The organism is Chloroflexota bacterium (assembly GCA_015478725.1).
Lineage (GTDB): Bacteria > Chloroflexota > Limnocylindria > Limnocylindrales > CSP1-4 > C-114.
On sequence record JADMIG010000007.1, the window covers coordinates 1 to 57,671 of the forward strand.

Sequence of the window (57,671 nt, forward strand, 5' to 3'; positions counted from 1 at the left end):
AGGCTGCGACTCGGGCGAGGCTGCGACTCGGGCGAGGCTGCGACTCGGGCGAGGCGTCAGAACGCCTGGAGCGTTCCCCAGTCGAGTGTCGGGATCGTCGCCCACGGGCTCTCCACGAACGACGATCCGGTGCTGAGGAATCGGTCGACGCTCGTGCCCATCCCGGGGCTGGCACCCGTGCCGGGGATCGCGCCCGTTCCCGGAATGGCGCCGTCGCCCGGCGTCGCGCTCGCCCCCGGCGTGGTCCCCGCGACGCCCGTGTCGACATAGGCGGCGATGTCGGCCCGCCCGTCGCCATTGAGGTCGGCGGCGGCGAGCTTGGTGCTCGTCCAGCTGAACGGCGTGGCGCTCGTCCACCACGTCTCCGTGACGAAGGTCGCGTCCGGCGTCGCGAGGAGGACGTCGATGGCGAGCTGATCCGTCCCGGTCCGGACGCCGAGGATGAGGTCGTCTCGGCCACTTCGGTCGACGTCGCCGACGAGGGGGATGAGGGCGTCGATCGGGGCGGCGACCGTCCCGAAGGTTCGGAGCGGCAGGAGGCTCGAGAGGTTCGTCGAACGCGCGACGAGTGCGGTCGTGATCGGTTCACCCGCCCGCTGGTGGAGGACGATGAGATCCGCCCGTCCGTCGCCGGTCACGTCGCCGGCGAGGAACCGCGACCCGCCGAGGTCGACCGCCGCCTCCCACCAGGCGACCGGCGTCGCGAGCCGTGTCCCGGTCGACCGAAGGACGAGGAGCCGCGTCGACGGGGCGACGACGGGCGTCGTGCCGGGCGCGGAGGCGGCGAACGTCTCGACGATCCCGACGTCGCCGCGTCCATCACCGTTGAAGTCGCCGGTGATGAGCGTCGTCGTGGAGGGCACGGGACCGATGGGCGGTGAGGTGGTCGGGATGGCGGGCGAGGCCGGGTCCGCGGGCGGGACGGTCGCCGCGGGCGGGACGGTCGCCGGTCCGCTCGACCACCACGTGACCGCCTGGGCGAACCCGCTGCCCGTCGATCGCATGACCTGGACGGTCAGGGTCCCGTCGGGTGCGCGAAGGAGCTGCACGAGATCGAGCCGCCCGTCGCCATTGACGTCCGCCGTGGCGCGGCCGACGAGGATCGAGTCGCCGAGGACCGCGAGCGGTGTCCCGGTCTGGTCGTTCGCCGACGCGGTCGTGCTGGTGGGCGGTGCGGTCGGGGCGGCGGCACTCGCGTCCAGCCCTGCGCTCGGGGCGGGGCCGGCGGGCGCGACGACCGGCGAGGGAGACGCTGGCGCTGAGGCGATCGCGGGCGGTGGCATCCGCGGATCGGTCGTCAGGAGGCTCGCCACGATGGCGCCGCTCGTGGGGTCAGTGATGATCGCCGCTGCGTCGCCGACTCCGTCGCCCGTGATGTCGTTGAAGCCCGGGATGATGAGCGAGACGTCCGCTCCGTAGTAGCGCCGGAGGATCGTCTCCGCCGACTCACCCTGTCGCGCTGCGCACCGCGACGCGTTCATCTGCATGAGATGCCAGCCATCCTGCTGCGAGCCGCAGGTCCCGTCGCCCGCCCGATAGCCGGTGAGGAAGAACTGGGTTCCCTTGCGGAGGGACCAGCGCCACGTCGCGTCGACGACGGCGCCGTAGATCGGGGCGATCGGCCGGGCAGGGTTGTAGACTTGATCGACCGTCGTGTCCACCACGTCGTAGCACCGGCCCACGGCATCGCGGCCGCCACGCCAGTGCATGGCGTAGTACCACCCGTACTGCTTTATGGCGACAGCCCCCGCACTCAGGGCCGCGACCGGATGGTCGGGACCCCATTCGCTCGCCATGACCGTCCGGACGTACCGTCGGAACTCGACGGTGACGGACTGGCCAGTGCCGGTCCGAAGGACCCGGATCGTGGACGGAGGCGTGATCGTGCTCTGCCACCCGGTGCATGTGCTCGCGGCTTGCGCGCTGTCGGTTGGAGGAACGAACATCGCCAGCAGCGCGAACGCGACAGCGCACGCGCCTGCCATCAGGCGCCTCTTCACCACAGGCGGCGTACCTTAGTCGGGGTTCCCACCATCCGTCAAACGCCCGAACGGTGGGCGGACAGCGGACGGGTCTCCGCGTGGGCAGGGGAGGGTCGCGCCACCCCGATCTGGCACGGGCCTCGCACTCCACGGGCAACCCCGCCACCCCGCCACCCCGCGACCCGTCCACACCCGGCCGCGGTTACCGTCATCCGCTCTCCAGGCGGGCGTTGGTCACCGCGATCCCGCCAGATGCGCATCCCGCGAGACGGATGGCCGGTTCGGACCGGGATCGCGTGAGGGTGCACGCACGGTTCACCCTGACGTGGAACCTCTGGTCCATCCGATCGACGATCTTCGCCCGCCTGAGGACCACTTGACGGTTTCTGGATCCGCGCGCGCTCGCGGCGACCCGCGCCACGCTGCGCCGCCTGCGATCGGAACCGCGTTCCCCTCAGAGGGGAGGGAGCGAGATCTCGATCGAGCCGTCGACGATCCTGAGCGGGTAGTAGCGGAGCCGGCGGACGCGGGTGAGGCGGCGTGCCTCGGCCTTGAGGCCCGGTGGATCGACCTTGGCCTCCCGCCCGGCCGGTGACCACGACGGATGGTATGTGCCGTCAGCACCGAGTCCGCCGGTCGTGGGCATCTGAACGACCTCACCGCTGGCCAGATCGAACCGACCCTCGTGGAGCGGGCAGGCCACGACACAGCCGTCGAGGCGTCCGAGCGACAGGGGTGCGGCCATGTGCGGGCAGCGGTCGTCGACCGCGACGAGGCCGGCGGTCGTGTGGGCGATGAGCACGTCCAGGTCGCCGTGGGTGACCCGGCGTGTCGAGCCGAGCGGGAGATCCGCCACCGACAGGAAGGGCACGAAGACTGCAGCCCCCGATCCGGAGCCCGCGCCCGCTGCAGCCCGCGCTCCTGGATCCGCACTCGCACCCGGCGCGACGAGATGCGGCGGGAAGGGGAGCGGTCGGGGTCCGTCCATCGGTTCGATCGTCCCACAAACAGCGAGACCCCGACGATGTCGGGGTCTCGCTGGCATGAAGCAGGAGCGTGGATGGAAAGGAGCCCTCCCGTATGGATCGGTCCGTCGGCCTCGGCGGTCGTCAGTCGGCCTCGGCGGCCGTCCGCCGGGCGGTGGTCACGGCGGTCGGATCGGCCGATCCCTCTCGGGCGCCGGCAGCCACCGGAGCGGCCTGCGGCCCGAGCGATTTCCGGAGCGGGATCTCGCGAAGGAACAGGGTCGCGACGACGGCGATCGCGGCGGCGGCGACCCCGAGTCCCATGCTGTTCGCCAGGGCGATCGTGAACGCTCGATGGAAGCCGTCGATGAAGACGGACTGGAACTGCGCCGGGACCTGCTGCAGGAACGAGAGCGACCCGCTGCCGCCGACGGCCGTGAGCTGGCCGATGTCGAAGCCGGGAGGGGCGGAGGTCGGCACCATCGCGCTCGGCACGCCTGCAGCGACGAGCTGATCGTGGATGAGTCCCCACGAAAGGTTGATCCGGAAGAGGGTGAAGCCGAACGTCAGGCCGACCGTCGTGCCGATCTGGCGGAAGAGCGTGAGATCGCTCGTGGCGGTCCCGAGCTCACTGAACGAGACCGAATTCTGGACGATGATCGTGAAGATCGCGAACGTCGGACCGATGCCGAGGCCGGTGACGAACATCCACGCCCAGAGCGCGACGTCGGGCGTGTCTGACCGCAGTTGCGTCATGAGCGCGAGACCGACGACGAGGGTCGCGACGCCGACGACGATGAGCGTCTTGTACCGCCCCGTCCGACTCACGATCTGGCCCGAGACGATCGAGCTCGCGATGAGACCGAAGAGGAACGGCAGCAGCTGGTAGCCGGAGATCGTCGCGCTCGCTCCCTGGACCACCTGGAAGTACAGGGGCAGGAAGATGATCGCTGCCCCGAACCCGAATGTGGCGAGGAAGATCGCGACCATCGACGCACTGAACGTCCGATTCCGGAACAGGTGGAGCGGGATGATCGGCTCTTCCGCCCGCGACTCGACGACGACGAACAGGCCGAGGAAGATGAAGCCGGCGAGGATCGAACCCCAGACGGATGGGTCCGTCCAGGCGCCGTTCTCGGCGATCGTCAGGCCGATGAGGATCGGCACGAGGCCGGCGGTGATGGTGGCGACGCCGAGATAGTCGACCTTCACCTTCTTGCCGAGCCGGACGTTCGGCAGGAGCCGCTCGATGACGATGAGCGCGGCGAGCCCGATCGGGATGTTGACGTAGAAGATCCAGTGCCAGCTGAACGTGTCGGTGAGGAAGCCGCCGAGCCCCGGACCGACGAGGAAGGCGATGCCGAACACCGCCCCGAAGAGCCCCTGGTACTTCCCGCGCTCGGCCGGCGTGAAGAGGTCGCCGATGACCGCGAGAGCGATGGGGAAGAGGGCGCCCGCACCCAGGCCCTGGATGCCCCGGAAGAAGATGAGCTCCCACATCGTCTGGCTGAGGCCTGAGAGCGCCGAGCCGACGAGGAACAGGACGATGCCGACGGTGAAGAGCGGCTTCCGGCCGTAGAGGTCGGACAGCTTCCCGTAGATCGGGACGGTCACCGTGCTCGTGAGGAGGTAGGCGGCGACGACCCACGTGTACAGGTCGACGCCGTTGAGCTCGGTCGCGATCCGTGGCAGCACCGGGCCGACGATCGTCTGGTCGAGTGCCCCGAGAAACAACCCGAGCATGACCGCGAAGAGGATCTCCATCTTCGTCCGTCGGTCGAGGCCGAGAGCGGGATCCTCCGCGATCGATACGGCGGCGCCGTCCCCGTCGAATGCGTTTCCTTCCGTCACGACGGTTCTTCCCTTCCTGTGGCTGTGGTGTGGGCGTGGGCGTGAGATCCGCGGCGGGTGTCGAGCTGGAGACACGTACCGGGGCCCTCCTCGGCGACGAGTCCGGCGACGGCGGCATGGACGTCGGCGAGTGTCAGCGCGAGCCGCTCGAGCTGAGACGGCTCGAGACGAGCGAGCAGGTGTTCCACGAGGTCGCGGCGGATCACCTCCGCCTCATCGAGCACCGCCCGACCCCGATCGGTCAGCCGCACGAGCACGACTCGACGGTCGTCCGCGACGCGGACCCGCTCGACGAACCCGCGCTCGGCCATGCGGTCCACCATGCCCGTCGCATTCGAGAGCGAGACGTCGAGGAGGTCCGCGACCCGGCTCATCGGTGCGTCGCCGTCCCGGGCGAGGAGACCCATGACGTGGAGATGACTCATGCTGACGCCTGCCCGCACGAGGCGTTCGGTGCCGGCGCAGCGAAGCTCGCCGATGAAGTGGTGGAGTTCGTCCATGATGCGGTCGACGAGTTCGGGGCGTACCTCGAGGGCCGGACGATCGGCCGGAGCGGGTTCCCCGAGCATACTTCGTGTCATGCGAAGTATCGTACGCACCTGAATCATCCTGTCAAGGACAATCATCGACGTCGACTGGAGGAATCACTCCCGATGCGCTTCGCCCTCATGCACGAGCCCCAGCAGGGAGCGTCCTACGCGGACCAGCTCGCCCTCGCCCGGAGGGCGGAGGCGGCCGGCTTCGAGGCGATCTTCCGTTCCGATCATTACGAGAGCTTTCCCGGGCCGGCGGATCGACCGACGACGGACGCATGGGCCGTCATCGCCGGCCTCGCCCGGGAGACGACGACGATCCGCCTCGGGGTTCTCATGTCGCCGGTGACGTACCGCCTGCCGGGCAACCTCGCGAAGATCGTCACGACCGTCGACGACATGAGCGGCGGCCGGATCGAGGTGGCCCTCGGCGCCGCCTGGCACGAGAACGAGCATCGGCGCCACGGGTTCCCGTTCCCGCCGATCGACGATCGGGCGACGATGCTCGAGGAGCAGCTCGAGATCCTCGACGGGCTCTGGAACCAGCCGGACGGCTGGTCGTTCAGCGGGCGGTTCTACACCGTCGCGGACGCCCGGCTCCGGCCGCGCCCGAGCCACCGGATCCACGTCCTCGTGGGCGGCGAGGGATCGCCCCGCTCGATGCGGATCGCCGCCCGATTCGCCGACGAGTTCAACCTATCGAGCGCCTCACCGGAGCGCGCGATGGAGCGATCGGCGCAGCTCGACGACGCGTGCCGGGTGATCGGTCGCGATCCGGCGACGATCCGGCGATCGGCGATGGTCGGCGTCCTCGTCGGCGCGGACGAGGGCGAGTTCGCCCGGCGGGTGGACACCCTGCGCTCGCTGCTCGGCAGCGACGAAGGCTCGGCGGCGTCGACCGAGGCATGGCTGGCCGAACGTCGCACGCGATGGATCGTCGGCACGCCGGATGAGGCTCGGGCGATGGTCCGACGGTACGCCGCGGCCGGCCTCGACCGGATCATGCTCCAGGACTTCCTGCCGTGGGACCTCGAGATGGTCGACCTGCTCGGCCGGGAGCTCATCGGACGCGTCTGAGCCGGCCGGCGCTCGGCGGGCGTTCGACCGATGGCGCGAGTCAGCCCTCGGCGGCGTCCGCGGCCGCGAGGTACCGCGGATCGTCGCGGCGGATCGGGTCGGGGTCCGTGCCGCGGGCTCGGGCGATCCGCTCGGTGAGCAGCTGGAGCGGCGTCGCCGATCCGAGGAGCGCCGCGACAGGAGCCGGCAGATCGGGTGCCTCCGGGACGATGAGGCGGCCGGCGGGCGTCGCGGTGGCCTCGAGCCGGGCAGCGACGTCGGCAGCGAGGATCGCCGCGGCAGGGATGCCGATCTCGTGGGCGGCAGCGAGCGCCTGTCGAGCTCGCGCGACCCGTTCGTCGCGAGCCGTCCGGTCGGTGAGGACGAGGACGAGCCCGGTCATGGCGTCCGTGGCCGGCAGATGGCCGTGAAGCAGCGTCTCGAGATCGCGGTAGGCGCTCGGGATCCAGGCCGCCTCCTCGATCTTGAGGGTGAGCTCACGGCCCGCCGGACGATCCGCTCCCGAGGCGACGACGATGAGTCGCGCCGATGCCGCGAGCGCCCGGGCGGCCAGGTCCGCCGCGTCGGCCTGGGTTGCGGCCGCGGCGAGGAGCTCCCGGATGGTGACCGCGTCCGCTGGCCGCCCCGTGAGTGCCGCGCCGACGGCCGTGCCGGCGATGAGCGGGGAGAGATAGCCGACGGTGTGGCACCAGCTTTGGTCGAGCTCCTCGGTCACAAGGACGATGTCGGCGAGGGCCGCACCGGGGGAACGATCTGTCACCGTGACGAGGGCGACTGTCGCCCCGGCGGTGCGGGCAGCGGTCATCGCCCGGTTCGTCGCGCCGGTCGCGCCCTCATGCGAGACCGCGATGAGGAGCCCACCCGCCTGCGGCTCCAGCGCCGCCTCGAACGCCTGGGCAGCGACCGGGCCGGAACCCGGAAGGCCTGCCCCTCGCATCGCGTCGCGGAGGATCTCGACGATCCCAAGGGCGCCGTGCTCGGAGGTCCCGCAGCCGGTGACGACGATCGGCTCGCCGCGGACGGCCGTGTCGGCGAGGGTCCGGGCGAGCCGAGCCGCCGGTCCGTCGGCTCCGGCCAGGCGTTCGAGGATCCGGAAGGCGACCAATGGCTCGGCCGCGATCATCTCCGCCATGTGATGCGGCGGTCCGTTCCGCCGGCTCGGCATGGATGTGGACGCCCATGGGTCCGGCGGGCCCGGAAGGGGGTCCTCGATGCGGCGCCTCGTCGATTCGGTCGGTCCGCCGGTGTTCGTCATCGACCGATGATAGGCTGCGGACTTCGATGGGACGGACCCGGTGCGCGGGCCGCGACGTGACCGCGCGCGCCGCGCGCCAGCGTGCGAGCGAGAGCGAAAGCGACGGAGGAACGATGAAGGTCGGCGTCATGGCGCCCCAGGGCTGGAAGGGTGAGTACGACGGCTGGGGTGCGGCGGACGCCTGGGCTCGGACCGTCGAGCTCACTCGCGAGGCGGAGCGCCTCGGCTTCGAGTCCGTCTGGGTCTTCGATCACTTTCACACGGTGCCCGTCCCGACGGACGAGATGACCCTCGAGTCGTTCTCGACGATCACGGCGCTCGCGATGGTTACGTCACGTGTCCGCCTCGGCCACATGGTCGTCTGCACCGGCTTCCGGAATCCGGCACTCACGGCGAAGCTCGCCTCCACGATCGACGTCATCTCCGGTGGTCGCTTCGAGCTCGGCATCGGGGCCGGCTGGAAGGAGGACGAGTGGCTGGCCTACGGGTACGGCTTCCCGCCGCTCGCCGAGCGGCTCGGCGCCCTCGGCGATCACCTCGCGATCATCAGCCGGATGTTCGCGCCGGGACGGGCCACGTACAGCGGCACCTACGCCAGCGTTCGTGAGGCGATCAACGAGCCGAAGGGCATCCAGCGCCCGATCCCGATCGTCGTCGGTGGCAACGGCCGGAACGTGACGTTCCGCTACGCCGCGCGGTACGCCGCCGAGATCAACCTCGTGTATCTCGATGCGGCGGAGGTCGCGGCGGCGCTGCCGATCATCCATCAGCGCTGCGAGGAGGAAGGTCGCGATCCGTCCACGCTGCTCGTCTCGCTGTACTGCGACGACGACGACGTCCGGGCGGTCGGGGATGAGCGCGCCGAGCGGCTCGCGGAGTTCGCCCGCCTCGGGCTCGATCGGATCGTTTGTTTCCCGAGCCGCTGGGACCTCTCGGTGGAGGGGCTTGAGCGCTTCGCCGACGATTGCCGGGCGGCGGGACTCGATCTGTCTGCGGTCGGGGAGGCGGTCGCGGCGGAGTAGTGGCCACGCCGGGACGACGAGACTCGGCGCGACGACCAGGCTCGGCGGGGCAACCAGGCTCGGCTGGCGCTTCGTCCACCGTGCTGCCGGCGGCGCGCGCTGCGGCCACGCTGCCGATCAGCGTGCCGATTCGGCCATATTCACACCCGGCGAGCGTACGGACGGCCGATCGGGTGGCGACCAGGGACCGTTGCAGACGGAGGCGGCCAAACGCACGCGGACGCATCGCGATACGTGCGCGAATGGCCGGTCCGATGGATGCGACGATCCCGACACGCGCCGGACCTGCGCGAGCAGCCGACCGAACGCCCGTGGGGCGAACATCTGGCCGGATACTCATCGGCCCCGGCGTCGCGCCGAGCGTCGCGCTGAGGCCCGCTCGCGGTTCCGCGGTCGGACCTGCGTGGGCGTCGGCTCGAGTTCAGCGAGCGCGCAGTCGTCCGATGCGGCGCACCGGGGCGTAGCGGAACCAGGCCCGCGCGACCAGCCGGTCGAGCGCGACCGGGCCGTAGCGGCGCGAATCGATGGAGGCGTCGTCCGCATCGCCAAGGAGCCACGCCTCGTCCGGCGAGAGGCGGATCGTCACGAGCCGCTCGTCACCCGTGTCCGGATCCGTGACGGGCACGTCCGCCACGACCTCCCCCGGACCCGCCGCGACCCGCTTGAGGGCGAGAAGCTCGGTCCCGGGCTCGCGGACGACGACGATCGAGCCGTGCCGGGGCCAGCGGCGGACGGTCGGGTCCGTGAGGAGCCAGTCCCCGGGCTCGATCCCCGGACGCATGCTGCCCTCGACGACGGCGACCCGCCACGGCCCACGAAGTCGGGCCGGGATCATCGGCGGTCGCGGGTCCGGTGCCGCCGGCGTGAGGCGCCGGCCGGAGTCGACCGGAACCGCCCGCTCCGGCTCCGTGGCTACTTCTTCGTCGACCAGAAGATGTCGGCGAACTCCTTGACCGCCGCCTCGAGCTGGGCCGCGGCATCGGCGTCGATACCCTGCTTGTTCTTGCCGGCGAGCTTGAGGATGTTCCAGACCTTCGTGTGGAGCTCGGGATTCGCGGCGAGGTGCTCCGGCTTGAAGTAGTCGGACCAGATCACCTGGACCTCATGCTTCACGAGCTCGGCGTGCTGCTCCTTGACCTGGACGCAGCGGATGAACGTGTTCCGATCGGCGACGGCCGTGGAGCCGGGGTCGATCTTGCCGATGAGCTCGACCATCCTGGCGACCGTCCGGGCGGCGAGCTGCGCCTGGGCCGGGTCGTAGATGCCGCACGGGATGTCGCAATGGGCCCGGACCGTGGTCGACGGGGCGAGCAGGTGGGTAAAACGGGACATGGATCTCCTCCGGGTGCGGACGCATCTCCGGCGTCGCCGGGTCTGGCGGCTGCGCGGTGTCGGCTCCATGGTCGGAGTGGCCCGCGAAGCTGTCAAACGCGGTCAGCCCGAGGCCATTTGACGGACGGCGCCCGACTGGGGCATCCTCGGAACGGCGACGCGTGCCCCGACGCCCGGAGTCTCAGCCCACCCGAACCCGGGAGCGAAGGATGTTCCTGCACCGCCTCCGCGCCGCCCGGACGGCCGTCATCGTCATGGCCGTCGTCCTCTTCGCGACGCCCGCGATCCCGACACCCGTCGCGGCGGACGTTCCGCTCGCCCCGCTCACGGTGGACCAGGTGACGCATCGGCTCTCGAAAGACGTCTTCGGGTACCTGCCGTACTGGGAGCTCGACGGCGGGACGGACGCGAATCTCCGCTATGACCTCCTCTCGACGATCGCGTTCTTCGGCGTGAACGCCAACTCCGACGGCACGCTCAACACGGGTCTTCCCGGTTACACGGCATACCTGAGCGCGAATGCCACGACGATCATCCAGCACGCCCACGCGATGGGTGTCCGCACCGTCATAACGTTCCAGTCGTTCGGGACCTCGAAGAACGCCGCCTTCTTCACGAACCCGACGGCCCAGGCGACCGCGATCCAGCAGCTCGTCGCGCTCATGCAGGCGCGCGGAGCGGACGGCGCGAACGTCGATGTCGAGGAGATCAGCGGGACGTACTTCCCGGCCTACGCATCGTTCGTCGGCGCGCTCCGGCAGGCGGCCATCGCCGTCAACCCGAACGCCCAGGTGACCGTCGCCACGAACGCGGCGACCTCGGGGGCGCGGATGGCCGCCGCGGCGGTCGGGGCGGGCGCCGACCGAGCCTTCCTCATGGGCTACAACTACCGGACGGGTGGTTCGAGCCCCGCCGGTTCGATCGACCCGCTCGTTCGTGCCGGGGGAGGGTTGAGCCTCACGACGACACTCGACACCTACGCGAGCTACGGGGTGCCGATGGATCACGTCATCCTCGGCCTGCCGTTCTATGGCATTACCTGGCCGACCATCTCGGCCGACCTTCGGGCCCCGGCGCAACCCGCTTCGACCTTCTACGCATCGCTCTTCCTGCCCAGCTCCCTCCCCGGCTCGGCTGCCGGGGCGACGATGGACTACGACCCGGTGGAGCAGTCCGCCCGCCTGACGATCTTCGATCCGGTGGCGCAGACGTGGTACCAGACCTACTACGACGATCCGATGGCGCTCACGGTCAAGCTCGCCCTCGTCAACCAGCGCGGCCTCGCCGGCGCCGGGTTCTGGGCGCTCGGGTACGAGCAGGGCCAGCCGGGTTACTGGGACTCCGTGACGAACGCCTTCGGCGCCTCGAAGCTCAGCGCGGTCGTCATCACGCCCGGTGCGACGAAGGGCCTCGACGTCACGGTGAGCCCGGTCTGGCAGGACGTCGGTTCGCCGACGACCTCCATCCGACTGTCGAACGACGGTGTGAACTGGTCGGCGTGGCTGCCGATCTCGGCGAGCGTGCCCTGGCAGCTCGCGGCCGGCCTGCCGGACGGTCCCCGAACCGTGTCCGTCCAGATCTTGAACGCGATCGGCGGGATGTCGTCTGTCGTGAGCGGTGAGGTCATCGTGGACACCGTGGCGCCCGTCGCGACAGCGCCGACGGTGGCGGCCGCCGTCGGTACGACTGCGGGCACGGCCGGCGACACCGCGGCGGTGGTGAGCTGGTCCGCCGCCGATGCCGGCAGCGGCGTCGCGAGCTATCTCCTCGAGATGAGCCAGGACGGCGCGCCGTTCACGCCGGTGACCCTGCCGACGGCTGCGGCGACGAGCGTCGCGACCCATCTCGTGCCCGGGCACCTCTATCAGTGGCGGGTCACCCCCACGGACGCCGCCGGCAACGTCGGCGCCACCGTCACGGGCCTCCCGATCCGGCCGCAGGTCTACCAGGAGATCTCGGGGGCGATCCGCTACACGCCGTCATGGCAGCGGTACGCGTCGAGCCCGGCGCTCGGCGGGGCCGCCACGTGGAGCGCGGTCACCACCGCGACCGCGACGTTCACGTTCAGCGGCAGCTCCGTCGCGCTCATCGCGCCGCTCGGCCCGATCCGCGGCGTGGCCAAGATCATCATCGACGGGGTCCCGGTGACGAGCGTCAACCTCTACTCGACGTCCGGTCATTCGCGGCAGGTCGCCTGGGTCCGATCGTGGCCGACCTACGGTCCGCATACGATCGCCCTGCGGGTGCTCGGGACGGCCCGCCACCCCCGGATCGACATCGACGCCTTCATCGTCCTCCGCTAGCGATGCGCGACCACGGAGACGGGTCGGTGCCACACCACCACCATCCGGCGCGACTGCAGACGGAGGAGGCGGTCCTCGACATCGGGGGCGACATCGGTGCGCTCATCCTCTACACGGACCCCGAGGATCGGGGCCGCGAGATCGAGGTGAGCCCCATCGCTGCCGACGGCGAGGTCGCCGGTCCGCGGACGCACACGGCCATCCATGAGCGTCTGGTTGGTGCGCGCACGGTGTTCGCCGGGCTCTACCCGCAGCTGCGGGCCGGGACGTACCGGCTCTGGGCGGACCGAGCCGGAGCCGTGGACACCGTGACGATCGTCGGCGGGCAGGTGAGCGAGGTCGACTGGCGGACGGGTTCGGAAACGGCGCAGACGGCGGGGACGGCGGAGCCCGACGCCGAGGCGCCGGGCTCCGAAGTTCGAGCGATCGAGCGGGGCGGAGCCTAGCTCGACGGCGTGTCGTACCCGTCGAGGGGTACGCCGAGGTACGGGAACTCGCTCGTGTAGCGATCGCTCCCCGGGACGGTCCCATCCTTGAGGAGCGCGGCCGCTCCATCCGGAGTGAACGACGGATCCACGAGCGGGATGGTCGCCCCGGCGACGGCGCGGAGCTCGATGGCCACCGTGTCGTCGAAGACGCGCCGGCCGTTCGGGAACCCGGCCGCGTCGCCGGCGATGAGCCCGATTGGGTTCGGGCTCGTGGATGGCGGGATCGCGAGGTTGAGGCGAAGCATGTCCGCCTGGGTGGACCGGGTGTAGTTCTGGAAGCCGGGGACGACGCCCGACGGGATCCCCGTGAGGAGGATCGCCTCGAGGTCGGCGCGCGGCTTCGTGTAGGCGGCAAGCTTCGGGAAGACGCCCGGATAGAGGACCGGCAGGAGCCCGGCCAGCTCCGGATGCGCGACGTACCCGGAGAACTCGCTGTCGCCCGAGGGCTGGAGGGAGTTCCAGCGGTCCTTGTGGGCCATCGGGACGATGACCTCATTGAAGAGTGGGTTGCCGAGGCGGGAGACCTGGACCCATGGGCCGCTCTCCGTCTGGGTGTCACGGTCGCGGATCTGGGCCTTGCGGCGACTCGCGCTCGTCCAGACCCCGATGACGGACCGCGTGTTCGCCACGTTGGTCGGGTTCATCCCGTCCCGTGTCAGCTGGGACTTCGGGACCTGGATGGCGATCGAATGGACGTTCGCGGCCTTCGTCGCGTCGACCCCGGGGGCGGCCATCGTGGGGATGAGGTGGAGGTTCTGGAAGGGTCGGAGGTCGCCGAGGTCGAAGATCGACCCGAGGTCCACGAAGAAGCCATCCCGGCGCTGGCCGGCGAAGACCTTGATGCCGCCCGGCAGGGTGTGGACGGCCGCCGCGGCGAGGGAGGCGTAGTCGGGCGTCGACCGCGGCCCGATGTTGACCGGCGGGCACGCGAGATGCTGCCCGAGGACGGTCGCCTTGCCATTGACGATCCGGACGACCGAGTAGAACTGGCGCCGGTTCCAGTTAGGGCTGTCCAGGCTGTCGATCGGTCCGGTGTTGTAGAGGAACGTGTTCGTGTTCGGGAGCGAGGTGGCGAACCGGAAGCGATAGACGATCTCCGCCTCGGTGTCCGCGTCGTTGTCGATCTTGATCTCATAGAGGACGTCGTCGCCGAACTCGTAGAAGTTCGGACCGCCGGCCGGGCCCTCGAAGGGGATGTAGTTGGCGATGATGGTCACGGTGTCCGGGGCGTCCGGGCTGACGAACGCGTAGAGGTCCGTGCTGTCGGCGACCGGATCCTTCGAGATCGCCGGCGCTTCGCGATGGGACGACATGGGGTCAGGCCTCCGATCCGGCGGTTCGGGCGCCGGCAAGGAGTCGGGAGACGAGCGCGCGGTCGCGGTAGACGACCTCGCGCGTGCCGACGTAGATGACGACCTCGCCCGTGGAGGCGTTCCGGACGTGGGCGACGACGTCATCGCCCACGGCGCTGAGGTCTGGCTCGAGGTCGCGGCGGCTCGGGGTGGCCGGCGCCGACGCGCGGGCGATGCCGCCGAGGGCCGATGCACCGCCGGCCGCGGCGATGCCCGCGGCGGCGGCCACGCCGAGCGAGGCTGAGGTGAGGAACTTCCGTCTCGTGACGGGATCAGGCACGGGAACCCTTCCTTTCAGTGGCTGCATGGATGGCGCGGTGACGATCGTCCGGCCGTCCGCCCTCCCTTCTCCTGCTCGCGGTCCGGGATGATCGCGGGTCGACCTCGTATTCGCAGCGCCGGCCTCCATGGATCGCTCCCAGATTGCTGGGAGCGATATCCGCCCTCGGGTGTGCCAATCTCGGCGCCGCAGGGATCCGGTCAGCGTCGCGTGCCCACGAGGACGCACTGGTTCCGCGGAGGAGAGGGAACCATGCGGGAGCACCGATTCCGGCGCGCGGTCGCCGGACCTGCCATCGCCATGCTCGTCGCGGGTATCGGCGCCGCGGGGCCCGTCGCGGCGGCGACGCCGCAGACGTGGAACCTGGACGCGGGGGCCGGCGACGCGACCGGCGTCTCGGCCGCGAAGTTCTACACGCCGACGCTCACGATCGATGCTGGCGACACCGTCACCTGGAAAGTTGGCGGGAACGCCCACACGATCGCCTTCCTCGCGCCGGCCCAGGCACTCCCCGGGCCCGAGGATCCGAGCTCCCACGCCCCGGCCGGTGGCACCTCGTACGACGGCACCACGTTCACGAACTCCGGGATCGTCGTGCCCGCGCCCGGCCACAACACGTACTCCCTCACGTTCCCGACGAGTGGGTCCTACGCCTACCACTGCCTCATCCATCCGGGGATGTCCGGCAGCCTCACCGTCAATCCGGCGGGGACCGCCTATCCGCAGGATCAGGCAGCCGTCACGGCCGCCGCGCAGACCGCCGAGGCGGCCGACATCGCGACTGGGCACCAGCTCGAGACCACCTTCACGCCCACGTCGACGACCAACGCGGACGGCACGAAGACCTACTCGCTCGCCGCCGGCGTCGGAGCGAATGGGATCTCCATCCTCCGGTTCATCTCGTCATCGCTCCACGTCCGTGTCGGCGACTCCGTCACCTGGACGAACGTCGACAGCAGCGGTGAGCCGCACTCGGTCTCGTTCGGGACGGAACCCCACGGTCCCACCGCGAACGCGCCCGCCGGCGGCTCCACCTACGCCGGTGGCTCGGCGTTCGTGAGCTCCGGCCTGTTCCTCGGCGCACCGATCCCCGGTCCGCACGCGTACACGCTGAAGTTCACCAAGGCGGGTTCGTACAACTACATCTGTGTGCTCCATGACGTCGTGGGCATGGTCGGCTCGATCAATGTCGCGGCGACGACCACGGGCAGCAACCAGCCGCCGCCCACCTCGATGGCTCCCGTGGCGCCGACCGGTGGAGGCGGGTCGCCGTTGCTCCCGCTTCTTGCCGGTGCGGCCTTCGCAGCCTTCGTTCTCGTGAGTCTCAATCGTCGGCGGGTTCGCGCCGACTGACCTGCGGGCGGGGGGCGCGCCGCACATTGACCTCGACGGCCGGAACGGCGACGTTCCGGCCGTCGGCCGTTCCGGCCGGGTATCATCGGCAGCATGGCCGATCGCCCAGCCGCCCCGTCCGAGCGGGCTCCGGCCTGCCCGTTCGTCGCATATGAGGATGATCGCGACGAACGGTCGGATCGTCCGGACCGCCGCCATCGCTGCTATGCGGAGACTGTCCCCGCCCCGCGCGCCATCGCCCACCAGGAATCGTTCTGCCTCTCCTCGACCTTCCCCACCTGCCCGACATTCCAGGATTGGGCCCGGCATGAGGCGGCGAGGCCGCGCACGATGTCGCGGCAGGATCAGCGGGCTGGGGATCGCGAGGACGCTGCGATGGCCGGGCAGGTGGGAGTGATCGCATCCACCGAGGCGGCGGGTCCGGACGACGTCCCTGCGGCCGGCCTCGATGTTCCCGACTCGGCGGCGCGCTCGGAGGATTCGCGTCCGTCGGGCACGGCGAGGGATTGGGCCGGGCCGCCCCCGTGGCTGAGCGCGCGATCCGCGGCGCGGGGCAGGCCTCCCCTCGACTCGAGGCCGGGAGCGACGTCCGCCGCCGCGGCAGTCCCCGACGCAGACCCGGACGCGACCCCGGCTCGGGCGCCGGCGGACCCTGCGGCTGGACTCGCTGCCTCGCGGTGGCTCGCCGACGTGCAGCCCGGCGACGAGGGACTCGATCTCGCGGCCGGTGAACACGGCCGGGCATCGCCGGGCACGTCGTCACCGACCGCTCCCGGCGCGGGGGGCGCCGAGCGGGCGGCTGCACCCCGCGATCCCATCTGGACGACACCGATCGTTGCCGTCGACGCCGAGCCCCTCGCTGGAGTGCCCCACAGGGACCTCACCGAGCTCGTCTCGAAGACACGATCCGGGGGACGACGTGCAGTGCGACCGCCATCGACGCGCCCGATCGTCGGTCAGGCTCGGCCGGTGACGAAACGCCCGCCCGAGGAGGAGGGGCCGAGCTGGGAGCGACCGCGGCGGTTCGAGGCCTACCCGACGCTGCGGACCCGGGTGGGGATGCCCGCGATCCCACGGATCGCCGTCGCCGCGATCGCGCTCGTCGTGGCCGCTGTCGTGCTGTTCATGGCCCCGGCGCTCTTCTTCAGCAAGGGCGATCAGGCGGTCGTGGCGACCCCGAGCCCGAGCGTCGCGCCGAGCGTGTCCTTCGCACCGACCTCGACCCCGGCGCCCACCGAGCTGACGTACGTCATCAAGGCGGGCGACACGCTCGGCCGGATCGCGAGCCACTTCAATGTCACCCAGACGCAGCTGCTCCAGGCCAACCCGCAGATCAAGGACCCCAACAGGATCGCCATCGGCCAGGTGATCGTCATCCCTGGCTCCGCGGCCTCCCAGGTCATCGTCTCGGGGCCCACCGGCCCGAGCGTCGCCCCCGGCGCGTCATCGTCCACCGGTCCCTGAGCGGGTCGCGACGATCCGCCGGACCGGCCTCAGCGTGGGGCGAGGTTGATCGCGGTGATCCGACCCGCCTCGACGCGGAAGGTCGCGTCGATGTGCTGCGTCGGCGCTCCCGGTCTGAGAACGAGGATGTCCGCTTCGTACGAGGTGCCGGTGTCGCGAACCTGACCCGGGATCATCTTGAGGCCCTTGTCACCGCGGATGAACCAGCCGCCGACCCGATCGCGCCCGCGGAGCGTCTGGGCGCTGTCGCCGACGTGCACGCGCATCTCCGCCATCTCGTCCATGAGCGCGACGGCACCCTCGCGGTCTCCCGCGTTCAGCCGCTCGAAGAAGACGTCCATTGTCTCGACCGCACCCATCGGGTCGGAGTGTAGCCGACGGGCGGCTTGGTGCCTGGAGCGTAGCCCTCCCGCGAACGTTCAGCGGAGCCCGGCCACCTTCCGCCCGAAGTTCGCCATGCCGAGGATCGTCGACACGACGCTCACGACGATCGAGCCGAGCAGGGCCGCGATGAGCGCCTCAGAGCCGAGCGTCGGGGGGAAGCCGCCGACGGTGAATGGGATGGCGAGGCCGGTCTTGGCGATCCAGGCGACGAGGAGGAAGAGCGCAGCGTTGATGACGAAGGCGAACAGGCCGAGGGTGACGAGCGTGATCGGGAACGACAGCGCCCGGACGATCGGCTTGACGTACGTGTTGACGAGGGCGAAGACCAGCGCGACGATCCCGACCTTCACCCAGCCGATCCCGAGCGGCCCGAGGATGAGGTGGATGTTCGGGATGATCTTCGCCGCCACGATGAGTGCCACGGCGTTGATGACGATCCGAACGACCCAGTCGATCATCGGCGATCCTCCGACTCCGGCCGACGAGGATCGAGCCGAGCGGCTCGACAGCGTCGGATGCGCTCGATGATGATGGCAGACGAGCCTGCAGCCGTCTGCCGGCCGATGCCACCCTGCCGGGAGGATGTTCCGTGACCACCTTCGCCGATCGCGTCGCCGCCTGGCTCGACGAGTTCCTGGCCCTCGACCCCGTGAGCGCCACGGCCATCGGCGACCACCGTTCCGACGATCGCTGGCCGGACATGACGGAGGCGGGACGCGCCGCCCGCCTGGCGTTCGCCGATCGATGGCTCGATGAGCTTGGGGCCATCGACCCCAGCGCCCTCTCGCGGGACGACCTCGCCGACCGAGACGTCCTCGTCGGCGAGCTCGCGGCGATGCGGTTCCGCGATACGGATCTCCTCGAGGACCGCTGGGATCCGCTCAGCTGGGTCTATCTCCTCGGCGGCGGACTGTTCCCGTTGCTCGCCCGCGGATTCGCACCGCTCGCGGTGCGCTTGAACGCTGCCGCCGGTCGGCTCGAGGGGATCGCGGACGTGCTCGCTGCGGCTCGTTCGCAGCTGGTCGGGACCGCCGGGCGGCCGGTCTCGCGCCTGCACACGGAGACGGCGATCAGGCAGCTCGCCGGGATCGGTGAACTCGGCGACGAGGCGCTCGCGGCTGCCGAGGGCGCGCCCGACGATCCTGCGGTGGTGGCGATCGTGCCCAGGATCCGGACCGCGGTCACCGCCGCGCGCGAGGCGCTCGCGGCCTTCGAGACGTACCTCGGCGAGGTCGTCCTGCCACGGGCGGAGGGCGAAGGTCAGCTCGGTCCATCGCTGTTCGAGGCGAAGCTCCGCCACACCCTGCGGAGCGACCTCGGGGCGACCGAGATCCTCGCCCGCGCGGAACGCGAGGCGGCGACGGTCCGGGCCGAGATGATCCGCATCGCCCGGACGCTCTGGCCGGCATGGGTCCCGGACCGGCCACTGCCCACGGCGGACAAGGCCGGGAGTGCCGCCGCCGCGGAGCAGGCGATCGTCCATGGCGTCCTCGACGCCATCGCCATCGAGCATCCCCGGACGGACGAGCTCCTCGACGCCTGCCGCTCGGAACTGACGCGGATCGAGGCATTCTGCCGGGATCGCGAGATCATCGGGCTCGCGGACGAGCCCCTCCAGATCATGTGGACCCCGGTCTTCCTGCGGGCGTTCGGCGGCGCGATGCTCGACTCGCCGGGCCCGCTCGACACGGGCGAGAAGGCGTTCTTCTGCATCACCCCGATCCCGGACGACTGGACGGCCGAGCAGGCCGAGAGCCGCCTTCGCGAGGACAACGATCGACACATCCGGGTCCTCACCATCCACGAAGCGGTGCCCGGGCACTACCTCCAGGGTGTCTACGCCAACCGCTGTCGATCGCTCCCCCGGACGGCCCTCTGGTCCGGTGTCTTCGCCGAGGGCTGGGCGGTCTACATCACCCAGGTGATGATGGACCTTGGCTACGGGGCCGAGGATCCGGCCCTCATGCTCGTGCACTGGAAGTTCTACCTGCGGGCGGCGATCAACGCGGTCATCGACGGCCGGATCCATGGTGCCGGCATGACCGAGGACGAGGCGGTCCGGCTCATGATGGACGACGGCTTCCAGGAGGAGTCGGAGGCCCGCAACAAGTGGCTCCGGGCACGACTTTCCTCGACCCAGCTCTCGACGTACTTCGTCGGCTCGGTCGAGTTCTGGGAGATCGAACGCGAGGCCCGCCGTCGGGCGGCCGTCGCATCCGGCGATCCACGTGGCGCTGCCTCGGTCCCGGAGCCGCGTGTGGTCGGCGGCTTCGGTCCGACGCCCGGCTTCCGCTACCGCGAGCACCTCGAGACGGTCATCTCGCACGGCACGCCGCCGCTGCCGATCCTCCGCCGACTCCTCTTCGACTGAGGAGTGCCGGGCCGATCTACCGGTCGATCGACAGGTCGGTCCGCCCGGCACGCGGCCGGCGCGGGCGGCGGCGCGTGGGCGGCCGCGCGGCGAGCGCCGCCTCGACGAGGTCGACCCGATAGCCGCTCGCCGCGGCGGCGCGTTCGATCGCCTCGAGGTCCGCCGTCAGGGTGGCCCGTCCGGAGCGGCGACCCGGCGCGGGGTTCGCCGCCGACCCGGCCCGGGCGAGAGCTGTCACGAGGGCCACGCCCTCCGCGGTGAGCCAGTCGTGGCCGTCCCACGGATGGACGCCGAGACTCGCCGCGAGGTCCGGGTCGCGGAGCCATGTGCGCAGTCGCGTGGCCGGACCGCCGCTCGCCGGCCGTTCTCCCTGCCGGGCGAGCGCGAAGAGGAGCCATGTGCGGTGGACGGCGGTTCCGGCCAGCGCCCCTTGCCCCATCGCGTCGAGGGCCCGCTCCGCGGCCGGCCCGAGTCGCAGCTCGCTGAACCACGCCCGGTTCGTCGCGGACGCATCCACGGCGTCACCGAGCCGTCCGAGCGGCGCGAGGATCGCCCACACGCGAAGCGCTGCGGCGGTCGCCGGGTCGACCACACCCGCAGGCCGCGTCGCCGGTCGTCCGCGCCCTGGGCCGCGGGAGAGCCGATCCACCGCCTCCGCCGCCGTCCGGATCGCCGCGACGACCTCGCCGTCGGTGGCTCCGCCGGCGCTGCCGGTCGCCGCCCGTATGGCGGCCACGAGCGCGGGCGCGCTCTCGATGTGGGCCATCGTCGCAGCCAGGGCGCCGTGGAGCGGGGCGAGCTCGAGGTCACGAAGGGCGCCGTCGAGCGACGGCGTCCCACTCCCGCCGAGCGACGCGGCGAGGCGGGACCAGCGGCCGTCGAGGTCGTCGACCACGGTCGCCCAGTCGGCGTACACGCGATAGTCGTAGGCCTCCACGTCGACCGCCAGGCCGTCGCGGACGATGTCGCGCGCCGGCCAGAGGTACTCGCGACCTGTCCGAAGCTCGCGGGCGCGGATGAACGAGGACGCGAGTCGCCCGTCATCCGGATCGCCGCGCCAGAGGTCGAGACCGTCGGCGAGCGTCCGTCGCCGGAGCGATCGTTCGCCGCTGGCCGGATCGGCCGCCGAGTAGCCGACGGAGTCGCGGATCCGGCCGCCGATCCGCGCGAACCGGTTGTGGTAGACGACGAGCGAGCGCTCGCCGCGCGGACCCAGATTTGAGTACGCGAAGACGTCCTCCCGCACGCTGCCGTCGTCGCCGACGACGTCGTAGAGGAGGAAGTCCTTCGACCCGGCGAACCATGCCCGGCGGTGGAGGAGCGGGACGATCTCGCGCTCGTAGCGAGCGCTTAGGCCCTCGTCGGCGGGCTCGTCCCAGGCGGCCCGCCCGAACTCCATCCCGTAGCGCTCGCGGAAGCCCTCGAACTGGCCGTGGCCGAGCATCGGCAGGCCGGGCATCGTGGCCATGAGGGTCGCGACCCCGAAATGCTTGTCACCGGTCCCGAACTGCTCGACCGCGGTCTTCTCGTCCGGATTGCTCATGAAGTTGACGAACCGGCCGAGGATCTGCGGGTCGAACTCGAGGGTCTCCCGGACGACCCGCCGGTACGTCGCGTTGTCCTCGTCGCGGAGGAGATTCATGAACGCGCTGTTGTAGACCCGGTGCATCCCGAGGGTCCGGACGAAGTAGCCCTCCATGAGCCAGAACGCCTCGGCGAGGAGGAGCGTGCCCGGCGCCTCGGCGGCGACACGGTCCACGACCTCGCGCCAGAACTCGATCGGGATCGCCGCCTCGAAGTCGCGCTTCGCCATGGCGTGCTCGGCTCGCGACGGGATCGCCCCGTCGCTGCCCGGGAGCGGATGCCAGAGCCGTTCGATGTGCCGTTTCGCGAGCACCATCGCCGCGTCGAAGCGGATGACCGGAAACTGGCGGGCGACGTGGAGGATGGTCTGGACCACCGCCTCGCGGACATCCGCCCGGAGGAAGTCGAGCTGCGCGGTGTCGTTCCACGGGAAGCTCGTCCCATCGTTGCCGTGATAGACGTACCGCTCATCACCGGTCCAGCGATCGGCCCGCTTGAAGACGACCGCGGCGTCCGAGTCGTCCCAGTAGTGGTCCTCGAGCACGATCGCGACCCGCTCGTCGGAGGACAGGTCGGGGCCGTTGTACGTGTAGGCGGGGAACGGTGGCCGCGGCACGGACAGGAACCAGTCCGGATGCTCGGCGACCCACCGCGAGTCGATCCCCATGTGGTTCGGGACCATGTCGCTCGCGAGCCGGACGCCGCGGGCGGCCGCGCGCGCAGCGAGGTCGGCAAGGCCCGTGGGTCCGCCGAGGTCCGCTGCGATGACGTAGTCGTCGAGGGCGTACGCGGAGGCGAGCGCGTCCGGGTTGCCGCGACGGCGCTTGATCTCGCGCGAGGCCCGGCTCCGCTCCCACAGCCCGATGAGCCAGAGCCCCGTCACGCCGCGCCGGGCGAGCCGGTCGAGCTCCGCATCCGGGATCGCGGCAAGCGAGCGGATCTCGCGTCCGTACGATCGCGACAGCTGGTCGAGCCAGACGTGGGTGCTCTTCGCGATGAGGACGAGCTCGGGCATCCACGCCACGTCGTTGCTGAACCGCTCCGGCTCCGGGTCGGGCGCGAGCCCGCCGTCGCGGTCGAGGCCGAGGTGGAGGGCGCCGAGCCCACCTCCCGGTCCAGGGGTGGCCCACTGACGGCCGAGACCGGCCGCCTCCTCCGCGATGACCCCGAGCCCGACGATGAGCCGGTCGAGCAACCCACGACCGCGGCCGCCGCCGAGGAGCGCTGCCCAGCGGTCGCGGATGTACGCGAGCTGGCCGGCGAGCGAATGGGGGGCCGCCCCGGCAGGGGCGCGGAGGAGGCTGACGAGATCCTCGCCTTCCGGGCCGATCGGCGCGGCGGTCGCGAAGTGGCGGGTCAACGCCGCGACGACGTCGCCGTAGCGGGCTCCCGGCGCGCGCGTGAGCGGCCGGTCGTCCACGAGGACCCGGAGATTGCCGAGCGCCGGGTTCGACGCGACGAGCCACGTGAGGAGGAGCTCCCGGATCGCCGCCTCGTCGGGATCCTCGGGCGGCGGGAAGGTCGCCCGGTGGGCAGCGAGGGTCGCGTCCGTCGGCGGATCGCCGATCTCCGCCCGCACGTCGCGCACGGCCGAGGCGAAGGCGGTCGGGTCGATCTCATCGAGGTATCGCTCCACGACGACGCGGTGGACCTCGTCGAGGAGGCCAAGGGCGAGGACGTCGCCGGCGACCACGCGCGCGCCGGGCCGGGCGAGCGCGAATCGATGGGCCACGTCGCGGGCCACGACGGGCTCTGCGAGACGGACCGGCTCCACCTCCCGACCGTCGCCGTCGAGGGCGAGGGTCGCCCGCGCCGCGGCGGCGAGACGGATCCCGTCGGCGATCGCGGTCCGGGCCATCAGGCGGTGCGCGTCTGGACGGCCGCCGTGCGTTCGGCCTGGGCCCGTTCGATCGCCCGCCGGAGGAGCTCGAGTCCCGATGGGTCGAACTCGTAGAGCCACTCGCGGATCCGTTCCGGTCGTTCGAATCGCGTGTCGAGGCCGAGGTTGAGCGCCTCCCGGGAGAGGAGGATGAGATCCGCCTCGCGGTCGATGCGGCTCATGTCGCCGTCCGCCTCCAGGGAGGCCATGACGACGGCGACGCCGGTGGTGCCGGAGATTGCGAGCGTCTCGCCGATGTTGCTCGCGCCGCGCGCCGAGGCGCAGACGAGGCCGACGGTCGCTCCCGGCGCCAGGGCGGCGATCTCCTGGACGAGCTCGACGTAGCCCGGCCCCACGAGCATCGCGACCACCGGAACGCGACCGGCGACGAGCGCCTGCGCCTCGTCGGCGTGGAACGTCGTCGTCGCGACGAGGTCGTAGTGGAAGCGGTCGAGCCGCTCGGAGAGCTCGTCGAGGAGCGTCCCCTCGGCCGCGACCACGTCCGGGAACGCTGCCGCGATCCGTTCCGCGTCGTACGCGGCATCCGCGTTCGTGCACTCGGCGAAGAGGACGTTGACGTGTGGCCCCGGCCGCTTGCGCTCGGTCGCCGCGCCGAACGTCGCCGTGGCGACCTCGTCGGCGGTGAAGCCCGCCTGGGCTGCTCGCCGGATCATCTCGGCGACGAGGCCGGCGAGGGCCTCCGCGCCGCGACGCTGCGGCGGTCGATCGGCGACGTGGGTCCCCGCTCCGTGGCGGCTCGTCACGTACCCCGCGTCGGCCAGCCGCTTGTATACCGCCCGGATCGTGTTCGGGTTGACCCGGAGGGCCGCGCCGAGCTCGCGGACCGGGGCGAGACGGGCGCCGGGCAGCAGCCGGCCCGAGTCGATCTGGTAGGCGAGCTGCCAGTAGATCTGGGTGGAGATCGGGACGTCCGAACCACGCTCGACGTCGAGCGGGCTCGACGTCCGCGTCGCCGGCGAGGCCGCGACGGACGGCGGGGTGGAGTCGACGGACTCAGCCGAGGGCTCGGGGGGGGCGGGTGGTGACTCGTGTCTTGACACAGTACGCTGGTCCAAGTATCGTTCCACTTGGCCTAGTCAACTATAGCAACAGGAGGCGTTCCCGATGAACGCGCTCATCATGCTCGTCTTCATCGTCGCAGGTCTCGCCATCCTCGGCGTGGTCGCGGCGACGCTCGGCGTCGACTCGCGCTTCGACTCTCGCGACCCGCACGCACCCGCCGATCCGGTCGGACTCTTCTGATCGGCGGACCCGGCCTCGCCGGGTCCCTGAACCGACATACCCCGCGCCGCCCACCCGGCCGGCGCATCCTCTCGTCAGCCCGTGGTTCGCAGGCCACGGGCTGACGGATTCCCGGGCCATGACGGGGTCGCCCGCCTGGTCGATTCAGCTCCGGTCCCGATCGCGGCTCGTCGCAACCAGCTGTTCGACGGTGACCGACCGGCGTTCGCCCGGGGCCAGCCGCATGGGCCAGACGGCGACGAGGGCGCTTCCCTGGTAGGTCCGCTCGAACCCGTATTCGGAGTTCGAGACGGTCTCGATCGGCGACCACCAGACCGCTGCGGCGGGTTCGATGGATGTCGTCAGTCGGAGGCCGACATGGTCGTTGCCGCTCGCGATGCGGGTCGTATCTCCCCGCTCGCCACCACCGTCGTGCGCCGTCCGTTCGCCGTCGATCTCGTAGAAGGCGGCGGGATTGCCACCACCACCGAGCATCATGAGCGCCCATTCGACACCGAGGTCGGCGACCGCCTCCGTCGCAGAGCGGTTCTCGAGCGTGACGTGGAGCCGGATGGTGGGCGCGCGCCGATCGCCGTCGAACGTGATGCGCTTCTCGATCCGGAGGGTGCCGCCGTCGCTGTCGAGCCGGACGTCCCGGCCGAGGACGATGGCGCCTTCGCCGAGGTGGACGACGTCGTACGCGCCGTCACGGGCGTCCGCGAGCTCCTCCGCCCGTGCCTCGGCGAAGGCCAGTGCGGTCGTTCCGGGCGTGAAGAGGTGGACGAGTCCGGAGCGGCGCTCGTACCCGTCGTAGCGGACGTGGGCGGCAAGGCCGGGTTCGCGCGCGCGCACGACCTCGTGGATGGACGACACCGCGCCGCCGTTCGTGCCGTTGCCGGGCTCGACCGCCTCCGCCGCGGCGCTGGCGGCGCGAGCCGCCGCGGCGTCGGTCTCGATGAGCCGGACGTGGTACGCCTCTCGCCGGCGACGAAGGACGGACGTGAGGGCGTGGCGCACCGGCCGGATGTCCCACGACGCGATGCCGCCGCCACCGGCCGGATCGACGACCACGACCTGGCCCGGCGCGGTGACGAGGATCTCGGCGACGCCGTCGAGGTTCGTGTCCGCCCGCACGATCCCGTCGACGACGATGCCGGACGAGCGGGCGACCGCGTCGGCGAAGTCCTCCGCGGCGATGAGGTGCTCGTACGTCGCGAGCCGCATGTGGGTGATGTAGATCCCGCCGAAGACACCGTGCCAGTAGCAATCGTTGCTCTGGCCCTGGAGCAGCTCGGCGGTCGCGAGGTCCGCCAGGCGGCGGATCTCCGGCTCCCCGTCGTCGGCGAGCTCGTGGGCACGGGCGACCTTGTCGGAGGTCCGAAGCATCTGCTTGTGGAGCTCGTTGATCTCGCGGTACTTGACCTGGAAGTTGCGCCAGAAGCCGCCGCGAAGCCAGCGCGCCTCGGGCCGCCCCTCGCGCTCGGCCCGGACGAGCGCCGCCTCGAACACCGTACCCTCGTCCACCGGAAGCGCCCACTCGCCCATCTCCGCGTACGAGGAGGTCGGGATGTAGGCCCGGCCGACGGGCCGCTCCCGCTCCATCCACTCGCTCGGGGTGACGAGCTCGAGCCACGTGGCGTTCGCGGCGAGGGCGCTGAAGAATCGATCCACCCACTGGCCGGCACCCCAGCAGTGCTCGAACGTGCCGGGCCACGAACCGAACTTCTCGCCGTCGTCGCCCATCGTCCCGAGCAGGTGGCCGTCGTCCGTGGCGTGATCGCGGAGGTAGGCGATCGCTTCGTCGACGTCACCGAACGGGAGCCGATAGCGGAGGCCCTTGTCCGAGGCGAAGATCGTCAGGAGGCGGCCCTGATCGTCCGTGGTGTAGGTGCCCCAGAGGCGCGATTCGTCGATCGACGCGGCCCGCAGATGGGTGTCGTCGAGGATCGTCCAGCGATAGCCGGCGTCGACGAGGCTCACCGGCAGGTCCGGCTCCCAGACCCGCTCGGCGAGCCAGGCACCGTGAGGCCGGCGACCGCCGATCCGCTCGATCGCGTCGGCCATCCGGATGAGCTGGGCGAGGCGATCCCGCTCGGGGAGCGAGGCCAGCACAGGCTCGTAGTAGCCACCGCCGAGGAGCTCGACCCGGTCGGCGGCCACGAGTCGACCGAGGCGCTCGAGGAACTCGGGCCGCTCGGCGGCGAACCAGTCGAGGAGGGCGCCGCTGTAGTGGAGGGCGAGGCGGACGTGGGGATGGCGCTCGAGGGCCGCGACGAGCGGCTCGTAGGCCCGTTCGTAGACCTCCGCGATGACCCAGCCGAAATTGCCGACGGGCTGGTGGTTGTGGAGCACGAGGGCCAGGGAGACGCGATGCCCCATATCGACTCCGTGTTTTCCGAGCGGACACCTTGACGGCCGACGGACGACCTGCTAGCCTCCCCTAAACCGGTTTGCTAAACCGGTTTGGTGCGGTCATGATACACGTCCCTCGAGGGCCGCTCACCCGTTTTCGCAGCCGCGTCGTCTCGCTGACGCCAGGGATCGACGACCGATGGAGGTTGGCGACCGCGTGGATCACCTGACCCGGCGCCCGACCATCTCGGATGTTGCCGAGGCAGCGGGCGTATCGAAGACCACCGTGTCGTTCGCCTTCAATCGACCGGATCGACTGGCGGCGGAGACGGCGACCCGGATCCGATCGGTGGCCGACACGCTTGGTTACCGGCCGCATCCGGTGGCCCGGATGCTCTCCCAGGGACGAACGGGGACGATCGGGGTCCTGACGCCGCAGGCGCTGGCGATCGTGTTCGAGAACCCGTATTTCGGGACGTTCAATGCGGGCGTGGCGGCGGCGGCCGAGGCAGCCGGATACGCCCTCCATTTCATCTCCCCGCTGCAGGGCTCGCTCGCCCGGGCGGTCGGACGGGCGACCGTCGACGGGGTGGTGGCTGTCGGCCTGTCAGCCGATCACCCGGAGGTCGAACAGATCCGCCGCGCCGGCCTGCCGATGGTGCTCGTCGACTCGACCGCGTTGCCCGATCAACCGTCGATCGAAGTCGACGACGAGGGCGGGGCACGACTCGCGGCGGAACACCTGCTCGGGCTGGGCCATCGCGCGTTCGTGGTCCTGTCCATCGAACCGTCGGAGCGGGCCGGCGGCGAGGACCCCGACGGCGTCCCGGCCCGGCGACTGCGCGGCTATCGAGCGGCGCTGGCGGCGACCGGGATCGCCCTCCCCGATGAGGCGATCGTCACCTCCGAGGCGACGATCCCGGGCGGCGCCGCGTCGTTCGCCGAGGCCTGGGATGCCGGCCAGCGCCCGACCGCCGTCCTGGCGATGAGCGATGCGACCGCGGTCGGGGCGATGCGGGCGGCCCGCGCGCGGGGCCTCCGCGTGCCGGCGGACCTCAGCGTCGTCGGCTTCGATGACGTCGACCTCGCCCGCTTTGCCGACCCCGAGCTCACGACGATCCACCAGCCGATCGCCCGGAAGGGCGAGGAGGCCGTTCGCCTGCTCATCGCGATCCTCGGCGGCGCGGCTGGCGCGCCGATCCACGAAACCCTCCCCACCCGGCTCGTGGCCCGCGCGTCCACGGGGCCCGCGCCGATCGACCGACGCTCGGCCGACTGAAGGAGGTGCCCACGAGCCATCTACCGGTCGATCGCCGTCCACGCCCTGCCATCGAGCGATGGCGAGGCCTCGCCCGGCCGAACGAACAGCGCGTCCCACCGCCGACGCGGACCGAAGATCGGTCCGGGCGGCAAGGCCACATGACGGAGGAGGTCCCACCAGGATGCTGAGGAACACTCGATTCGGCGCACTCATCGCCGCAGCGGCGATGGTCGCCACGGCGTGCAGCGGCGCCGCCACCCCATCGCCGAGCGGGAGCGCCGCCGCGTCCGCCGCGACGTCCGCCCCGCCCTCGGCCGCCACATCGGCGGCGGCCAGCCCGAGTACGGCAGCCCTCACCGGATCGTTGACGATCTGGGAGGCATACGGTGCGTCCGGCTCGGCCGAGAAGGACGCCTTTGACAAGATCGTCGCGGCGGTGATGGCCGCCAACCCCGGCCTGAAGGTCACGGTGACGGACGTTCCGTTCAACAACCTCTTCACGAACTTCGAGACCCAAGCCGCTGCTGGCGCGGGGCCGGACCTGTACATCGCCCCGAATGACAACCTGCCGACCGAGGCCCGCGCCGGGCTCCTCGTCGACCAGAGCTCGCTCGTTGCGACGCTCAAGGCCCCGCCGTACAACACGTCCGACGTCGCCATCAACGCGGCGACGGTGGACGGCAAGCTCTATGAGATCCCGGAGTCGATGAAGGCCGTCGAGCTGTTCTACAACAACTCGATCCTCACCACGGCGCCGGTCACGACCGGGGACTGGAAGGCCAACGCGAGCAAGCTCGGCTGGGTCTATGGAGCGAACGGTGGCGGCGCCTACTACCTGTGGGGCATCTTCTCGTCGTTCGGCGGGACGATCATGGATCCGAGCACGGGCAAGTGCACCGCCACCAAGGGTGGCGTCGCCGACGCCCTCAAGTGGCTGCAGGACATGAAGGCCGCCGGGATGCACTTCTACCAGAACGACAATGACGCCAAGGCGGATCTCATCTCCGGGAAGATCGCCGGCTTCATCGACGGCCCGTGGCAGTCGGGCGACCTGTCCAAGGCCCTCGGCAGCAAGCTCGCCGTGACGGCCGGGCCGAGTGGCCCGGGTGGCGCGTGGGCTCCCCTCACCGCTCCGGACGGCTTCTACATCAACTCCGCCTCACCGAACAAGGACCTGGCTGCGCAGTTCGCGCTCCAGTTCCTCCTCCCGGCGAACGAGCAGATCTTCGCGAACGCCGGTCACCTGCCGGCGAACACGACGCTCCAGCCGTCCGATCCGATCGCCCAGAGCTTCGCCGCGCTCATGCCGAAGGGCTTCCCGCGGCCGACGCTCAAGCAGCTAAACAACTACTGGGGCAACTTCGGCAACGCCCTCGTCGCCGTCATCGACAAGGGCACCGACCCGAAGGCCGCCGTCGCCACCGCCTGCGCGGCGATGGACAAGGCGAACGGCCTGTAAGGGAGGCGCCCCACGGCGTACCCTCGAAGTCACGCGCTCGGTCGGGGCGCCGGTAAACCGGCGCCCCGACCCACATCCTGCCGACCGCGGAGGAGGATCGTCATGGACGCGAAGAGATCGTCGAGATGACCGCCGCCGCCGCCAGTCCCGGGGCGCTGCCGCGACGATCGGTCTGGCAGCGGACGCGGGACAGCCGGACCGCCTACCTGTTCCTGCTGCCCGCGCTGCTGGTGATGGCGATCATCACCTTCTACCCTCTCGTCTTCCAGGTCTGGATGTCGTTCACGGACTACGGCCTGACGAACCTGCGCTACAACGCGCCTGCCCCGAACTTCGTGGGCCTCCAGAACTACCAGAGGATCCTCGACAACAACATCGTCCTCCCGAACTTCGATTTCCTGCGGATCCTCGTCTTCAACCTCTTCTGGGCCCTGTCGAACGTGGCCTTCCATCTTGTGATCGGGGTGGTCGTCGCGCTCGTCCTCAACATCGAGGGTCTCCGCTTCAAGCGTTTCTATCGCGCGATCTACATCCTCCCGGTCGTCATACCGCCGATCATCGTCGCCACGGTCTGGCGGAACCTGTTCGATCCCCAGTACGGTGCGATCAATCAGATCCTCAGCGGCGTCGCCGGCATCCTGTTCAAGGCACCGCCGGTGACCCTCGACTGGTTGAATCAACCGAATCCGATCGTCGCCCTTGGACCGTTCATCCTGCCGCTCGCGTACTTCGCGCTCCTCGCGGCGAACGTGTGGCTCGGCTGGCCGCTCAATTCGGTCGTCGCGACGGGTGCACTCCAGAGCATCCCGCGCGACCTCTACGAGGCGGCGGAGATGGACGGTGCTGGTTGGCTGCAGAAGTTCAGGACGGTGACCCTGCCGTTCCTGAGGCCGGCGATGCTGCCCTACGCGATCTACGGTTTCATCATCACCTTCAACCTCTTCTACCTCTCGTACTTCATGTCCGGAGGCGGTCCATTCGGGCAGACGGAGCTGCTCGTGACGATCGCGTACCGCCTCGTCTCCGAGCAACATTTGTATGCGGTCGCGGCGGCGTTCGCGATCTTCGAGTTCTTCATTCTCCTCGGGATCACGCTCATCACGAACCGGTTGGGGAAGGCGACGGCCCGCTATGACGCTTGACATGCGATCCCGACCCACCGAGCCCACATGGAGGTCGAAGCCATGACGTCCCAGGCGGTCGCCGCCGAGCGCGGCATGAGCCGGCCGCTCGCCGACGCGCACATCGCGGGAAGGCGGCGGCCCGGCCGCTTCGGGCGGCAGCTCGTCCTGCAGCTCATCTGCATCGCGATCGCGGTGACGGTGCTGTTCCCGATGGTCTGGATCCTCGCGATGTCGCTGGATCCGCGGAATATCTCGCGTCCCGACTCGCTCTTCCCGCCGGGCGCCTCGCTCGACGCCTACGCCAGAGTGATCGCGCGGCCGACGTTGAATCCCGTGTCGTTTGCTCGGCTCGCACTCAACAGCGTGATCATCGCCCTCCTCATCTCGGCCGCGAGCGTGTCGATCGGCGTCCTCGCGGCCTATGCGTTCTCACGGCTCCGGTTCCGCGGGCGGGAGATCCTCATGATCGCCATCCTCGCGGTGCTCATGCTCCCGGCCGTCGCCGCGCTCGCGCCGCTCTTCGTCATGTTGGGGAAGTTCCAATTCGGGACGTTCAACCTCCGCTCGTCGCTCTTCGGTGTGGCGCTCGCGGTGACGGCGAGCCAGCTGCCCTTCGCGATCTGGAACATCAAGGGCTACCTCGACACCATCCCGAAGGAGCTCGAGGAGGCCGCGACGGTGGATGGGGCGGGTCGTTTCCAGGCGTTCCGCTACGTCATCCTTCCGCTCGCGACACCGGTCCTCGCGGTCACCGCGTTCTTCGGCTTCATCGCCGGCTGGACCGAGTTCCAATTCTCGTTCCTGTTCCTCGTCGGCGACACCAACCTCTGGACGTTGTCGATGGCGCTGAACGGAATGGTCGGACAGTACGCCGCGAGCACGCCCTGGTCGCAGTTCGCGGCGTTCGCGATCCTCGTCGCCCTGCCGGTCATGGTCGTCTACATGTTCCTCCAGAGGTACATCGTGTCCGGGCTCGCCATCGGCGGCGTGAAGGGCTGAGCGAACGAGGATCGAGCCGAGCGGTCGCCCTGCGAGTGCGCGCCCGGAAGCTGGCGGTCGTCATCCTGGCGGCCGTCGTCGGCGCCTGCGCTCCGCTCGCGTCGGGCAGCCCCGTCTCGCCGGCCGGTCCCGGTTCATCGAGCGCAGCCGTCGTGTCCGCCGCACCCGGAGGAGGATCCGCGGCGCCGCCGTGTCCGGCGTCGGCGGCCGAACCGGTCCCGGCCCTCGGCCAGCCAGGCTGGTGGGTCGACCGGGTCTTCTACGAGGTCTTCGTGCGGAGCTTCGCCGACTCGAACGGCGACGGCGTCGGAGACCTCCGAGGCCTCATCTCGAAACTCGACTACTTGAACGACGGGAATCCTGGCACGACGTCCGACCTCGGCGTCACCGGACTGTGGCTCATGCCGATCATGCCGTCGCCGTCCTACCACGGGTACGACGTGACCGACTACGAGGCGGTGAACGCCGCGTATGGGTCGTTGGCCGACCTGCGGACCCTCGTCCGTGAGGCGCATCGGCGCGGCATCGCCGTCATCCTCGACATGCCGTTCAACCACACCTCGAGTCAGCATCCGTGGTTCGTGGACAGCCGAACCCCCGGCTCCACCCACGCCGATTGGTACGTATGGGCCGACAGTCCGGGCGGGACGAACTGGTTCCCCGACGGCAAGCGCTTCTACTACGCGGCCTTCGGGCCGAACATGCCGGACCTCAACTTCCGGGACCCGGCGGTCACGGAGGCGATCGATTCGATCGCGTCCTTCTGGCTCGGCGACGTCGGCGTCGACGGCTTTCGGCTCGACGCCGCGAAGTACCTGGTCGAGGACGGTGCGGTCACCCAGAACACCCCCGAGACGCACGCCTGGCTCGGTTCGTTCCGCCGGACGGTCGAGGCGACCCATCCGGGCTCGCTCCTGCTCGGCGAGGTCTGGGACACCTCGGCGACGAGCGCGAGCTATGTCCCGAATGCCCTCGACATGACGTTTGACTTCGGGCTCGCCGGGGCGTACGTGGCTGCCGCCAACGGCGGACAGGCCTGGGGCCTGGCCGGGATTCTCGGGCGCGTGGTCGCCCTCTATCCTCCGGGCGGATTCGGGGCGTTCCTCACGAACCACGACATGGACCGCCTGGCGACGCAGACCGGCGGCGACCCGGCGCGGATGCGACTGGCCGCGGACCTCCTCCTCACCGGGCCGGGCGTGCCGTTTGTCTACTACGGCGAGGAGATCGGGATGAGCGGCGCCAAGCCGGATCCACGGATCAGGACGCCGATGCGCTGGACGTCGGCGCCGCGGACTGCCGGATTCACGAGCGGCACTCCCTGGGAGCCGCTGTCGGGCGATGCAGCGACGATCGACGTCGCCGACGAGAGCGCCGATCCCGGCTCGCTGCTCAGCCACTATCGGACGCTCATCGCGCTGCGGGCGGCGCATCCCGCATTCGCCCACGGCACTCTCGTCGTCGCCGGGAGCTCGTCGGGGTCCGTCCTCGCCACGATCCGCCGGTCCGCCGATGAGACGCTCCTCGTCCTGGCCAATCTCGGGACGACCGCCGTCACGAACGAGACCGTGAGCCTCGCCTCCGGGCCGCTCTGCGGGACTCCGGCGGTCCGCGTCGTCTATGGCTCGGGCGGCGTGACGGGTGATCCGCCGTCCCCCATCATCACCGCGACCGGCGGCCTCGCTCCCTACCGGCCCATCGCGAACCTCGCCCCCCAGAGCGTCACGGTCCTGGCCTTCGGTCCGTGACGGTCGACTCCGGATCGGCCAGCCCCGCCCAGCACCGCTCTCGACCCCATCAAGCAGAGGAGACCATGCCGCACGGATCGATCGACACGCCCGCCTGGGTCCGCGACGCGGTCTTCTATGAGATCTTCCCGGATCGCTTCGCCCGGAGCCGGCGGGTCCGGCAGGCCGGCGAGTTCGAGCCGTGGGATGCGCCGCCGACCGCGCATGGCTTCAAGGGCGGCGACCTCCTCGGCATCGCCGAACGGCTGGCGGAGCTTGCCGAGCTCGGGATCACGGCGCTCTACCTGACGCCGATCTTCTCGTCCGCCTCGAACCACCGCTACCACGCCTACGACTACCTCGTGGTGGATCCGCTCCTCGGCGGCGACGCCGCGCTCGGCGAGCTCCTCGACGGGGCACATGCGCGGGGCATGCGGGTCATCCTCGACGGGGTGTTCAACCACGCCGGCCGCGGGTTCTGGCCGTTCCACCACGTCCTCGAGGCGGGTGGCAACTCGCCGTACCGCGACTGGTTCCTCCTCGATTCGGAGGTCCTCGCCGGCTCGCGCGAGCTCAATGCGTACCCGGACCGGGGCGGACCCACGACGGCTCATGCTCCGCTCGGCTATCGCGCCTGGTGGGGCCTGGCCGCCCTGCCGAAGCTCAACGTCGCGAACCCGGATGTCCGCGAATACCTCCTCCGGATCGCCGAGCACTGGCTCCGCTTCGGGATCGACGGCTGGCGGCTGGACGTTCCGGCGGAAATCGACGATGCGGCGTTCTGGCGAGAGTTCCGCCGCCGCTGCCGGGCGGTGAACCCGGACGCCTACCTCGTCGGCGAGATCTGGGACGAGGCGCCGGACTGGCTCCGCGGGGACCGGTTCGATGCCCTCATGAACTACCCGCTCGGGACGTCCATCCTCGGCTTCGCCGGCGGCGACGGCCTCGACCGCGCGGTCGTCGATCGCCACGACACGTACCGGCGGATGGTCGCGCCGCTCGACGGGCCGGCGTTCGCCGCCCGGCTCGCCCACCTGTTCTCGGTCTACGACCCGGCGATCACCGCGGTCCAGCTCAACCTCATCGGGAGCCACGACACACCACGGGCGCTCACCGTCCTCGGCCGCGACCGGGCCGCGATGCGGATCGCCACGATCCTCGAGCTCACGCTGCCGGGGGCGCCGTGCATCTACTACGGCGACGAGATCGGGATGGAGGGCGGCAACGACCCGTCCTGCCGGGGTGCCTACCCGGTCGATCCGCTCGCCGGCGACCGCGACCTCCGCGCGTTCACCCAGGCCGCGATCGCCGCCCGGCGGGAGCACCCGTCGCTCCGGCGCGGCACCGTCCGGCCGCTCGCCGCCGCCGACCGCGCCGTCGTCCTGCTCCGCGAGGCGGACGGTGGACGGGCGATCGTCGCGGTGAACGCGGGACCGGGGCCGGCGGACCTGACGTTCGACCTCCCGGATCGGCCGTGGCGGGGATCGCGGCCGGTCGGACTCCCGGGCTGGGAATCGCGGGACCTCGAAACGACCGGCGAACGATCGAGGATCGTCATCGCGTCCCGCTCGGCGTCGATCGTCCTCGAGGCCTGACCGGCCGGCCTCGGGCGCCCTCCTGCCGGGGAGCGCTCAGCCGGCCTCCGTGACGATCCGCTCGCGGCCGGGAGCGGCGACCGCGACCCCCGCCGCCGGCAGGTACATCCGCTCCGTGTACTCGTGGAGCATCCGTGTCATCGAGAACCGCCAGATCGTGCTCGCGATCGACGCCCGCATGAGGGTGACCCAGGCTCGCGGGAGCCCGCTTCGGTCGCGGTCGTAGTAGCGCGGGACCACCTCCTCCTCGAGGATCCGGTAGAGGTCCGTGGCGTCCGCCCAGTCCTGGGCACCCTCGTCCGGGTTCGTCTCCCGCCCACCGATCGCCCAGCCGTTCGAGCCCGTCCAGCCCTCGTCCCACCAGCCGTCGAGGACGCTGACGTTCACGACGCCGTTCGCGGCCGCCTTCATGCCGGACGTTCCGGACGCCTCGAGCGGCCGGCGCGGGTTGTTGAGCCAGACATCGACACCCTGGACGAGGAAGCGGGCGATCCGCATGTCGTAGTCCTCGAGGATGAAGACGCGACCGCGGAGCTTCGACGATCGTGATCGGGCGAAGATCTCCTGGATCACCTGCTGGCCCGGTCTGTCCGCCGGATGGGCCTTGCCGGCGAAGACGACCTGGACCGGCCGCTCGGTGTTCCAGACGAGCCGCTCGAGGCGGTCCATGTCGCTGAAGATCATGCCCGCCCGCTTGTACGTCGCGAAGCGCCGGGCGAAGCCGATCGTCAACGTGTCCGGGTCGAGCACCCGCTCGAGCTCCTCGAGCACGGACGGTGCCTCACCGTGGCGGCCGAACTGGGCCTGCAGGCGGCCGCGGGCGAAGATCGCGAGCTCGAACTTCTGGCGCCGGTGCGCTTCCCAGAGATCGGCATCGGGGATCCGGTCGAGGCGCTCCCACCAGCGCCGGGCGTCCGTCTTCCCGTCGAGATCGTCGAGGTCCGCATCGAGATAGCGGGAGAAGAGGTCGCGCAGCGGCCGGCCGAGCCACGTGGGGCTGTGGATGCCGTTCGTGATGCCGGCGATCGAGCCGTTCATGACGCCGTGCCATGTCGCGTTCGCGGTGGCCGCGTGGAGCTGGCTCACCGCGTTCGCGGCGTTCGTGAGGCGGAGGCTGAACGCGGTCATGTCGAACTGCTGGGGATCGCCGTCCACGCCGCGGCCGATCTCGAGGATCCGCGCGGTCGGCACGCCACCGGTCCCCGGCCGGCCGTCGCCGTCGAGGAGCGGTCCGGCGACGCGTCGCACGAGCTCCACATCGAACCGCTCGTTGCCCGCCGAGATCGGGGTGTGGATCGTGAAGACACTGTCGCGCCTGACCCGGGCGAGCGCCTCGTCGAGCTCGAGACCGGCCGCCACGAACTCGCGAGCCCGTTCGGCGAGGAGGAATGCGCTGTGGCCCTCGTTGAGGTGCCAGACCGCCGGATCGATGCCGAGGGCACGGATCGCCCGGACCCCGCCGACGCCGAGGACGAGCTCCTGGTGGAGGCGCATCTCGCGGCCCCGGACGTAGAGGATGTGGGTGATCGGGCGGTCCGCCGGATCGTTCTCCGGGGTGTCCGAATCGAGGAGGAGGACCGGCACCCGGCCCACTTGGGCGAGCCAGACCGCGATCGTCAGCGTCCGCCCGGGCAGCTCCAGCTCGACGGTGAGCAGATCGCCCTCCGGATCGACGACCCGCAGGAGCGGATGGCGGGTGAGGTCGAAGTCCGGGTAGGCGTGCTCCTGGTGGCCGTCCGCGTCGATCGTCTGGCGGAAATAGCCCTGGCGGTACATGAGCCCGATCCCGACGAGCGGGAGGGCCATGTCACTCGCCGACTTCATGTGGTCGCCGGCGAGGACGCCGAGGCCGCCGGAGTAGATGCCGAGGCTCTCGTGGAACCCGTATTCGGCACAGAAGTAGGCGATCGGACCGCGGAGAGCGGCGGCGTGGCGCCGATGGAACCAGTGGTCGGCGCCGTTCGCCATGTAGCGGTCGAAGTCGCCGATGACCGACTGGTACTCGGCCATGAACGCCGGATCGTCGAGGAGGTGGCCCCAGACGACGGAGCCGGACAGGACCGGGATCGGGTCGCGGTAGCGGGCCCAGGCGGCCCCGTCCACCCGGCTGAAGAGGTTCTTCGCCGCCGGGTGCCACGACCACCAGAGGTTGTACGAGAGGCGGCGGAGGCCCTCGAGCTGCGGCGGGACGCGGAGGGTCGCACCGGGCAGCGTCGGTATGCGGACGATGGAGTCCATGGCCGCGAATGATACGGCCCGCAGCGGCCCGCTCGGCCTGTTGACGGCCGCGCGGCCCGCGCGGCCCGACGCGCGCTCGCTACCATGCCGCCATGCGGATCGCCTTCATCGCCGCCGAGTGCGAGCCCTGGGCCAAGACCGGCGGCCTCGGCGATGTCGTCGACGCGCTCGCGCGGGCGCTGCCGCAGGCGATCCCCGGGCCGGACGGCGCGCCGGTGGACGGGCCGGTGGACGTCTTTCTGCCGCGCTACCGGAGCGTGGCGGTCCCGCCGGGCGAACACCCGACCATCGTCGTCCGCGTCCCGGACCCGCTAGCCGTGCACGGCTCGACGGAGATCCGGGTCCTGTCGATCGCCGGCGACGGCTACCGGCTCCGCCTCGTCGATCACCCGGCGGCGTTCGACCGGGACGGCCTGTACGGCCATCCGGACGATGCGTGGCGCTTCGGGATCCTCTGCCGGGCGGCGCTCGAGGCGTTGCGGAGCGACGCGGCGGCTCCCGGGGGCGTCGCCGTCGACGTCCTCCATGTCCACGACTGGCATTCCGGTCCTGCGCTCATCGAGCGGGCCGGCCGGCTCGCGGCGGATCCGGTGATCGGCCGGGCGAGCGCCGTTCTCACGATCCACAACCTCGCGTACCACGGTTGGGTGCCGCTCGCGGACCTCGGCCAGCTCGGCCTCGCGCCGGGCGACGGCATCGTGGCCCCGGGTGCCGTCGGCGTCGACCTCCTCTGGGACGCGATCGAACGGGCCGACATCGTCAACACCGTGAGCCCGGGCTTCGCCGTCGAGGCGCTGACGCCGGAGTTCGGCTTCGGCCTCGATCCCACCCTCGTGGCGAAGGGCGATCGCTTCGTCGGCATCCTCAACGGCCTCGACACCACCCTCTGGGATCCGGCGACGGACGCGGACCTCGCCGCGCCGTACGACCGATCCGATCGGTCCGGGAAGGCCGCCTGCCGGGCCGACATGCTGCGCCGGCTCGGGCTCGATCCGGCCGATCCGTCACCCGTCCTCGGGACGATCGGGCGGCTCGATCCGCAGAAGGGCTTCGACATCCTCGCCGACGCCGCCCCGCGACTCGTCGACGGTGGCGCGCGGATCGTCATCCAGGGGAGCGGCGACCCGATCATCGCCGGCCGGCTCCGGGCGCTCGCCGGGGCTCGCCCATACCAGGTCGCGTTCGTCGAGCGATTCGACCGCGCGATGGCGCGCCGGATCTACGCGGGCTCGGACCTGTTCCTCATGCCGTCGCGCTTCGAGCCGAGCGGCCAGGGTCAGATGATCGCCCTCCGTTACGGGACGCCGCCCGTCGTCCATGCGACCGGCGGCCTTCGCGACTCGGTGATCGACGAGGACGACCATCCTGGCCACGGGACCGGGTTCACGTTCCGGAACGCGACGCCCGAGGGCCTCATCTGGTCGGTCGGCGAGGCGACCGAGCGGTTCGAGGCCCGCGCTCCCGGGCCCACCGGCTGGGACGCCATCGTGGACCGCGCGATGGCGGTCGATTTCGACTGGCGGACCGGCTCGGCGCCCCGCTATCTCTCGCTGTACCGCCGGGCGATCGAGCTCCGCCGCGCGGCCCTCACTGCGCGACGCGCGCGGCCGCGTTCCACGATCCGTCGGCGAACCGCCACGGTGAAGCGCGGCGGCGCCTAGAATCGCGGCCGACCGATCGGCGCCCGGGGGAGTCCGAACGGCGCCCGAGCGCGGAGGATCCCATGTCGAACCAGTTCGTCGTCCAGCTTTCCAATCGGCCCGGGGGACTTGCGACGCTCGCCGAATCGCTCGCCGCCCGGGGGGTCGATCTTCGCGCCATCGGCGGCGGCGGGATCGGCGATCTCGGCCACATCATCCTCACCACCGCGGACGACGCGGCGACGCGGGCCGTCCTCGAGGAGGGTGCCTACACGTTCATCGAAGGCGAGTCGATCCTCGCCGAGGTGAACGATCGGCCGGGCGGCATGGCGACGATCGCACGGGCCCTCGCGGACGCCGGGGTCAACATCTACGGCCACCTCTTCCTCGGCCGATGGGGCGACCGGGCGATGTTCGCCTTCGTCGTGGACGATCCGGTGACGGCCCGCCCGATCCTCGAACGGAAGGGCTGAACCCGGGCGGTCAGCCGATGAGCCGCGCGATGGCCGGTGTGGCCGGATCGATCCACGCCAGGCCCGGGACCGAGGCAAAGGCCTGATCGGCGGAGACGAGCGCCTCCGCGCCGCGACCGAGCGCTACCGCAGCGAGCACGGCGTCGAACGCGCCGAGCTCAGGGTGGCGCTCGAACAGCTGAAGGCCGCGCTCCTGGTCGTCCGAGGTCGTCATGAGCGGGCTCAGGGCGGCGACGTAGTGACGCGCGATACGCACGGCGTCCGACCGCGATCGGCGGCGCGCCCGGATGTGCGTGAACTCCTGGATCGCCTCGATCGTGGTCGTCGCCTCCAGACGCCCCTCCGCGTGAGCCGCCAGGAGGCGGCGGCAGGGCTCACGAAGGGGATGCTCCTCGCCGACGGCGTAGGCCAGGACCGTCGTGTCGAGGAGGATCATCCCGAGCGCTCGCGTGCGTCGTCGAGCTCGCGTCGAAGCTCACCCGGTTGCGCGGGCACCGGCATCGGCTCGGCTGCCAGGATCTGCGCGATGGCGCTCCGGCGGAGATCGGCGTCCGCCGGGAGCTGGTCGATCGCGTCGCGGATGACCGCGGCCACGGAGACTCGACGGCGCTCGGCCTCAGCGGCCACCTTGCGGTAGCGCGGCTCGTCGAGAAGGACGTGAACGCGGCGTTCCAGATTGCGCATGTGCATACGCTAGCACATGAAAGTCCCCCACACGCGGGCGACCGGGTCGGAGGAGCCGGCGAGAGGTCGCGGGAGGTCGATAGACTGCGCTCGATGATTCGCGTCGGTTCGATCGTTCTCCGCGTCGACGATCTGGCGCGCCAGACGCAGTTCTGGGCAGCAGCGCTCGACTACGTGCCGCGCGAGGAAACGAGCGACGATTTCGTGCTGCTGCGCCCGAGGGACGGTGTCGGGCCGAACCTCTCGCTCGATCGGGTGCGCTCGAAAGTGCAGGTGCCGCCTCGCATCCATCTCGATCTCTACGCCGAGGACCAGGCCGGCGAGGTCGAGCGGCTCATCGCACTGGGTGCCACCGAGGTGCACTGGGACAAGCGCCCGGCGGACGCTGACTACGTCATCCTGGCGGACCCGGAGGGCAACCGCTTCTGCATCGTGGACGCGGGTTGAGGCCAGCCCGCGACGCGCCCGCGGATCGTCCCGTCGCGGACGGGATCAGTCGCGGATCAGCCCTGGATCGACCCGTCGTCGGGCGCGATCCGGCGGATCTCCGAGACCGCATCGAAGCCGCGATCCGGGCTGACGATCTCGCGGATCCCCTCCTCGAGGCAGGTCGCCACGTGGACCAGGTCGCGCGCCGCAAGCGCGGTGTAGCGTCCGACGAGGTCCGGCATGCGTCGCATGACCGCATCGGTGATGGGCAACACGGGGGCGAAGAGATCGAGTGCATCGCGCGCCATGGCCGCGCCCACGTCCGGGCGCCGCAGGGCGCTGAACCGATGCAGGATCTCCTGGATCACCTCGGCCGAGGTCACTGCCTCCAGGCGTTGCTCGGCGACGCGGGCCAGGAGACGCTGACACGGGTCGCGCAGCGGGTGTTCGGCTCCCGCCGCGTACATGATGATCGCCGTATCAACGAAGACGGTCATCCGCGTCCGCGGTCCGCGCCTCGTACGATCTCGTCCTTCATCCGCTCCCAGTCGTCGACCGGCGCCCCGATCGAGGTCAGCGACTCGAGCGCTTCCTGCCGGGGGCGGGCGCGAGGCAGCGTATAGGCGTCGACCGCGTCGCGGATCACCGCCCCTACCGAGCGCCTCTCCCGTGCCGCGATGCGCACCAGTCGTGCCCGCTGTCCGGGCGTCAGGAGCACCTGGGTTCGTTCGGTCAACATGCACAGACTATAACATGTGACCTGACCAGCGTCGCGGTGGACCGCGGCTGACCCCGATGTGCGCGTGAGCTCTATGTCCGTGTAGTCGGCACCCCGAGGCCCACCGGGCAGCTCACCCCGGTGCTGTGGTCCGGACAGTAGCCGTTCGGGTTCTTCTCGAGGTACTGCTGGTGGTAGTCCTCGGCGTAGTAGAACGGGGCCGTCGACACCTCCGTCGCGATGCTGCCGTAGCCGGCCTCGGTGAGTCGTTCCTGGTAGGCGGCGCGTGACGCCTCGGCCACCTGTCGCTCGGCGTCATCCGCGACGACGATGAGCGAGCGGTATTGCGTCCCAACGTCGTTGCCCTGGCGCATCACCTGGGTGGGATCGTGTGCCTCCCAGAAGACCTTGAGCAGCTGTTCGTAGGAGACCTTCGCCGGGTCGTAGACCACGAGGACGACCTCGGCGTGGCCGGTCGCGCCGGAGCACACCTCGCCGTAGGTCGCGTTCGACGTGTAGCCGCCGGCGTACCCGACCGCGGTCGAGACGACGCCCGCCGTCCGCCAGAAGTCGCGTTCGGCACCCCAGAAGCAGCCGAGACCGAAGATCGCGGTCTTCGTCCCATCCGGGAACGGCGGGACGATCCGTTCGCCGCTGACGAGATGGCGCTCGGCGACGGGCATCGGGTCCGGTCGGCCGGCAGGGGCGGACCCGGGGGAGGGCATGGACGGCTGACGTCGGAAGAGGAACATGGCCGCAGTCTACGCGGCGTCCGTGACGGTCCGGTGACCAACGGGCGCGAGATCGCCGGCGACGAACAAGCGCCGATCGCGGCCGACGAGCTTCAGCCGATCGCGCCGTGGTACCGCGTCTTGAGCGCGGCGATCCGCCGCCAGGAGGCGTCGATCCGGGCCTCCGTGATCCTCCCGGCTGCGACGGACTCGGCGATCATGGCGATCGTCGTCTCCACGATCTCGGCGTCGTACAGCTGCTGGTTCGCGATCGTGAGTATGTCCGTCCCGGCGAGGATCGCCCGCTCGACCGCCGTCTCGTAGCCGTAGACCTTGCGGAGCGCGCCCATCTGGAGGTCGTCGCTGAGGACGACCCCCTCGAATCCGAGGCTCGTCCGGAGGAGACCGTCGATCACTGCACTGGACAGGGACGCGGGATACGTCCGGTCGAGCTTCGCATCGAAGACGTGGGCGACGAGGACGGCGTCCGCCGCGCCGGCGGCGACGATCGCGCGGAACGGCTCGAGCTCGGCGGGGGTCCACGTCGTCGTCACGTCCACCCAGCCGAGGTGGCTGTCCGCGGTCGAGGAGCCGTGGCCGGGAAAGTGCTTGATCGTGCCCGCCACGCCGGCGTCGTGGAGGCCGGCGAGGAACGCGAGGCCCTGCCGCGTGACGACGGCCGGATCCGCGGAGAAGCTCCGCTCGAGGGCGCCGATCGCCGGGCTCGTCGGGTTGACATCGACGTCGACGACCGGAGCGAGGTCGAGGTCGATCCCCGCGGCGGCGAGGGTCTTCCCGATCGCCCGGGCACGCTGCCGCGTGTAGGTCGCGTTGTCACGGGTGCCGAGCGCGGCGGCCGAGACGGTGGCGGGGAAGCCCCGGGCCGTCGTCAGGCGGTCCACCTCGCCACCCTCCTCGTCGATCGCCACGAGGAGGGGGACGTGGGCCACCGCCCGCAGACCGGCCACGAGGGTCCGGAGCTGTGCCGGCGACGCGACGTTCCGGGAGGAGCTGCCGCTCGGGCCATCGGTGTCGAAGAGAAGGACGCCACCGAGCCCGCGCTCCCGGATGTCCACCACGGTCGTGGCGGCCTGCGCGACGGTGAGGCCACGGAACCCCACGAGGAGCATCTGGGCGATCTTCGTCCGGAGGTCCGGGCCGGCTGGCACGACGATCGTCGGCGAGGCGCGGGTCGTGGACGGCGAGGCGGTCGCGCCGGGGCTTCCCGACCCTGCGGGGGCAGGTGATCCGGACGCCGCGTCCGCGCAGGCCGCGGCGGCCATCGCGATGACCGCGGCCCCCGCCAGCCGAAGGAACGAACGGCGCGAGAGGACCTCGGGCGGTCGTGGGCGCAGCGGGCCGGCGGGACTCACCGGGTCATCATCGACGCTCCGCGACCGTGCGGTCCAGAATGGGATCCGGCGCGTCTCGTCAGCCGTCGCCTGGAGGGAACCTGGGATGCATCTCGATCGCCGGTTCGCGAACGCCGGCGTCTTCCTCGTGGCCCTCGGTGCCGTGCCGCTCGCCCTGCAGGCCGGTGCGATCGACGCGTCGAACGTCGCCGACGCCTGGCGCCTCTGGCCGATCCTCCTCATCCTCGCCGGCATCGGGATCCTGCTCTCGCGGACGAGCCTCCGAGCTGCCGCCGGGCTCCTCGCGGCGCTGACGATCGGCCTCATCGGCGGCGGCCTCATCGGCGCCGGATGGCCAGGCTTCGGCGCCATCGGCTGCGGTGGTGGTTCGGGCGGCTCGGCGTTCACCTCGTCGACGGGCGATCTCGGAAGCTCCAGCGCGTCGGTCGACCTGACGGTCGGCTGCGGCGATCTCCAGGTGACGACCCGGCCCGGCACGACCTGGTCATTGAGCGGCACGAGCGCGGATGGGCGGACGCCGGCGGTGTCGGCCGATCCCTCGTCGCTCCGGATCCAGAGCCAGCGGGGCGGGGGCTTCTTCGACCTCGGGGCGGCACGGTCGACGTGGGATCTCGCTCTCCCGACCGCACCCGCGCTCGATCTCGGGCTCACGCTCAACGCCGGAACCGCACGGCTCGGTCTCGGCGGCGCGCGGCTCGGCTCCGTCGACGTGACCGTGAATGCCGGATCGGGCCGGATGGACCTGTCCGGGGCGACGGCCCTGGGATCCGTCGGGGCGACGGTGAATGCCGGCGAGCTGCTCATCGGCCTGCCGGCCCAGAGCGCCCAGGGGTCGTTCACGGTCAACGCCGGGCACCTCGGGATCTGCGTCCCGGCCGGGGTGGGGCTGCGGGTCCAGACGAGCGGCGCCCTCGGTGGTAACAACCTTGCCGACCGCGGTCTGGCAGGTAGCGGCGACGTCTGGACCACGCCGGGCTACGACGCTGCGCCGGTGAAGATCGACATCGACGCGACGATCAACGCCGGGAACCTCGAACTCGACCCGAACGGAGGCTGCTCGTGAACGACCGCCTGTATCGCTCGACTTCCGACCGGATGCTTGCCGGGGTGGTGGGTGGGCTCGCCGACCGGCTCGATCTCGACCCGTCGCTCGTTCGGGTGGGCTGGGTCCTCCTGACGATCGTGTCCGGCGGCATCTTCTTCGTCATCTACATCGTCATGTGGCTCGTCGTTCCGGAGGAGCCTGAGGGCTGGATGCCGGGCTGGGCGCCGGGAGCCCCGGCCGGACCGGGTGAGCCGGGCGGGCCGGCGATGGCTCCGGGCTGGGCGCCGGGAGCCCCGGGCGGGCCGGCGATGGCTCCCACGGTGGAACCCGGTGCCACTCCCGGACCCGGACCGGCAGGCGGGCCGAGCCCGGTCGGAGGCCCGCCCCTCGCGGGCCCCGGTCCAGCGGGTCCCTCCGGCCCTGGGTGGACCGCGGGGCCTGGGTGGACGGCGGGACCGGCTGGTCCCGGTTGGACGGGCGGGCCCGATCCGTGGAGTCGACAGGCCCGCCGTGAGGCCCGGCGCGCGGCCCGTCGCGCGCGACGGGATTCAGGAAGCGGCGCCCTCGTCATCGGCGTCATCCTCATCCTCGTCGGGGCATACGCCCTCGCCCGAACCTTCATCCCGCAGCTCCAGCTGGACCGCTACTGGCCGGCCGCCCTCGTCGTCCTCGGCGTCGTCCTCATCGCGGGCTCGTTGCGACGGGGCGGGCCGGCGCCGGGCTGAGCCGGTGCCTCGGCGGAAGGCTCGGAGGCCTGGCGGCGAAGCGCCAGGCCGGCTCAGAGGCGACGCCGGCCGGAATCGAGACGCCGGTTCGGCCCGAACTCCGCTAATCACTCCCGGGGGACCGTTACGCGACTCGGCAGGGTCCGTGCGGCCCCCGGCGGCACCCTTTCCGGGCCGGATTCCCACGATCCGAGAAACCGAGCGGTCCGTTCATGCACGTCGGGGCATGAGCGCCGGAATCCGGGCGTCGGTTCCTGGATAGCGCCCGGCACGCGAGAGTCAGGCCGGATTCGACCTCACCGTACCGGCCCGAGCGGGTCGCGCTCCAGGGCGAGTCGCCGATCCATTCGCCGAGCGGCTTCCTCGCGCTGCTCGAGCGCTACGGGCAGTAGGGGCCGGTCGCGAGGGACCGGTCGCGCCCGCGCGGTGTCGTCGGCTACGATGGCGGCCGCGCGGGAGTAGCTCAGTCGGTAGAGCGTCAGCCTTCCAAGCTGAATGTCGCGGGTTCGAGACCCGTCTCCCGCTCCACGCTCCTGTTCATCGACGACCTGCCCAGCCGCGTTTGCCAACAGCGGCGTGAGCGGTAACCTGCTGATACCGCTCACGCTGGAGAGACCGATGGACAAGCTCTACTACACTCCCAGGGAAGTCGCGGTGGCCCTCGCCATGAGTGATGACGCTGTTCTCGATCTCATCGACCGGGGCGAGCTTCCAGCGTTGCGGGTGTCGCCTCGGATCATCCGCATTCCCATCGCGGCGTTCGACCGTTGGCGAGCCGGGCTCTCGCCCAGGCGTCGGCGTGTCGCCATCCGTTCGGCCCCCAGGAAGGTCGTGATCGGAGCTGGTGAGAGGCTGCCGGAAGGAGCTCGGGCGCTGAGCCAGTGACCGCGCCCCGATCGCCTCGGGATCCGACCCCCCGCGTCAGTGGACCCGCGACTCCATCCCGGCCCAGAACGGCTCGCGGAGCTCCGCCTTGAGGACCTTGCCGGTGCCACCCTTCGGGAGCGACTCGCGGAACTGGATCTCGCGGGGGACCTTGAAGACCGCCAGCCGGCTCCGGCACCAGGCGCGGAGCTCCTTCGCCGAGACGGTCGCATCCGGCTTGCGGACGACGAGCGCCACGGGCACTTCGCCGCGCGCGTCGTCCGGGGCGGCGATGACGGCACATTCGAGGACCGCCGGATGGGCGCCGATCGCGACCTCGATCTCGACGGACGAGATGTTCTCGCCGGCCGAGATGATGATGTCCTTCGAGCGGTCCTTGATGAGGAGGTAGCCGGCGGCGTCCATCGTGGCCATGTCGCCGGTGTGGAGCCAGCCGTCGCGGATGGCGGCGGCGGTCGCCTCCGGGTCGCGGTAGTAGCCGTCCATGACCGTGTTGCCGCGGACGACGATCTCGCCGATCTGCTCACCGTCCGGCCGGACGTCGCGACCTTCTCCGTCGACGACGCGGATCCGCACGCCGGGGATCGCCCAGCCGGTCATCGCCTGGCGCTCCACCCGCCGCTCCGGCGGCTCGGCCGCGGTGAGCGCGGTCCGCGGCTGGGCGAGGGTGATGATCGGGGAAGTCTCTGTGAGGCCATAGCCGACGATCGCCCGGACGCCGAGCTCGGATTCGAGCGAACGGATGAGCGCCGGCGAGGCGGGCGACCCGCCGACGATGACCTGGCGGAGGCTTGAGAGGTCGTACCGGCTACGCTCGCGGTGGTTGAGGAGCGCGGTGAAGATGGACGGCACCGCCAGGAGCCGGGTGACCCGATGGCGGGCGACGAGCTCCATGAGGGCGGCGGGATCGAAGCGGCGGAGCATGACGTGCCGGCCGCCGATCATGGTGAGGAAGTGCGGCGTCCCCCAGCCATTGACGTGGAAGAGCGGCACGACGTGAAGGACGACATCGTCCTCCGTGAACCCGAGGCCGAGCTGGGCGGCGAGGCTGTGGAGGTAGAGCTCGCGATGCGTCATCGCGACGCCCTTCGGAAGCCCGGTCGTGCCGCTCGTGTAGAAGAGCTCCGCCATCGCGTTCTCGTCGATCACCGGATGGAGTGGCTCGGTGGATGCGGAGGCGAGGAACGCCTCGTACTCGTGGTCGGCGATGCCGTCGGACTCGCCGTCGAGGATGACGAAGGCCGGTCGGGACGCGAGCTGCGGCCCGATCGATTCGACCAGCGGCCGGAAGTCCGCGTGGAACGCGACGATCCGGGAGCCGGCGTGGTCGAGGATGTATGCGATCTCCGCCGGCGCGAGGCGGATGTTGATCGGGTTGAGGACGGCCCCGGCCTCGAGGACGCCGTAGTAGGCCTCGAGCAGGTGGTGCGTGTTGTAGGTGATGAAGGACACCCGGTCCCCGGCCTCGACGCCAAGGAGCCGGAGGGCGTTCGCCAGCCGATGGGTCCGCTCCGCGAACGCTCGGTACGTGTACTCGCGATCCCCGTCGACGACGCCGATCCTGTCGCCGAAGAACGTCTCCGCCCGGTCGCGGAACTCGAGGACGGAGAGTGGGACGAACACGGCGAGCCTCCTTCGCGGTCACGATACTCGGCCCGCGGGCGCGTCACCGAACCATCGCGACGCCCCCGCCGGGGCGGCTCGCGGACGGCTCGTCCGTCGTCGCCCACGGGACGATCTGGCGGTCGAGCCACTCGGCCGGCTCCATCCGTGGCCGGATGAGCGCGGCCCGACCGTCCCGGATCGCGACTTCCGCCGGCATCGGGTGGGAGAGGAACAGCGGCATCGACTCGGCGAATCCGTAGGCGCCGACGTCGAGGACGGCGACGAGATCGTCCGGCCGTGGGGCCGCCATGACGGTCGACGCGGCGAGCACGTCGAGCCCGGAGCAGAGCGGTCCGGCGATCGTCACCCGCGTCGGCTCAGCGGCACCGGCTGCCCGGTCCGTGAGCCGCTCCCCGGTCCGGGGCAGGAGCCGGATCCGGTGCTCCTGGCCCACGAGGACCGGACGGAGCAGGTGATTGATCCCGCCATCGAGGATCGCGACGGTCGAGCCGTCGACGGCCTTCGTGTCGACGATTCGGGCGACGTACGTTCCGGCCGGGCCGACGAGATACCGCCCGGGTTCCACGAGGATCCGCAGGCCTCGGGTCGCCGGGTCCGCGGCGACGCGCTCGGTGAGTGAGGCGAGGCGGCGCGCCAGCTCGTCGAGATCGAGCGCTCGTTCGTCCGGCCGATACGGGATGCCGAGCCCGCCGCCGACGTCGACGAGCCGGAGGCGGAAACCAGCCTCCGCGGCCATGGTCCGGCCGAGGTCCACCACCCAGGCCGCGTGGTCGGCGAGTGCCGCCGCGTCGAGGACGTTCGAGGCCCCGAAGGCGTGGATCCCGAGCGGCTCGAGGTGCGGCGACCGGGCCGCCGCGACGGCCGCGGCCCGCAGGTCCGCGAGGCCCATCCCGAACTTGCCCGCCCCCGCGTCACCGACGATCCGGAGGCGCTCGAGCTGGGCCGCACTCGGGACGGCCGCCCGAAGCAGGACCGGGACGCGCCGCCCGCTCTCCGCCGCCAGGCGTTCGAGGCGCTCGAGCTCGCCGGGCGACTCGACGGTGATCGCCCGAACGCTCGCCTCGACAGCGGCCCGCAGTTCGTCGGTCCGCTTGCCAGGGCCGGTCACGACGATGCGCGACGGGTCGATCCCCGCCCGACGAGCGGTCTCGAGCTCGCCGCCCGACGCGACGTCCGCCCCGAGGCCGAGCGAGCCGAGGAACGACACGACCGCCAGCGCCGGGTTCGCCTTCACCGCGTAGGCAAGCTCGAACGCCGGCGGGAGTGCGGCGACGAGCGCGGCGACCTGCCGCTCGATGACGGCGAGGTCGTAGACGTAGAGCGGCGTGCCGAACGTCTCGGCCAGTGTCGCCAGATCGGTGGGTGCCGCCACCTCGATCGCCGCCGGTGCCGTCATCGGAGCGCCTCCTCGAGCGCCACCCGGGCGTCCGTGCCGGCGTCGCGGTACTTCACGACGAGGGCGGTCGAGACGGACAGGCCGTGCGTCCGGGCGAACGTCCCGTCGAGCGTGCGCGATCCGGGGACGACGACCGCCCGCGGCGGGATCGCGAGCGGCGCGTCGGCCGTGCCGGTGAGCACGTCGTCCGTCGTGAGGTCGTAGAGGCGCGACGTCCCGGTGAGGATCGTCCCTGCCGCGAGGACCGCCTCGGCCCCGACGAGGACACCCTCGAAGAGCCCGCACTGGGCGCCGACGAACGCGCCATCCTCGACCACGACCGGCCGTGCCCCCGGCGGCTCGAGGACGCCGCCGATCTGGACGCCCGCGGCGAGGTGGACGCGAGCACCGATCTGGGCGCACGAGCCGACGAGGACGTGCGAGTCGATCATCGTGTCCTCGCCGATCCAGGCGCCGACGTTGACATACGACGGCGGCATGACGACGACGCCGGGTCCGAAATGGACGCCGGCCCGGATGGTGGTCCCGCCCGGGACGATCCGCCACGGCCGACCGGCTGCGGCGGCGGTCTCGGCGAGCGGTCCGTCGAGGAGCGTCTTGAGCGGGAGGCCGGCCCGGTCGCGGAACTGGAAGACGCCGCCGAGGTCGCGATCGACGGTGGTCCGATCGGCGAAGCGGGCGAGGATCGCCGCCTTCACGGCGATGTCGACGCGCCAGCCGCCGGGCACCGCGGGGTCCGGCCAGGCGGCGCGGACCCGGCCGGCGTCGAGCTCATCGAGGATCGTCCGCGGATCCAGCGCCGCCGCGGACCCTGGCCGGCCGGGCCCAGGCGCGATCACGCGACCACTCCCGCCGCGACCGCGGTCCCTGCCGTCCGGGTTCGGCCGGCCGGCGTCTCGATGAGCCCGGCATCGCGGAGCACGGCCGCGAGCCTCGCTCGGGCCGGTTCCTCGAGCGGGAGGAGCGGACCGCGGACCGCGTCGCTGCGGAGGATGCCCATGAGGGCCAGGGCGGCTTTCGCCGGGACGGGATTCGGCGCGTCCATGAAGTTCGCCCGGAAGAGGGACAACCAGCGGGTGTGAAGGCGGCGCGCGGTCTCGAAGTCGCCGGAGCGAGCCGCGGCGCAGAGGGCGACCATCTCGCCCGGGATCTCGTTCGAGGCGACGGAGATGACGCCGTCGCCGCCCATGACGAGGACCGCGAGCGTCCAGGCGTCGTCGCCGGCGAGGACCGCGACGTCGCGCGGGCGATCACGGCAGATGACCGCGATCTGGTCGAGGTTCGCCGACGCCTCCTTGATCCCGATGACCCGCGGATGCTCGGCGAGCCGCAGGAAGACGTCCGCAGGGACGTTCGAGCCGGTCCGCGACGGCACGTTGTACACGACGATCGGCAGATCGCCCTCGTCGGCGACGGCGCGGAAGTGCGCCTCGAGCATCCGCCCGTCCGGCCGGTTGTAGTACGGCGCGACGACGAGCGCGGCGTCCGCCCCGAGCTCGGCGGCCCGGCGGGTGGCCCGGATCGTCGCTGCGGTGTCGTTCGTGCCGGTGCCGGCGACGACCGTCACCCGCGAGCGCGACGGTCGTTCGGCCGCCGTCTCCACGGTGAGGGCGACGATCCGCTCCCGCTCCCCGGTCGAGAGGGTCGGCGCCTCGCCGGTGGTGCCGCACGGGACGAGGCCGTCGATGCCGGCGAGGATCTGCCAGCGGACGAATTCGCGGAGGGTCCCCTCGTCCACGGCGCCGTCGGCTGTGAACGGGGTGACGAGGGCGGTGAAGGCGCCGCGGAGCGCGGGGCGGGTCGCGGGTCGGCTGGTGCGAGGTGACATCGGAGGGATCCTTTCGGTGGTCGGGTGGTCGGGTGGTCGGGTGGTCGGGTGGTCGGGTGGTCCGGTGGTCGGGTGGTCGGGTGGTCGGCGTCAGCCGGCCCGGGCGAGGGCGACAGCCTGAGGCGCGATGAGCTCGTCGACGATCGAGGTGAACTCGACGATCCCCGGCGTCCGCGGGGCGGCGATCAGCCAGTCCACCGCGGCGAGCGCGCCGGCGACATAGGCCGATCGATCGCGGGCGGTGAGCCGGAGCTCGATCGTCTCGCCCGGCGCGTCGAAGCCGACGAGGTGCATGCCGGGCGATGAGCCGGCTCGCACGACCGCGACATCGAGCTCGTCCGGTGCGAGTGGCCCGTCGTCGCGCGGATCGTGGAGGCGTCGCTTCCTCGGGTGCGCCGCGAGGATGCGGCGCGAGAGCTCCCTTGCGGTCCCGGACGGCCGGTCCAGCTTGGACCGGCGATGCCATTCGAGGAGATACGGGTCGAAGGCGTCGATGGGACCGAGCAGCTCCACCGCTCGATCGACGAGCCGACCGAACAGCGCGACCCCGAGACTGAGGTTCGCGCCGACGACCGCCGTCGCGCGATGGTCGCGAAGCGCGGTGTCGACGGCCGATCGGTCGCCGTCCCAGCCGGTGGTCGCGATGACGAACCGGCGGCAGCCGGCGGCGAGCGCGGCGGCGACATCGCCGACCACCGCATCGCCGCGCGAGGCGTCGATGGCGAGGTCCGGTTCGTTCAGGTCCCGCGGGTCATGGCGGCCCGTCGCGGGCCGGCCGAGGACGCGGGGCGGTGCGCCGCCGCGTTCAGCGAAGCCGGCCGCGATCGCCCGGCCCAGGCCTCCATCGCCGAAGATGATCGTGTCCATGTCGTCGTCCCTCGTGGTCGAGGGGCCGGTGGTTCGGAGACTTCGTCGCACAGAACGAACGAGCCGCGGTCACCCGTTGGTGTCCGCGGCCCCTGAGCCTCCGTCCCGGAGGCCCCATTCGGTCGTCTGTGCGCGCCGATCAGAGCCCCAGGGCCCGTGCCTCCCGACAGGGCCGCCAGAGCTTCTGCTTCGCCTGCTGGTCGAAGGAGGAGCGCATCGCCCGCGCACCATACGCGATGCGTGGAATATGCGCAATGGTTTCATTGCCGGTCGCGAGAATCCGGTCGCGGGGCGCGCGCGGCGGGCGGCGGTACCATCCACCCATGTCCGAACCGGCGAGCCTCATCGAGACCATCCGCGCCTCCGTCATCGGCGAGGACGAGGCGGTGGCGGGGCCCTTCGGGGTTCGGCGTGTGACGTACGCGGACTACACGGCGTCCGGCCGATCGCTGACGTTCATCGAGGACTACATCCGGGACGCGGTCCTGCCCCTCTACGCGAACACGCACACCGAGTCTTCGGGCACCGGCCTGCAGACGACACGCTTCCGCGAAGAGGCCCGGCGGATCATCCGCGATGCGGTCGGCGGCGGCGACGCGCACGCCGTCATCTTCACCGGATCGGGCTCGACGGCCGCCGTCAACAAGCTCGTCGCCGTGCTCGGCCTGCGCATCCCGGCCGAGCTCGACGATCGCTACGGCCTGTCGGCCCGGATCCCGTCCGCCGAGCGGCCGGTCGTCTTCGTCGGGCCGTTCGAGCACCACAGCAACGAGCTCCCGTGGCGGGAGTCGATCGCCGACGTCGTCGTCATCCGCGAGGACGCGGACGGCCACATCGATCCGGCCCACCTCCGCGACGAGCTCGAGCGCCACGCGGACCGGCCGCTCCGCATCGGCAGCTTCAGCGCCGCGAGCAACGTCACCGGCATCGTCTCGGACACGTACGGCATCGCCCGGCTCCTCCACGAGCACGGCGCGCTCTCGTTCTGGGACTTCGGGGCCGCGGCGCCCTACGTCTCGATCGAGATGGATCCGCCGGACGACCCACTCGCGTACAAGGACGCGATCTTCATCTCGCCCCACAAGTTCATCGGCGGTCCGGGCACGCCCGGCGTCCTCGTCGCGCGGCGGGAGCTGTTCCGCAACCGGGTCCCCACGATGCCCGGCGGCGGGACCGTCGCCTACGTCAACCCGACCGAGCACGTCTACCTCGTCGACATCGAGCACCGGGAGGAGGGCGGCACGCCGGCGATCGTCGAATCGATCCGGGCGGGCCTCGTCTTCGGGCTCAAGGCGGCGGTGGGGGAGGCAGCGATCCGCGAGCGGGAATCGTCGTTCATCCGCCGGGCGATCGATCGGTGGAGCCGTCACCCCGACATCGAGATCCTCGGCAACCAGGCCGCGGAGCGCCTGTCGATCGTCAGCTTCGTCGTCCGCCACGACGGCCGATACCTCCACCACAACTTCGTCGTGGCGCTCCTCAACGATCTGTTCGGCATCCAGTCGCGGGGTGGCTGCTCGTGCGCCGGGCCGTACGGCCACCGGCTGCTCGGCATCGACCTCGAGACGTCCCACGAGTTCGAGCGCGAGATCGGCCGGGGCTGCGAGGGGATCAAGCCCGGCTGGGTCCGGGTCAACTTCAACTACTTCATCAGTGAAACGATCTTCGAGTTCATCCTCGCCGCGATCGAGCTCGTCGCCTCCGACGGCTGGCGCCTCCTGCCGCAGTACGCGTTCGATCCCGCGACCGGGATGTGGCGCCACGCCGGCGGCGTCGTCGAGCCGCCACTCTCGCTCGACGACATCGGGTACGAGGGCGGCCGGATGACGTATCGGGCCCACCGGCACCGCGAACCGGAAGCGCGGCTGGCGGACCATCTCGCCGAGGCGCGAGCCCTGCTCGGATCACCGCCGCCGCCGATCCGTGCCGCGACGGATGCGTCTCGTTCGCTCGCCGTCGGGCCGGACTTCGAGACACTCCGCTGGTTCTGGCTCCCGCACGAGGTGGAGGTCTCGCCGCACGCCGTCGGGGCCTCGGACTCCGGGGATCAGGCCTCCGGTGTCGGAACGCCGAGGACGTTGAACCCGCCGTCCACGTAGATGACCTCGCCGGTCACGGCCGATGACAGGTCCGAGGCGAGATAGACCGCCGTCCTTCCGACGTCCTCGATCGAGATGTTCGAACGGAGGGGGGCGACCGCGGCGAATGATCCGTACATCGACTTGAAGCCGCTGATGCCGGCGGCGGCGAGCGTCCGGATCGGCCCGGCGGAGATGGCGTTCACGCGCACGCCGGACGGTCCGAGATCGGCGGCGAGGTAGCGGACGGAGGCCTCGAGCGCCGCCTTCGCCACGCCCATCACGTTGTAGTTGGCGACGACCTTCTCGGCCCCGTAGTAGGTGAGGGTGAGGATGGACGAACCATGGTGCAGGAGCGGCCGGGCGGCCCGGGCGAGCGCGACGAGCGAATACGCGGAAACGTCGAGGGCGAGGGCGAATCCCTCCCGCGAGGTGTCGACGAATGCCCCCTCGAGATCCTCGCGTCTGGCGTAGGCGAGGGCATGGACGAGGATGTCGAGCTCGCCGTGGGCCGTGCCCCAGCGGTCGAACACCCGGGCGATCTCGTCGTCCTTCTGGACATCGCAGGGTTCGACGAACGTCGAGCCGATCCGCTCCGCGAGTGGGCGGACGCGCCGCTCGATGAGGCTCTCGACGGACGAGAAGCCGACGACCGCGCCCGCGGCGTGGAGTGCCTCGGCGATGCCCCAGGCGATCGAGTGGTCGTTCGCGACCCCGAAGATGAGGGCCTTGCGCCCGTCGAGCAACCCCATCGCCGATCCCTCTTCCGCAAGCAGCTCCGGTGCCGGAGAGCATACCGACCGTTCGGGAGTCTACGCGTCGGGTGCGTGCCACAGGCGATCCAGCGCGCAGACCCTCAGGGGTATCGTGGGTTCTTGACGAACGTTCACGGCGTGGAGGGAGGGCTGTCAAACGTGTCGACGCTCGTTCGACCGGTACCCTGGCTCGCCGCCCTCGTCCCGATGATCGCCCTCTCGCAGACGATCATCGGCCTGATCGCCGGCGTGGTGTGGATCGCCATCATCGCCTCGTTGCGGATCGCAGGCCGCGGCCGGGATCGCGCCGCACGCATGCGCCTGGACCTGGTCCTCCTCCTTGGTTGCGTGGCTGCCTTCGTTCTCGGTGGCCTGTACTTCGCACCAGCGGCAGCGGCGTTCTGGCTGCTGGACCGAAGCGGACCAGACAGGGCGGAGGGAGTGGACGCTTCGCCGCTCGTGGCATCGAAGCGTCCGCCCTCGCTCTACCTTGGACTCGTCTCGTGTGCCGTCGGGTTCGCCGGCATCGCCGCGTTCCTGCTCCTGCCGACGTACACGTCCGCGTCCTCGACTTCGACGAATCCGGGCGTCACGACGATGACCGGCAGCAGCGCGCTACAGATCGGCCTGGACCCGCAGGCGATCGTGGCCCTCGCGCTCATCGCTGCGCTCTTTGCCGTCGTGGGCATGGGCTCCCTCATCACCACGCGAAGCCATCGATCGAGCCGGGCACTCGTGGGATCGGCCGTGCTGGGTCTGCTGATCGCGACCGTCGTGGGCGGATTCTCGATCGGGCTCTTCATCGCACTAGGCGCGCTGCTCGCCTTCGTGGCGTTCACGCTGTCGCTGGGTGAAACGGTGAGCGAGGACCCATCCTCGAGCGCGACGTCGAAGGCAGGTTAGGCAACCAGCGAGGTCCGCGCCGCGCGCGCGTCTCGTGCATGTCAGGCTCGGCTTCCTCGGCGTGAGGGAAGAGCGGCCGTCTGGTTCCGAGGGCCCGTCGAGCGTGGGCGCGCGGCGTTCCGATCGCGTCCCGATCGGGACGAGGGCTCGCCGGACGGTCGGCCGGTCGCGAGAGCGGTCCTACCACGCATGGGGCCCGTATCCGGCGCGACCCAGGCAACCGTGCACTCTCCGCCCCAGCCGCGCCCGCCGCCCCGCGGCCGCCCGCGGCTGGCCGCGGCCGCCCCGCCCGATGCGGTACCGTCGCGGCATGTCTCCGCTGAGCAGCGTCCGCGGCCTCCTCCTCGACCTCGATGGTGTCCTCGTCCTTCGCGGAGCGGCGATCCCCGGGGCTGCCGATGCGCTCGCCGAGATCGACCGTCGCGGGATCCCCTATCGGGTGGTGACGAACACCTCGCTCGTCAGTCGGGCGACGCTCGCCCGGTGGGGGCGGGGCCTCGGGATGGACATCGCCCCGCAGCGGATCCTCTCCGCGCTGTCCGTGAGTGCGGCATACACCGCACGCACCTATCCCGGTCGGCCGATCCTGGTCCTGGGTTCCGCGGATGCCCGCACCGAATTCGCGGGCCAGCGGCTCCTCGAGGCGGAGGAGGCGGATGCGCCGGATGCCGAGGCGGCGGCCGTCGTGGTCGGGGATTCGCCGGAGGTGGCGACGTTCGAGAACCTCAACCGGGCCTTCCGACTCATCCGGCACGGTGCCCGGCTCATCGGCATGCACAAGAACCGCTGGTGGCTGACAGCGGCCGGCCCCACCCTCGACTCCGGTGCCTACGTCGCGGGGCTCGAGTTCGCCGCCTCCGTCCGGGCCGTCATCCTCGGCAAGCCGTCGGCGGCCTTCTTCCGCGCGGCCGCCACCGACCTCGCCGTCGAGATCGCGTCGTCCTCGGGGCGCCGCGCGACCCGAAACGATCTCGCGATGGTCGGCGACGACCTCTGGACGGACGTCCTCGCGGCGCAGCGGTCGGGCCTCCGCGGCGTCTTCGTGCGTTCGGGGAAGCACGGCCAGGCCGAGCTCGACCGGGCGGCGACGGCCCGCCGCGGCGGAGGTGTTCCCGACCTCGTCGCGGCCTCCCTGGCCGAGGTCGTGGCGGCGCTAGACTAGGCCGATGACGACCGACGCCCGCCCACGCCTGAAGATCACCTACGCCACCCTCCGCAACGACAACGACGAGCTCCACGCGCAGTTCGAGGCGGGCCTCGAGAAGGTCCGCGCGTCGCTGCTCGGCGGGTACCAGCGGAACTTCATCGGTGGCGTGGAGCGCGACGGCGACGGGACGTTCGAGAAGCGCTCCCCGATCGACCAGTCCGTCATGGGGACGTTCGCCCGCGGCAGCCGGGAGGACGTCCGGGCCGCCATCGCGGCAGCTCGCGAGGCGTTCCCGGCCTGGAGCCACCGACCGTGGCAGGAGCGGGTTACGCTCCTTCGCCGGGTCGCGGACGTCATCAGCGAGCGCCAGATGGAGTTCGGGGCGCTCCTCTCGATGGAGGTCGGCAAGAACCGCCTCGAGGCGCTCGGCGACGTCGAGGAGACCGCCGACCTCATCCGCTGGTCGTGCGACATGATGGAGCGCAACCACGGCTTCGACGATCCGATGGGCAACCTCGGCGACCCGGCCGTCCACACCCGGAGCGTCCTGCGGCCGTACGGCGTGTGGGGCGTCATCAGCCCGTTCAACTTCCCGTTCGCCCTGTCCGGCGGACCGGCCGGCGGCGCGCTCGTGGCCGGCAATACGGTGGTCTACAAGCCGAGCTCGGACGCCCCGATCTCCGGCCAGTGCCTCCTCCAGGCGATGCGCGCGGCGGGCGTCCCGGACGGCGTCTTCAACCTCGTCATGGGCCCCGGCGAGTCCGTCGGGGCGGAGCTCCAGGAGAACGACGGGGTCGACGGGATCGTCTTCACCGGCAGCTTCGAGGTGGGCTTCCACCTCTACCGGCACTTCGCCCGCCGCTACCCGAAGCCGGCCATCGTGGAGATGGGCGGCA

49 protein-coding genes, 1 tRNA gene and 1 pseudogene (1 of these 51 running past the window's edge) are annotated in these 57,671 nt (G+C 71.2%); 25 read left to right on the plus strand and 26 right to left on the minus strand.

What is annotated here, in order from left to right:
* Positions 1-56: 56 nt before the first annotated feature.
* The 4 genes from IVW53_06795 to IVW53_06810 form a co-directional block, all read right to left on the minus strand.
* Complete coding sequence (locus tag IVW53_06795) at positions 57-1,985, minus strand: VCBS repeat-containing protein (protein MBF6605276.1); 1,929 nt, start codon at positions 1,983-1,985, stop codon at positions 57-59.
* A 451-nt stretch (positions 1,986-2,436) separates the two neighbouring features.
* Complete coding sequence (locus tag IVW53_06800) at positions 2,437-2,970, minus strand: Rieske 2Fe-2S domain-containing protein (GenBank protein ID MBF6605277.1); 534 nt, start codon at positions 2,968-2,970, stop codon at positions 2,437-2,439.
* A 121-nt stretch (positions 2,971-3,091) separates the two neighbouring features.
* Positions 3,092-4,798, minus strand: coding sequence for an MFS transporter (locus tag IVW53_06805; GenBank protein MBF6605278.1), 1,707 nt, complete (start codon positions 4,796-4,798; stop codon positions 3,092-3,094).
* Positions 4,795-5,379 carry a MarR family transcriptional regulator gene (locus IVW53_06810; GenBank protein ID MBF6605279.1) on the minus strand — a complete coding sequence of 195 codons (585 nt, stop codon included), beginning with the start codon at positions 5,377-5,379 and terminating at the stop codon, positions 4,795-4,797. Before IVW53_06810 ends, IVW53_06805 begins: the two co-directional genes overlap by 4 nt.
* Before the next feature lie 72 nt (positions 5,380-5,451).
* Here IVW53_06810 and IVW53_06815 point away from each other — a divergent pair, with 72 nt between their 5' ends.
* Positions 5,452-6,408, plus strand: a complete 957-nt coding sequence (locus IVW53_06815; protein ID MBF6605280.1) for a TIGR03560 family F420-dependent LLM class oxidoreductase — start codon at positions 5,452-5,454, stop codon at positions 6,406-6,408.
* 40 nt (positions 6,409-6,448) lie between these two features.
* Here the strand turns inward: IVW53_06815 and IVW53_06820 are convergent, their stop codons facing one another.
* Positions 6,449-7,663, minus strand: coding sequence for a hypothetical protein (locus tag IVW53_06820; protein MBF6605281.1), 1,215 nt, complete (start codon positions 7,661-7,663; stop codon positions 6,449-6,451).
* 113 nt (positions 7,664-7,776) lie between these two features.
* Here IVW53_06820 and IVW53_06825 point away from each other — a divergent pair, with 113 nt between their 5' ends.
* A complete protein-coding gene (locus IVW53_06825; protein ID MBF6605282.1) occupies positions 7,777-8,685 on the plus strand; it encodes a TIGR03560 family F420-dependent LLM class oxidoreductase in 909 nt (302 codons plus the stop codon).
* Positions 8,686-9,106: 421 nt separating this feature from the next.
* On the opposite strand, the gene IVW53_06830 is transcribed toward IVW53_06825, so the two are convergent.
* Positions 9,107-9,520 carry a hypothetical protein gene (locus tag IVW53_06830; GenBank protein ID MBF6605283.1) on the minus strand — a complete coding sequence of 138 codons (414 nt, stop codon included), beginning with the start codon at positions 9,518-9,520 and terminating at the stop codon, positions 9,107-9,109.
* 77 nt (positions 9,521-9,597) lie between these two features.
* Positions 9,598-10,017 carry a superoxide dismutase, Ni gene (gene sodN / locus IVW53_06835; GenBank protein ID MBF6605284.1) on the minus strand — a complete coding sequence of 140 codons (420 nt, stop codon included), beginning with the start codon at positions 10,015-10,017 and terminating at the stop codon, positions 9,598-9,600.
* A 209-nt stretch (positions 10,018-10,226) separates the two neighbouring features.
* Between sodN and IVW53_06840 the strand changes: the two genes are divergently transcribed.
* Together IVW53_06840 and IVW53_06845 are read left to right on the plus strand one after the other, a co-directional pair.
* Positions 10,227-12,320: a hypothetical protein gene (locus tag IVW53_06840; GenBank protein ID MBF6605285.1), complete on the plus strand. Its 2,094-nt coding sequence runs from the start codon at positions 10,227-10,229 to the stop codon at positions 12,318-12,320.
* A gap of 26 nt (positions 12,321-12,346) precedes the next feature.
* Positions 12,347-12,766 carry a phospholipase gene (locus tag IVW53_06845; protein ID MBF6605286.1) on the plus strand — a complete coding sequence of 140 codons (420 nt, stop codon included), beginning with the start codon at positions 12,347-12,349 and terminating at the stop codon, positions 12,764-12,766.
* Here the strand turns inward: IVW53_06845 and IVW53_06850 are convergent.
* Positions 12,763-14,121, minus strand: coding sequence for a DUF4331 domain-containing protein (locus tag IVW53_06850; protein MBF6605287.1), 1,359 nt, complete (start codon positions 14,119-14,121; stop codon positions 12,763-12,765). The genes IVW53_06845 and IVW53_06850 overlap by 4 nt on opposite strands.
* A gap of 4 nt (positions 14,122-14,125) precedes the next feature.
* Positions 14,126-14,440: a hypothetical protein gene (locus tag IVW53_06855; protein ID MBF6605288.1), complete on the minus strand. Its 315-nt coding sequence runs from the start codon at positions 14,438-14,440 to the stop codon at positions 14,126-14,128.
* A 252-nt stretch (positions 14,441-14,692) separates the two neighbouring features.
* Between IVW53_06855 and IVW53_06860 the strand changes: the two genes are divergently transcribed.
* Both IVW53_06860 and IVW53_06865 read left to right on the plus strand, forming a co-directional pair.
* A complete protein-coding gene (locus IVW53_06860) occupies positions 14,693-15,793 on the plus strand; it encodes a hypothetical protein (GenBank protein ID MBF6605289.1) in 1,101 nt (366 codons plus the stop codon).
* A gap of 93 nt (positions 15,794-15,886) precedes the next feature.
* Positions 15,887-17,257 (plus strand): LysM peptidoglycan-binding domain-containing protein, encoded by a 1,371-nt coding sequence (locus tag IVW53_06865; protein MBF6605290.1) that lies wholly within the window; start codon positions 15,887-15,889, stop codon positions 17,255-17,257.
* Between the two features lie 29 nt (positions 17,258-17,286).
* On the opposite strand, the gene IVW53_06870 is transcribed toward IVW53_06865, so the two are convergent.
* Together IVW53_06870 and IVW53_06875 are read right to left on the minus strand one after the other, a co-directional pair.
* The gene (locus tag IVW53_06870) at positions 17,287-17,616 is read right to left on the minus strand and encodes a hypothetical protein (GenBank protein MBF6605291.1); all 330 of its coding nucleotides are present in this window, start codon (positions 17,614-17,616) and stop codon (positions 17,287-17,289) included.
* A gap of 60 nt (positions 17,617-17,676) precedes the next feature.
* Positions 17,677-18,096 carry a phage holin family protein gene (locus IVW53_06875; GenBank protein MBF6605292.1) on the minus strand — a complete coding sequence of 140 codons (420 nt, stop codon included), beginning with the start codon at positions 18,094-18,096 and terminating at the stop codon, positions 17,677-17,679.
* Positions 18,097-18,230: 134 nt separating this feature from the next.
* Here IVW53_06875 and IVW53_06880 point away from each other — a divergent pair, with 134 nt between their 5' ends.
* Positions 18,231-20,012 (plus strand): DUF885 domain-containing protein, encoded by a 1,782-nt coding sequence (locus IVW53_06880; protein ID MBF6605293.1) that lies wholly within the window; start codon positions 18,231-18,233, stop codon positions 20,010-20,012.
* A gap of 16 nt (positions 20,013-20,028) precedes the next feature.
* Here the strand turns inward: IVW53_06880 and IVW53_06885 are convergent, their stop codons facing one another.
* Together IVW53_06885 and IVW53_06890 are read right to left on the minus strand one after the other, a co-directional pair.
* Positions 20,029-23,454 (minus strand): alpha-amylase, encoded by a 3,426-nt coding sequence (locus IVW53_06885; protein ID MBF6605294.1) that lies wholly within the window; start codon positions 23,452-23,454, stop codon positions 20,029-20,031.
* Positions 23,454-24,536, minus strand: coding sequence for a GntR family transcriptional regulator (locus IVW53_06890; protein MBF6605295.1), 1,083 nt, complete (start codon positions 24,534-24,536; stop codon positions 23,454-23,456). Before IVW53_06890 ends, IVW53_06885 begins: the two co-directional genes overlap by 1 nt.
* A gap of 64 nt (positions 24,537-24,600) precedes the next feature.
* Here IVW53_06890 and IVW53_06895 point away from each other — a divergent pair, with 64 nt between their 5' ends.
* Positions 24,601-24,738, plus strand: coding sequence for a hypothetical protein (locus tag IVW53_06895; GenBank protein MBF6605296.1), 138 nt, complete (start codon positions 24,601-24,603; stop codon positions 24,736-24,738).
* Between the two features lie 144 nt (positions 24,739-24,882).
* Here the strand turns inward: IVW53_06895 and IVW53_06900 are convergent, their stop codons facing one another.
* Positions 24,883-27,096: a DUF1926 domain-containing protein gene (locus tag IVW53_06900; GenBank protein ID MBF6605297.1), complete on the minus strand. Its 2,214-nt coding sequence runs from the start codon at positions 27,094-27,096 to the stop codon at positions 24,883-24,885.
* 190 nt (positions 27,097-27,286) lie between these two features.
* On the opposite strand from IVW53_06900, the gene IVW53_06905 reads away from it, so the two are divergent.
* The 6 genes from IVW53_06905 (at position 27,287) to IVW53_06930 (ending at position 35,234) form a co-directional block, all read left to right on the plus strand.
* A complete protein-coding gene (locus IVW53_06905) occupies positions 27,287-28,348 on the plus strand; it encodes a LacI family DNA-binding transcriptional regulator (GenBank protein ID MBF6605298.1) in 1,062 nt (353 codons plus the stop codon).
* 163 nt (positions 28,349-28,511) lie between these two features.
* On the plus strand, positions 28,512-29,789 hold the full coding sequence (locus tag IVW53_06910) for an extracellular solute-binding protein (protein MBF6605299.1): 1,278 nt from the start codon (positions 28,512-28,514) through the stop codon (positions 29,787-29,789).
* 125 nt (positions 29,790-29,914) lie between these two features.
* Positions 29,915-30,931 (plus strand): sugar ABC transporter permease, encoded by a 1,017-nt coding sequence (locus IVW53_06915; GenBank protein ID MBF6605300.1) that lies wholly within the window; start codon positions 29,915-29,917, stop codon positions 30,929-30,931.
* Between the two features lie 75 nt (positions 30,932-31,006).
* Positions 31,007-31,912: an ABC transporter permease subunit gene (locus tag IVW53_06920; protein ID MBF6605301.1), complete on the plus strand. Its 906-nt coding sequence runs from the start codon at positions 31,007-31,009 to the stop codon at positions 31,910-31,912.
* A 35-nt stretch (positions 31,913-31,947) separates the two neighbouring features.
* The gene (locus IVW53_06925) at positions 31,948-33,660 is read left to right on the plus strand and encodes a DUF3459 domain-containing protein (protein ID MBF6605302.1); all 1,713 of its coding nucleotides are present in this window, start codon (positions 31,948-31,950) and stop codon (positions 33,658-33,660) included.
* A gap of 65 nt (positions 33,661-33,725) precedes the next feature.
* On the plus strand, positions 33,726-35,234 hold the full coding sequence (locus IVW53_06930) for a DUF3459 domain-containing protein (GenBank protein MBF6605303.1): 1,509 nt from the start codon (positions 33,726-33,728) through the stop codon (positions 35,232-35,234).
* A gap of 36 nt (positions 35,235-35,270) precedes the next feature.
* On the opposite strand, the gene glgP is transcribed toward IVW53_06930, so the two are convergent.
* Positions 35,271-37,472: an alpha-glucan family phosphorylase gene (glgP, locus tag IVW53_06935; GenBank protein MBF6605304.1), complete on the minus strand. Its 2,202-nt coding sequence runs from the start codon at positions 37,470-37,472 to the stop codon at positions 35,271-35,273.
* Positions 37,473-37,564: 92 nt separating this feature from the next.
* Between glgP and IVW53_06940 the strand changes: the two genes are divergently transcribed.
* A complete protein-coding gene (locus IVW53_06940; GenBank protein MBF6605305.1) occupies positions 37,565-39,133 on the plus strand; it encodes a glycogen synthase in 1,569 nt (522 codons plus the stop codon).
* Positions 39,134-39,195: 62 nt separating this feature from the next.
* Positions 39,196-39,585 carry a hypothetical protein gene (locus tag IVW53_06945; GenBank protein MBF6605306.1) on the plus strand — a complete coding sequence of 130 codons (390 nt, stop codon included), beginning with the start codon at positions 39,196-39,198 and terminating at the stop codon, positions 39,583-39,585.
* 10 nt (positions 39,586-39,595) lie between these two features.
* Here the strand turns inward: IVW53_06945 and IVW53_06950 are convergent, their stop codons facing one another.
* Entirely contained in the window at positions 39,596-40,021 is a 426-nt protein-coding gene (locus tag IVW53_06950; GenBank protein MBF6605307.1) for a type II toxin-antitoxin system VapC family toxin, read from the minus strand.
* A gap of 341 nt (positions 40,022-40,362) precedes the next feature.
* On the opposite strand from IVW53_06950, the gene IVW53_06955 reads away from it, so the two are divergent.
* Positions 40,363-40,716 (plus strand): VOC family protein, encoded by a 354-nt coding sequence (locus tag IVW53_06955; GenBank protein MBF6605308.1) that lies wholly within the window; start codon positions 40,363-40,365, stop codon positions 40,714-40,716.
* 56 nt (positions 40,717-40,772) lie between these two features.
* Here IVW53_06955 and IVW53_06960 read toward each other — a convergent pair whose 3' ends face one another.
* From IVW53_06960 to IVW53_06975, 4 genes are all read right to left on the minus strand, one after another.
* Positions 40,773-41,195: a type II toxin-antitoxin system VapC family toxin gene (locus IVW53_06960; GenBank protein ID MBF6605309.1), complete on the minus strand. Its 423-nt coding sequence runs from the start codon at positions 41,193-41,195 to the stop codon at positions 40,773-40,775.
* Positions 41,192-41,437 (minus strand): hypothetical protein, encoded by a 246-nt coding sequence (locus IVW53_06965; protein MBF6605310.1) that lies wholly within the window; start codon positions 41,435-41,437, stop codon positions 41,192-41,194. Before IVW53_06965 ends, IVW53_06960 begins: the two co-directional genes overlap by 4 nt.
* A 71-nt stretch (positions 41,438-41,508) precedes the next feature.
* Positions 41,509-42,168, minus strand: coding sequence for a peptide-methionine (S)-S-oxide reductase MsrA (msrA, locus tag IVW53_06970; GenBank protein ID MBF6605311.1), 660 nt, complete (start codon positions 42,166-42,168; stop codon positions 41,509-41,511).
* A 92-nt stretch (positions 42,169-42,260) separates the two neighbouring features.
* Entirely contained in the window at positions 42,261-43,520 is a 1,260-nt protein-coding gene (locus IVW53_06975; protein MBF6605312.1) for a glycoside hydrolase family 3, read from the minus strand.
* A gap of 85 nt (positions 43,521-43,605) precedes the next feature.
* Here IVW53_06975 and IVW53_06980 point away from each other — a divergent pair, with 85 nt between their 5' ends.
* From IVW53_06980 to IVW53_06995, 4 genes and pseudogenes are all read left to right on the plus strand, one after another.
* A complete protein-coding gene (locus IVW53_06980) occupies positions 43,606-44,583 on the plus strand; it encodes a hypothetical protein (protein MBF6605313.1) in 978 nt (325 codons plus the stop codon).
* Between the two features lie 8 nt (positions 44,584-44,591).
* A pseudogene (locus IVW53_06985) lies at positions 44,592-44,774 on the plus strand (PspC domain-containing protein).
* A 968-nt stretch (positions 44,775-45,742) separates the two neighbouring features.
* Positions 45,743-45,818: transfer RNA gene (locus tag IVW53_06990), tRNA-Gly, on the plus strand.
* A 48-nt stretch (positions 45,819-45,866) separates the two neighbouring features.
* Positions 45,867-46,175: a helix-turn-helix domain-containing protein gene (locus IVW53_06995; protein MBF6605314.1), complete on the plus strand. Its 309-nt coding sequence runs from the start codon at positions 45,867-45,869 to the stop codon at positions 46,173-46,175.
* Between the two features lie 36 nt (positions 46,176-46,211).
* On the opposite strand, the gene IVW53_07000 is transcribed toward IVW53_06995, so the two are convergent.
* From IVW53_07000 to IVW53_07020, 5 genes are all read right to left on the minus strand, one after another.
* Positions 46,212-47,798, minus strand: a complete 1,587-nt coding sequence (locus IVW53_07000; GenBank protein MBF6605315.1) for a fatty acid--CoA ligase — start codon at positions 47,796-47,798, stop codon at positions 46,212-46,214.
* Positions 47,799-47,841: 43 nt separating this feature from the next.
* Positions 47,842-49,197, minus strand: a complete 1,356-nt coding sequence (gene lysA / locus IVW53_07005; protein MBF6605316.1) for a diaminopimelate decarboxylase — start codon at positions 49,195-49,197, stop codon at positions 47,842-47,844.
* On the minus strand, positions 49,194-49,994 hold the full coding sequence (locus IVW53_07010; GenBank protein MBF6605317.1) for a 2,3,4,5-tetrahydropyridine-2,6-dicarboxylate N-succinyltransferase: 801 nt from the start codon (positions 49,992-49,994) through the stop codon (positions 49,194-49,196). The genes lysA and IVW53_07010 overlap by 4 nt, the downstream gene beginning before the upstream one ends.
* A 38-nt stretch (positions 49,995-50,032) precedes the next feature.
* Positions 50,033-51,025: a 4-hydroxy-tetrahydrodipicolinate synthase gene (locus IVW53_07015; protein MBF6605318.1), complete on the minus strand. Its 993-nt coding sequence runs from the start codon at positions 51,023-51,025 to the stop codon at positions 50,033-50,035.
* Positions 51,026-51,115: 90 nt separating this feature from the next.
* Positions 51,116-51,892, minus strand: a complete 777-nt coding sequence (locus IVW53_07020; GenBank protein MBF6605319.1) for a hypothetical protein — start codon at positions 51,890-51,892, stop codon at positions 51,116-51,118.
* Between the two features lie 323 nt (positions 51,893-52,215).
* On the opposite strand from IVW53_07020, the gene IVW53_07025 reads away from it, so the two are divergent.
* Entirely contained in the window at positions 52,216-53,991 is a 1,776-nt protein-coding gene (locus tag IVW53_07025; protein MBF6605320.1) for an aminotransferase class V-fold PLP-dependent enzyme, read from the plus strand.
* Here the strand turns inward: IVW53_07025 and IVW53_07030 are convergent.
* Positions 53,940-54,722 (minus strand): enoyl-ACP reductase, encoded by a 783-nt coding sequence (locus tag IVW53_07030; protein ID MBF6605321.1) that lies wholly within the window; start codon positions 54,720-54,722, stop codon positions 53,940-53,942. The two genes, IVW53_07025 and IVW53_07030, sit on opposite strands and share 52 nt — an antisense overlap.
* 123 nt (positions 54,723-54,845) lie before the next feature.
* Between IVW53_07030 and IVW53_07035 the strand changes: the two genes are divergently transcribed.
* From IVW53_07035 to IVW53_07045, 3 genes are all read left to right on the plus strand, one after another.
* Positions 54,846-55,628 carry a hypothetical protein gene (locus tag IVW53_07035; protein MBF6605322.1) on the plus strand — a complete coding sequence of 261 codons (783 nt, stop codon included), beginning with the start codon at positions 54,846-54,848 and terminating at the stop codon, positions 55,626-55,628.
* Between the two features lie 310 nt (positions 55,629-55,938).
* A complete protein-coding gene (locus IVW53_07040; protein ID MBF6605323.1) occupies positions 55,939-56,790 on the plus strand; it encodes an HAD-IIA family hydrolase in 852 nt (283 codons plus the stop codon).
* Positions 56,791-56,794: 4 nt separating this feature from the next.
* Positions 56,795-57,671: the 5' portion of an aldehyde dehydrogenase family protein gene (locus IVW53_07045; GenBank protein ID MBF6605324.1), read on the plus strand. Its footprint extends 704 nt past the window's final position; the window shows 877 of its 1,581 coding nt (coding positions 1-877); the start codon lies at positions 56,795-56,797; its stop codon lies beyond the right edge, outside the window.

Excerpts from the sequence above, each read along its gene's own strand:
- lysA (MBF6605316.1), bottom strand. The coding sequence starts at position 49,197 with ATGACGGCACCGGCGGCGATCGAGGTGGCGGCACCCACCGATCTGGCG.
- IVW53_06910 (MBF6605299.1), top strand. The coding sequence starts at position 28,512 with ATGCTGAGGAACACTCGATTCGGCGCACTCATCGCCGCAGCGGCGATG.
- IVW53_06810 (MBF6605279.1), bottom strand. The coding sequence starts at position 5,379 with ATGACACGAAGTATGCTCGGGGAACCCGCTCCGGCCGATCGTCCGGCC.
- IVW53_06950 (MBF6605307.1), bottom strand. The coding sequence starts at position 40,021 with ATGATCCTCCTCGACACGACGGTCCTGGCCTACGCCGTCGGCGAGGAG.
- IVW53_06825 (MBF6605282.1), top strand. The coding sequence starts at position 7,777 with ATGAAGGTCGGCGTCATGGCGCCCCAGGGCTGGAAGGGTGAGTACGAC.
- IVW53_06945 (MBF6605306.1), top strand. The coding sequence starts at position 39,196 with ATGTCGAACCAGTTCGTCGTCCAGCTTTCCAATCGGCCCGGGGGACTT.
- IVW53_06955 (MBF6605308.1), top strand. The coding sequence starts at position 40,363 with ATGATTCGCGTCGGTTCGATCGTTCTCCGCGTCGACGATCTGGCGCGC.
- IVW53_06885 (MBF6605294.1), bottom strand. The coding sequence starts at position 23,454 with ATGGCCCGGACCGCGATCGCCGACGGGATCCGTCTCGCCGCCGCGGCG.
- IVW53_06920 (MBF6605301.1), top strand. The coding sequence starts at position 31,007 with ATGAGCCGGCCGCTCGCCGACGCGCACATCGCGGGAAGGCGGCGGCCC.
- IVW53_06965 (MBF6605310.1), bottom strand. The coding sequence starts at position 41,437 with ATGTTGACCGAACGAACCCAGGTGCTCCTGACGCCCGGACAGCGGGCA.
- IVW53_07025 (MBF6605320.1), top strand. The coding sequence starts at position 52,216 with ATGTCCGAACCGGCGAGCCTCATCGAGACCATCCGCGCCTCCGTCATC.
- IVW53_06900 (MBF6605297.1), bottom strand. The coding sequence starts at position 27,096 with ATGGGGCATCGCGTCTCCCTGGCCCTCGTGCTCCACAACCACCAGCCC.
- IVW53_06865 (MBF6605290.1), top strand. The coding sequence starts at position 15,887 with ATGGCCGATCGCCCAGCCGCCCCGTCCGAGCGGGCTCCGGCCTGCCCG.
- IVW53_06870 (MBF6605291.1), bottom strand. The coding sequence starts at position 17,616 with ATGGGTGCGGTCGAGACAATGGACGTCTTCTTCGAGCGGCTGAACGCG.
- IVW53_06860 (MBF6605289.1), top strand. The coding sequence starts at position 14,693 with ATGCGGGAGCACCGATTCCGGCGCGCGGTCGCCGGACCTGCCATCGCC.
- IVW53_06915 (MBF6605300.1), top strand. The coding sequence starts at position 29,915 with ATGACCGCCGCCGCCGCCAGTCCCGGGGCGCTGCCGCGACGATCGGTC.
- IVW53_06820 (MBF6605281.1), bottom strand. The coding sequence starts at position 7,663 with ATGACGAACACCGGCGGACCGACCGAATCGACGAGGCGCCGCATCGAG.
- IVW53_06840 (MBF6605285.1), top strand. The coding sequence starts at position 10,227 with ATGTTCCTGCACCGCCTCCGCGCCGCCCGGACGGCCGTCATCGTCATG.
- IVW53_07020 (MBF6605319.1), bottom strand. The coding sequence starts at position 51,892 with ATGGACACGATCATCTTCGGCGATGGAGGCCTGGGCCGGGCGATCGCG.
- IVW53_06895 (MBF6605296.1), top strand. The coding sequence starts at position 24,601 with ATGAACGCGCTCATCATGCTCGTCTTCATCGTCGCAGGTCTCGCCATC.
- IVW53_07030 (MBF6605321.1), bottom strand. The coding sequence starts at position 54,722 with ATGGGGTTGCTCGACGGGCGCAAGGCCCTCATCTTCGGGGTCGCGAAC.
- IVW53_06815 (MBF6605280.1), top strand. The coding sequence starts at position 5,452 with ATGCGCTTCGCCCTCATGCACGAGCCCCAGCAGGGAGCGTCCTACGCG.
- sodN (MBF6605284.1), bottom strand. The coding sequence starts at position 10,017 with ATGTCCCGTTTTACCCACCTGCTCGCCCCGTCGACCACGGTCCGGGCC.
- glgP (MBF6605304.1), bottom strand. The coding sequence starts at position 37,472 with ATGGACTCCATCGTCCGCATACCGACGCTGCCCGGTGCGACCCTCCGC.
- IVW53_06930 (MBF6605303.1), top strand. The coding sequence starts at position 33,726 with ATGCCGCACGGATCGATCGACACGCCCGCCTGGGTCCGCGACGCGGTC.
- IVW53_07015 (MBF6605318.1), bottom strand. The coding sequence starts at position 51,025 with ATGTCACCTCGCACCAGCCGACCCGCGACCCGCCCCGCGCTCCGCGGC.
- IVW53_06960 (MBF6605309.1), bottom strand. The coding sequence starts at position 41,195 with ATGACCGTCTTCGTTGATACGGCGATCATCATGTACGCGGCGGGAGCC.
- IVW53_06800 (MBF6605277.1), bottom strand. The coding sequence starts at position 2,970 with ATGGACGGACCCCGACCGCTCCCCTTCCCGCCGCATCTCGTCGCGCCG.
- IVW53_06795 (MBF6605276.1), bottom strand. The coding sequence starts at position 1,985 with ATGGCAGGCGCGTGCGCTGTCGCGTTCGCGCTGCTGGCGATGTTCGTT.
- IVW53_07040 (MBF6605323.1), top strand. The coding sequence starts at position 55,939 with ATGTCTCCGCTGAGCAGCGTCCGCGGCCTCCTCCTCGACCTCGATGGT.
- msrA (MBF6605311.1), bottom strand. The coding sequence starts at position 42,168 with ATGTTCCTCTTCCGACGTCAGCCGTCCATGCCCTCCCCCGGGTCCGCC.
- IVW53_06850 (MBF6605287.1), bottom strand. The coding sequence starts at position 14,121 with ATGTCGTCCCATCGCGAAGCGCCGGCGATCTCGAAGGATCCGGTCGCC.
- IVW53_06830 (MBF6605283.1), bottom strand. The coding sequence starts at position 9,520 with ATGATCCCGGCCCGACTTCGTGGGCCGTGGCGGGTCGCCGTCGTCGAG.
- IVW53_06940 (MBF6605305.1), top strand. The coding sequence starts at position 37,565 with ATGCGGATCGCCTTCATCGCCGCCGAGTGCGAGCCCTGGGCCAAGACC.
- IVW53_06980 (MBF6605313.1), top strand. The coding sequence starts at position 43,606 with ATGCATCTCGATCGCCGGTTCGCGAACGCCGGCGTCTTCCTCGTGGCC.